Here is a 57,671-nt window from a genome sequence, read left to right on the forward strand (position 1 = left end):
TTAAGAATTAATGTGATTAGCAAAGGAATAAACCAAGAAACATAAGACAACAACCCTAATCTGAAAAATATTCGAATCCATTTTAAGTTATCGAAATCTGTAATGTTAGATGGAATTCTTTTCCTTTTAACCATTTTGTATAAATAGTAAGCATAAATAAAAATGGTAATTGAAACGAACATACTTAATAACTCCTCAAAAATTACATACGTTTTAAAAGTCGTTAGGTTAGAAATGGTTTCATTATTACTAAAATAGAAGCCGAGTCGAACGAGTAATAGTCCCAAAAAAGCGATCGAAACAATTTTAAAAAGGCTTTGCTTTCTTTTTTCTATTTCCAGATAATTAATAAGGAACAAGTAAAAAAATAAGGCGATTAAAAAATGCCAAGGTATTTCAAAATACCTGAGGAACTGACTATCTTGAAAAAATTGTTTAACTAACACCCAGGATTGGAAGTTATTTAAAGAGATTACCAAAACTAAAAAATTAATAAAAAGAAAAGCTTTTTTCGTACCCCCTTTTGAAAACCATAGGATTAAGCAAAATATAAATCCGTGAATGGAACTAACTAGCAAGAATAAGTTGAAAAAATCTTTCACCATCAATTTTTAAAGTTGTTGTTTTCCCTATAAAAACAAATATATACATTTTGGTTTTTATGTTAATACGTTTTGATTGATCGTATTTTGCCGTGAATTTATAAAAACAAGCTTTCTTTTATGAATACAGGGAAGTAGTTTTTGCTTATACCTCTTTTGTTGATTTATTTCGTGGTAATGAAAATTTATGAAGAGAATCTGAAACAGATTCTGGTTGTTTATTTAGTTTTTTAATAAAAAAACACATGGACAAAACTAAATGAGAACCTCTTAAAAAAATGAAACCTGAAATAAAACTTAACATGATGAAAAAACAATTATTTATGATTCTATTAGCCATAAGCGTTATGGTTAAGGCTCAAGACAACACGGATTCTAAAGAAACAGAAAGTCAAAGAAGCATGACTGAATTCTCTAAATCAAAACGACATAGCCTTAGTTTAGATGTAATTGCAGGACTTGCTTTCCCAGCCTTTAACCCAAGGTATGAGTATGTGCTAAATAAGTACAGTGGTATTGGTGCAGATTTAAATATTAATTTTGATAATGAAAAAGGCTCGGAAATCTTAGAGAAATTTTCGTTTTCACCTTATTATCGCCAGTACTTTTTTTCGAAAGAAGATTATGGTGCTAAAGGATTTTATGGTGAAGGTTTTTTAAAATTCTACACATATGAAAATGACTTCAATTTCTGGTTTGATAATTCTACAAATACAAATGACAAAACCTATTTTGAAACAGCGGTAGGTGTAGGTATTGGCTGGAAATGGGTAAGTGATTCTGGATTTCTTATTGATATAAACGGTGGTTTAGGTCGTAACCTTGGTTTTGCAGACGATCCTAATGAGCGAGATTTTACTGGAAAATTTGGTTTAAACTTTGGCTGGCAGTTTTAAAGTTTAAGCAAGTTCATTTATTTGAATTACAATTACTAATCAACAAATGTTTCTTGAATAAATTTAAAAAGGTTAGTAATGTTAGGAAGAGAACTTTTTTAGGTTCTCTTTTTTATTTCTTGTAACCTTATAAAAATATAGCTATTTCACAATCATTGATTTTACTTAGTTTTTGGTTTTTGAAAATTCGAGTTATTAACAAAAAGTGAGAATTTTAGCACACCTGAATTCATTCTCAAGAGAAATAGATAAATTTTTATACCTTTAGATCTTAAGTAAAATTGCAACGTTTTTACAACTAGTTAATTGTTATCTAAAAAATTAAGCCTATGATTTTCTATGGAACAAAAGGATCCCATATTCACTCTGAAAGAACCTCTAAAGGAGTTGAATGTGATAACTGTGAGGAAGTAGTACCTCATAATATATCAGTATACGGAAAATACGTGTATTTATATTGGATTCCCGTTTTCCCAATTGGTAAAAGAGCTTTTTCTGAATGTACGAATTGCAAAGTAACAAATGATTTTAGCGGAATGAATGAGAAGCTAAAGCAACATTCCTTGGATATTAAAAAACACACAAAGACTCCTGTTTGGTATTGGTCTGGTCTAGGTATCTTTGCTCTACTTATTTTCTTTGTATTTTACTACGCACAACAACACGAAAAAGACAAAGTCATTTATATTGCCTCGCCAGAAAAAGGTGACATAATTGAGTATAAACCATCTGATTTTTACTCTACTTTAAAAATAGTTGAAGTAACAAAAGATTCTGTTTATGTTGTACAAAATAATTACGAAATAGAACGACGAAGCAAACTTTATAAAATTGATAAAGTCGAAAATTATGGTAATGTACACTCTTCTTTTTCAAAGAAAGAATATAAAGCCATGTTTGAGAATAGAGCTTTTTTGGATGTAGATAGATAAAAGTTTTTAGTTTATTACAAAAATAACATCATATTTATAGTTTATTTCATTGATGAGTTTTTACCAGTTGAGGTCATTTTGAGATACCAGACAAAAATATTCTTAAGTGATTATGATTATAGCGATAGAATTATTTTTGAGTTAAGTCTGGTCGACTAGATTTTTTGTCCTGTTTTATTCTGAGCATAGTCCCAGGGGGTCAATCAATGGAAAAGGAAAAAAGGTTCATAAAAACGCTATGTACTAATAAAAGAAAAATATGTTACAAAATAATGATATTGAAAACATCTTGTTTTTAGATATTGAAACAGTACCACAAAACGAAATGTGGAACAGTTTGTCAAGTGAAGAAAAAGAACTTTTTGATCTAAAAACGAAATACCAAAGAAAAGAGGAATATAGTGCTGAAGAGTTTTATCAGAGAGCTGGAATTTGGGCGGAGTTTGGTAAAATAGTTTGTATTTCGGTAGGCTATTTTATAAATAAAAATGAAATAAAAACCTTTCGGGTTACTTCATTTTCAGGAATTGATGAGAGAAAAATATTGCTAGATTTTAAAAGCCTTTTGGAGAATCATTTTAACCAGAAACAGCATTTATTATGCGCTCATAATGGTAAGGAATTCGATTTTCCATACATTGCTAGGAGAATGGTAATTCATGGAATACAACTCCCGGATAAACTTAATTTATTTGGAAAGAAACCATGGGAAATTGCGCATTTGGATACTCTGGAATTATGGAAGTTTGGTGACTATAAACATTATACTTCGCTAAAATTACTTACTTATGTTTTGGGAGTTCCTTCCCCTAAAGAAGATATTGACGGAAGTGAGGTTGCAGGTATTTTTTATAAAGAAAAAAACATTCAAAGAATTGTCGATTATTGCGAACGTGATACGGTTGCAGTAGCACAGGTGTTTTTACGGTTAAATAATCAACCTATTTTACAGGAAGATGCAGTTGTGAGCATAAAGAAAGAGGCCTTTCAGCCTCTTCACAATCAATAAAGCATACATTATTCCCTTAGTAATGCAACTATTTATTCCTAATAAAAATCCTGAAAATACAATCACACTATGAGCTTCGAGGTTTTAGTGTAACTAACTAATACTATGTAAAATCAAGAGTAAGCAAAGTATAGCATGAAGTAATTTCAGGACATAGTTTTATGAATGGTCCTAATATAGTATTGAGAGACCGTTTCAGATTTTAATTGTTAACAGGCACTACTTTTACTTCGTATTCGTCGTTCCCATTGGCATCTTTACCTTTCCAAAATTTAAAAACATAATCTTCTTCTTGTCGTACCTGTATTGGAATATCAAGTTCTCTTTCTATTGCCTGATTAACGCAATTAGCATCTAAATCCTGTAAAGCTCTTACAGCTACAATTCTTGTTGTATCATCATATTGATAATACAAGTTGTAAAATGAATGGCAATTGTCAGGTAAAGAGTATTTAATTTTAATGGTATCAATAGTATTGTATGTAAAACTATCGGGTGTTGTTGACTCGTCAATAGGCAATAGTTTAACCACTAAATTATTTCCATCGAGTGAACATGAAAGAAAGCCTAGGGTTAAGACAAATAATAATATTTTTTTCATGAGTTTAGGTTTTTAAAATTGATAAATTAATCCAGAATGCACACCAATGGTATAAGGCCTAAAACCATTATCGTTTTTTGAAAAAGTATTTAATTGAACTTTAAACATTGGGTTAATTGCGATCTTTAATTTTTTGTTTATTGAGTATTGAAGGTCAATACCTAAGTTTCCACTAAAATTTATAGTGTTTAAATTACTGGCTTTTCCCAGTGATTGAGATTGAGTTTCGGAAGAGAGTATCACTTCATTTTGATTTAGAAATAAAGAACTTACTCCTGTAACTATTTGAGAACTGAATTTTTTACTTTCTAAAAACGTATATTTTACTTCTACAGGAATTTCAATATAACTGTAGTTTTGTTGTAAAGAAGCACGAGTAGTTTCAACTCTTGAAGTGGAAAGAGAATTTGCATCAAGTGCAGTTTCTGAAGTGCTTAATAAGAAAGCCGGTTCCGAATTATGTTCTACATTTTCCAAACTAGCTCCTCTAACATTGTTAAGAACAGAAAGATTAGAGTTTGAATAGCCAATTTTTTGCACAAACACACCTGACTGAACAGTCCATTTATTAGTTACCTCATAGGCAAGTTTTACACCATATGAAAAAGTATTTTCTCCGTTCGTATCAGAAGCGTTTAAACTTTTATCTAACGCCGAGGTATTCGTAAAAGAGTTGGTATGAGTTAATGCAAACGTTGGCGATACTGACCATTTGTTGTCTTTCGTTGCAGCAACTAATACACTATCTCTTTTTTCCAATTCCTTTAAGAAGTCTTTTTTGATAGATTTCTTAGTGGAAGTAGAATCATTTTTAGAGGAAATTTTAACTGAATTGTTTTGTGTTTTCTTTTCGAAAGAAATCTTTTCCATAGCATTTTTCTCTTCGGATAAAGACCCTTCTTTCACCGCTTTATCTAAAGTTGAATTTTCACTAGCAATAAGGTTTGTATTTTGAGTTAAATTTTTTATTGATGCACTATTTTGTTTTGGTTGCCTTTTTCTGGGGGTATTTGAGCTTTTTGCAATTACAGTCTTTTCTTCCTGAATAGGTAAAACAGGTATGGATTTATGAATCTGCATTGAATCTTTAGTACGCTTAGGAGAAGTTACAATAACGTCATTAATAATAGGTTTATCGGTTTTTAAAAACGGATATAATAAGAACCCAGCAATGATAACAGAAGCAGCACCAGCATACATCCACCACATGGGTAAAACTCTACGTTTTTTCTTTTTTAGCTTTGCTTCAATAGCACTCCAAACCTCAGGATTAGGAGTTGCCTCCATACCTTCAAGTTTTTCTTGAAACAATCTATCTATATTTTCTTTACTATCCATTTATGCTTCTTTTTGTACTTTTTGATGAGCTTCTATTTTTTGCTTTAATGATAACCGAGCTCTTGATAAATTAGACTTTGAAGTTCCTTCAGAAATTTTTAACATCTCGGAAATTTCTTTGTGAGAAAACTTATCTAATACATATAGGTTAAAAACTAATCGATACCTATCGGGTAATTCTTGAATACATGATAAAAGAAAATCTACATTTACTTCAGATTCATCATAATACACATCTTCTACTTCTTCAATGGCTTCTTCTTTTATCAACTGTAAAGGCGATTTTTGCCGATACTTTTGTAAAGCGGTATTAATAGCTACTCTTTTCATCCATCCTTCAAAAGACCCTTTATGATCATATTGTTTAATTTTTTTAAAAATGACCATAAAACTGTCCTGTAAAGTATCCTGAGCATCCTCATAATTTTTAGAATATTTAAGGCACAAGGCAAATAGCTTTGCAGAATATAGTTGATAAACTTCTGCTTGTGCCTTAATATTCTGATGGCAACATTGTTGTATGATTGTTGTTAGGTTAATGAGTCTATTTTTTTTTAAAAATACTAATAATTAAACTGAGCCTTTCCGTTGTTGCAAACAATTCCTTTTGGCACTCCAGGAAGGTCGCAGGTCGACATTACATTCCATCTTTTATTGTATTTATCTTCTTCTTTTCTGTGTTTTTCAATTAAACTTTTAAACAGTTCAACATTTATTTCATTTGAATAAGCAATATAACCATGTGGGCCACCACAAGCCTTGCTTCCATAGGAAATAAACGACCAATCATCAGGATTGTTACAAGTTAAATCTTTGAGCATATTATTAGCCTGTTCAAGTATTTTTGATACTTCTTGATAGTGTTCTTCTTGATTTCTTGAATCAATAGGTTCTTTAATATTATCGTTGTTATTACATGATAATAGAATAATAAATAAAATAGGTAGTAGTTTTAGGTTTTTCATAATTAAAATTGGTTTTTCATTTAATAAATAGGTTAATTAGGTAAATCGTAAGATTCTTTTTTAGTTTTGGTTAAAATTCTTATTAAAGACGTGTCTTTTCCGATATTCATATTTGATGATTTTTTAATAGAAATTAAAAGTTCATATTCGTATCCATCCTCATATACGAAACCATTAATAGTATCATAGCAGGTTTTCCAAGCATCAAATTCATTTTCCTTAAAGAGCAATTCTTTCTGAGAAGCTTTTCTGGAAGCTATCATAATAAATTTTTGATTCTTTAAATCTTTTGAACTAGTAATGTTCATTAGTCGTAGTACATTGTCTATTTTTGATTGAAGCAGTCTTTTCATATGAGAATATTTAAATGGAACGTCTAACTTTGCTTAAAACATCATTAGTGGTTTTTATTACTAGATGCATAAAAAATTAAAAGGTTGCGTAGAATACTCTTATTTTTGTAAAAATTATGCAGAACAAGGTTTTTAACATACAGTCTGAAGAAGATTTTAAAGAAGTTGCACTTGCTGTTTTTAAACATCAATTCGCTAACAATAACGTATATCGATCTTTTTGCGATTTACTCTATATTCATCCATCAGATGTTACAAAAATTGAGGAAATACCTTTTTTACCGATTCAATTTTTTAAATCGAAAGAAATACTTTCCTCTAAAGATCAAGTACAAGAAACATTTTCAAGCTCTGGAACAACGGGCAGTGTTACAAGTAAACATTTGGTTACCGACATATCCTGGTATGAGAAAAGTTATTTGTTAGGGTTTGAACAATTTTACGGAGACATAAGCGATTACGTTGTTTTGGCTCTATTACCAAACTATCTCGAACGGAAAGGTTCTTCATTAATTTATATGGTGAACGATTTAATTAAACGCTCAAGTCATCCGGAAAGTGGATTTTATTTAAATAATTTATCTGAGTTAACTAAAACGTTAAAAGACCTTGATAAAAGAGGAAAAAAAGTCTTGTTAATTGGAGTTTCATTTGCTTTGTTAGATTTAATTGAGCAATATCAGTTTTCTTTAAAAAACACCATTGTTATGGAAACAGGTGGAATGAAAGGAAGAAGAAAAGAGTTAATTAGAGCTGAACTTCATGACATTTTGAAAAAAGGTTTCGGAATATCTGAAATTCATTCAGAATACGGAATGACTGAACTATTAAGTCAGGGATATTCTAAAGGAAAAGGTATTTTTAATAGTCCACCTTGGATGAAATTATTAACAAGAGATACGGAAGATCCTTTAACAGTATTACCCAAAGGAAATTCAGGAGGAATTAATGTTATTGATCTAGCAAATTTTAATTCATGCTCATTCATTGCGACTCAAGATTTAGGAAAAGTACATTCTGACGGTAGCTTCGAAATTATAGGACGTTTTGATAATTCCGATATCCGAGGATGTAATTTAATGGTTCTATAAGAATTTGTTAAGTATATGACAAAAAACAATTTAACTTGACCAGTTCATTTTTTTACTACTTATATTTATTAGGAGACAATGTCACCTCGAGCGTAGTCGAGAGGTCTTTTATATCTATACCTAGTAAAATTAGAGTCTCGACTGCGCTCGACCTGACATTGAGAGTCCGTTTAGCTAATTTTGTTATGTACTTAGAAGAATTTATTAAAATAATTCAAAACAAGTAGCTTAGGGTAAACTATTTAATTTTCAAGTAAAAACACAAAGAGTAACATTCTTTAGCACCTTTCCTTGCTATTGACTAAAACCAAAGAGATAAAAAAAGGCAAGTTTAATGTAAGCCTTTGTTAATGTATTCGACAACTTCACAAAACTATACCATTATGAAACAACTTTTTACTTTAATATTGTTAACAATATCGACGGCTATTTTTGCCCAAAAAATAGATTATAACACCAAAAAAGGCTTTGTAGCTGAGGGGTATGATGTGGTATCTTATTTTGTAGATAATGAACCTAATAAAGGAAGTAACAAATTCCAAACGGTTCATGATGGGGTGAAATTTAAATTTTCTTCAGAAAAAAATCTAACACTATTTAAAGAAAGCCCAGAAAAATATATTCCACAATATGGAGGATATTGTGCATATGCAATAGCAGCGAAAAAAACAAAAATGTATATCGATGCTGAAGCGTATGAAATAAGAGATGGAAAGTTGTATTTATTTTACAATTCTTGGATATCTAATAAACTTGATGATTGGAAAAAAGGAGATACTAAAAAGCTTCAGAATCAAGGAGATAATAATTGGGAAGAACTTAAATATAAATAATAGTAGAAATGAATAAATTAGTTATCATCTTTCTTTTTATATGTTCGTTAGGATATAGTCAAAAAAATTACAATGTAAAAAAAGGACTTGTAGCCAAAGGATATGATGTTGTAGCCTATTTCAATAACGCTGCAACAAAAGGAAATAAAAAGTTTTCGACCAGTTATAACGAGGCAACATTTAGGTTTTCTTCTCAAAAAAATTTAGAAAAATTTAAAGGATCACCTGAAAAATATGTGCCTCAATATGGAGGATATTGTGCGTATGCAATTGGGAAAACTGGAGAGAAAGTTGATATCAATCCAAAAACATTTGAAATAAGAGATAATAAATTATACTTGTTTTACAACGCTTGGGGAACCAATACACTAAAATTGTGGAATGAAGAAAGCCCTGAGAAATTAAAAGAACAAGCAGACAAAAACTGGAAGTCGATTAATCATTAATACCAGTTGGTGTTTGAAATTACTGTAAAAGAAAAAAGAACGTTTTATTACGGTAACTTTAAATTGCAAATGGTATAAACTAATATGATTCAATTGAATCTAGGGGGACGACGAAAAAGAGCTGAATCATTTCAGCTCTTTTTTTTATGCCATTTTGCGAGTTGAAATCAACTACCTAGAGGTAAGCTCACGATACATTCAAAGTAAACTGTTTTCGGAATTTTGATACAAGTGTCGGAGCATTTTAATCTCACTTAAAGAGTAAAAGAAAACTGATTGTTTTTTTTCTTTATTCAAATTACAAATGGTATAGTAATCTTTTTCTTTTATTTTTGTTTGAAACATCCTTTCTAGCATGAACAACTTTTCATTTTTTAATCGAGAAAACAGTAAACAAGAATTACAATCAACAGAATTCGATATTCTAATTATTGGTGGAGGAATCACCGGTGCTGGAATTGCGCTCGATGCAGCTTCCAGAGGAATGAAAGTTGCACTCATTGAAAAAAATGATTTCGCCTCTGGAACCAGTAGTAAATCTACAAAGCTGATCCATGGTGGATTGCGATATTTAAAGCAATTCGATTTTTGGTTGGTTAAAGAAGTAGGAACAGAAAGAGCTATTGTTCATAAATTAGCACCGCATTTGGTAATTCCTGAGAAAATGATTTTACCACTAATTGAAGGTGGAACCTATGGTTCTTGGTTAACCTCAATCGGATTAAAAGTGTATGATGTTTTGGCTTCCGTTGAGGGCGATGATAAAAGAAAAATGCTGGATAAAGAAGAAGCTTTAGAAAAAGAACCATTGCTACCTGAAGGAGTTTTAAATGGTGCTGGATATTATGCAGAATATAGAACAGATGATGCTCGTTTAACCATTGAAGTTTTAAAAACAGCGAGTCAATATGACGCTCAAATAATAAATTATGTAGAAGCCAACGAGTTTATCTACAAAAATAAACGCGTAGTTGGTGCAAAAGTAACAGATGTTTTTTCTAAGGAAACATTTAATGTCAATGCTAAATATGTAGTAAATGCAGCAGGGCCTTGGGTAGATGAATTACGTCAAATTAATAACTCAAAAATAGGAAAACGTTTACATTTAACTAAAGGAGTACACTTAGTGGTTGCACATGAAAAATTACCTGTAAAACAATCGGTGTATTTTGACATTCCTGATGGACGAATGATGTTTGCGATTCCAAGAGGGAAAGTAACGTATTTCGGAACTACCGATACTAATTATCAGGAAGACAAAAACAATGTAGAAACTTCTATTGTTGATGCGTTGTATTTAATAGAAGCCGTAAATAATATGTTTCCTGAAATCACATTAACCTTGGAGGATATTGAATCTTCGTGGGCAGGTTTACGACCTTTAATTCATGAGGAAGGCAAGTCGGCTTCGGAACTGTCAAGAAAAGATGAAATTTTTGTATCAGATACGAAGCTTATTTCTATTGCTGGAGGAAAACTTACCGGATACCGTAAAATGGCAGAACGAATTGTTGACTTAGTGGCTAAGAAAATGACACGTAGGTTTGAAATAGAATTCGATCCTATTCAAACAGAAGAGATTGTATTGTCTGGTGGCCCATTTCAGAATTTCAAGTCTGTAAAAATTTACAATAAACAAGTGAATAAGCGTATGAAATCTGAAGGATTTACGAAACAAGATGCCGCTTATTTAGTATATAACTATGGAAAACAAACCAGTACTATTTTAGATAAGTTTGATGAGTTATCAGAAGAAAATAGCGAAAAAAGACTATTAAAGGCGGAAATTTGGTTTAGCATTCATCATGAAATGACCTGCACACCAACCGATTTTTTTATGAGAAGAACAGGGCGTTTGTTCTTCGATAAACCGAGTGTAGATAGAAATAAACAATTTGTTATAGCTGAGTTTGCTACATATTTTAACTGGGAAAAAGAATTGGTAGAAATTCATAACCAGGAGTTGGAAGAAAAAATACAATTGGCGGTTCAGTTTAAGTAAGAAAAATTGTTTTTGCGAAAAAGAATATACTAAAACCAATTTTTGAGGGAGTCTAAAAGTAGTATGAATTTGAGTTTAATTTATTCATTCATTCATCTCAATTTGAGGGAATGCTCAAGTTTATCATAGGAATTCCGTGAATAGATTTTTTATAGCTTGGAGGATTTAATATTTTCGAAGGATGAAAAATATGAAGATAGTATTACTTTTCTTTTCCGTTATTTTATTTGCCAATCTTTATGGACAGGAACGAGAAAAAAACAGTTATGAGAAAAAGATTGAAAAGATAAGAACAGAGCTTCTTGAACCTTATGATGGAGATAGAGTAATGTTAGAACACAGATATTACTCATTAGGGTATTATTTTAATAAAATAAACCAACCAGATAGTGCTTATAAATATATCTCTAAGTCTAAAGATTTAAGTTTAGAGTTGCAAGATACTTTAAAGATAGCCAAGAGGATGTTTAGCCTGGCGAGAATAGAGACAAGAAAGGAGTTTTTTACAAAGAGTGATTCTACGGTGATAGAGGCCCTTAGATTTTTAGGGCCGAAAAAAAATAAATATAAAATAACGGTTTCTTTATATAATATTCTTGGGAACAATGCAAATTATAAAGGTGATTTTCGAGAAGCGGTAGTATGTTATAATAAAGCTTTAGACCTGGCTACAGACTCAGTTAGAATTATTGGCTACAAAAGTAATATTGCTAATAACTTGATTTATCTAAAAGAGTATAATCAAGCCAATATTATTTATGAGAATATAAGGCATAGTCAATATTTTGGCAGTATTTCGCAAGTATTAAAGTCAAAGGTGCTAGATAACCATGCCTATTCTAGATTATTAAATAATGATAATGTTAAAGAATCAGACTTTTTAAAAGGGCAAAAGATCAAAAGTGAAATTAACGATTTTGTCGGATTATCTTCGAATTATTTCTATTTATCTGAATTTCATCAAAAAAGAGGAGGAATAGACAAAGCACAAGAATATGCCCAGTTAATGTATAAATTGGCATTAAAGTACGATTTGACTAGTGCAAGGGTATTAGCAATAGATAGAATTCTATCCTTAGAACCTCATTCTAGAGCTAAAGAATTAAGTCTTGAAAAGTCTAATATTTTGGATAGTATTCAAAAAGAGAGAAATGAATTTGCGACTACCATTTACAATTATAAGGATGAGTTCAATAAGCGAATTATAGCAGAGAATAATTTGGCAAGGGAAAAGCTTCAAAAGCAAGAAGAAATAGCGAAGCAAAAAGAACAAAAGTTACTTGGTTGGTTAATAGCTGCTATTAGCTTGTCCGCATTAATCTTAGTGACTATCCTGTTTTTATCAAGAAGAAGAAAAATAGCCTTTAAAAATCAATTAGAAAAAGCAAGAACCAAATATGAAGAGCGCGATAGAATAGCACAAGAATTACATGATGGTGTATTAAGTAAACTATTTGGAATACGCTTAGGTTTAGGGTTTTTAAGTATAAAAGGAGAAAAAGAAGACTTGGAGAAACATGATCATTTATTGAAAGATTTACAGAATGTAGAACAAGAAATAAGAGAGGTTTCACACCAATTGAGTTCAAGTAACAAAACAGATTTTGTGGAGCTATTAAGTCAATTGTTTCAAGAGAAAAGTAGTATCGGAAAATTTACGCACGAACTTGATGTATCGGGTATCAATTGGGATGCTTTGGAAAAAGAGTATAAAACCAATTTACAGAGAATTATACAAGAATTGCTTCAAAACACCCTAAAACACGCTAAGGCAACGAAGGTAAAATTGAGTGTCAAAAGAAGCAAAAATGATGTTTATTTGAAGTATAAAGACAATGGAGTGGGGTTCAATATGAACAATCACGCAAACGGAATTGGACTTAAAAATATAAAATCGAGGGTAGAAAAACTTCACGGAGAGTCTTCTATATTTTCAAAACCAGAAAAAGGGATAAATGTAGAGATAAAATTGCCTCTGAGGTATTGAGAAATCAAACAAACAAGGAACGTTTTCTAACGTATTATTTCAAAAGATTGGTAACGATTGAAGTAATCTGTAAAGTTAAGACAAGATTATACGATTCCTGATGTTAATTTACTCCTTGATTATTTTAGTGTATAATGCCGATCTATATTTAAAACTCTAGCATGACTAAAAGGAAATGATTGAGTATTTTTAAATAAGAATCGGTATTACCTCAATAAAACTAGCATTTCACGATACAAACAGACTTTAAAAACGATAATTTAATCATACTAAGGGATTTCTTATTTCTTTACAGACGAGTGTTTTATAATACAAATAAGGACATAAAAGTCATTAAAGCCTTGATATGCTTCGAAAACCTAGGAAAAAAGCGTTAAAATGTTTTTATTTATAAGTTAAAACCTTAATTTTAGTAAAACAATAATATACTTAAAAACATTTAAAATGAAAAACGGTTACACTTTTAAACTAGAAGCAATAAAATTAGGAGGAGGTAATGATGTACCAACTCAAGGAGGAGATACCACTGGAGGTGGAGGAGATGGAAGTGATGGAGGAGATGATGGTTAGGTATTCTCTTTGAATGATTAAAAAACTCTTGAAAATATTTCAAGAGTTTTTTAATTTTATATGTTTTTAAAATTATTTTTGAAAATCTAAATTGATTTTATGCGAATTTTATATTTCTACTTATTACTTACTTCTTATTTCGCTTATGGTCAAGAAAAAGACTTTATTCAACAAGGAATAAAAGCCTATTTTAATAAGGATACTATTATTCTTAATAACTCAATTGAACGAACATTTTCAGAGTATAAAAAAACAAAAGATTCTCTTCTTTTGGCCAAACATTTTCATTTTAAAGCACTTAAGTTTAAACTTTTATATAAAAACGACAGTACTTACTATTACTACCAAGAGTCAAAAAATATTTCTAAGGGTATAAATGATTCACTTTCAGTTGGTATGAGATTGTTAAGTATAGCTATATTACAAAGAGGTGTGAAAGATTACTTGGGAGGTGAGATTAGCTTGATAGAAGCATTACGTTATTTGGAACCAATAAAATCTTATAAGTATCTAACAAGTGTTTATATTAATTTAGGTGTAGTTTCTAAAGAGTTAAATCAAAAAGAAGAATCTTTAGGTTATTACAAAAAGGCTCTTGAAATAAATGAAAAAATAAAGGATAAAAAAAGACAGGAAAGAGGTTACCTGTTTTTACAAAATAATATAGGTTCCCTGTATCAAAGAAATAATGAGCATGAAAATGGAGTAACTTATTTCAAAAAAGGATTGGAGTTTGACAGAATAAAAGAAAAACATCCTCTTATTTATGCTTTATTGTTAGAAAATTTAGCTTATAGTAATTTTTCATTAGATAAAGATGGAAGAGTTCTTCAGCAATATAATGAGGTTCTTAAAATTAGGGATAGTTTAAATAATTTTAGAGAGTTAGGTCGAACCCATATAAATATTTGTTTATTTCATAAGAGAAAAAACAATTTTTCTTTAGCGAAGCAGCATGCTAACAAGGCTCTTAAATATGCGAAAAAATCTCACAATAATAAACGTTGGTTGGAATCTTTAGAAGAACTATCTGAATTAAGTTCTGGTGAACAATCGAAAAAATATTTTCAAGAGTATATTCAATTAAACGATAGCTTACTTCAAAAAGAAAGAAGTTTAAAAAATCAATTTGCTAAAATTCGTTATGAAACCGATAAGAAAGAAAAAGAGAATGAAGTTTTAAAAACTGAAAATGAAAAGAAGCAAGAAGAAATTATAAAGCAAAAACAACAAAAATTAATCGGTTGGTTAGCAGCGATAGCGGCTTTTTTGGGAATGGGCTTTACGGTAACCGTTTTTGTTTTTAGAAGAAGAAAATTGTTATACCAGGCACAGTTGCAAAAAGCACATGCACGTGAGCAAGAACGGAAACAAATTGCAAAAGCGCTGCATGATGAGGTAGCTGGAGATCTGCGATTGCTCCATAAAAAATTAGAGAAATCTGATTTACTTGAAGAAGCTCAAAAGTTAGACGCGGTGAAGGAAAATGTAAGAAATCTTTCACACCAGTTAAGTAGTGTTAGCTTTAAAAAAGTAGGGTTTAAAGATCAATTAATTAATTTAGTAAGTGACTACTTCGAGCCTAATTTTAGAATTCTATTTCGTGGATTAAACGATCAAGATTGGTCAACATTTAATAGCGCCGTTAAAAGGCTTTTATATATATGTATACGAGAGAGTATACAAAACAGTAAAAAACATGCTCAAGCATCAGAAGTAGTGGTTACTTTTTCAGTACACAAAAAAAATGTACTTTTGAATATTACTGATAATGGTATCGGTTTTGATACTACCATCAGAAAAAAAGGGATTGGTTTGCATAATTTACAGGAACGAGTTGAGGAGTTACAAGGAACTTTTTCGATTGAGAGTACGGTAGGTAATGGAACCAAAACCGATATTCAAATACCTTTAGATGTCTGATAAAATAAAAATACTATTTGTTGATGACCATCAGTTGATTATAGAAGGAATTATTTCTTATTTAAAAGATACCGATGGTTTAGAAATAACAAGTGCAAATTCTTGTGATGAGGCCTACAGCTTGGTAAAATCGAGCATGGCAACTGATCCATTCCATATATTGTTCACCGACTTGAGTTTTGATATGGGTAACAAAAATGTTACCATTGATGGAGGTGAAAACTTAATTAAAGCCCTTCAAAGAGATGAAGTTCCTATTAAATTAGGAGTAATTACAGGGCACTCTGAAACGAATAGAGTATTCAATGTAATTCGTAATTTAAAACCATTAGCTTATATTTTAAAAGGACAGTGTAATACAGCTGAATTGAACTTCGCTATTCAAAAAATGATGTCTGATCAAGTGTATTATACGCATGAAATCCATGAAAAGTTAATGAAAAGAGCATTGATCGAAATTCAAATGGATGAGATTGCTATTCAAATTTTAAAAGAATTACCAAACCATACTAAAATATCAAATTTAGAAGGTGTAATTACGAAAGCCGATGGATCTCTGGTTAAAATAAGAGCTATAGAGAGTAAATTGGCTAAGTTAAGAACCGATTTAAATGCTAATAATAATACAGATTTAGTGCTGAAAGCAAAGGAGTTAGGGGTTTTAGATTAAAAATCGCGGAAATTTGCAGTTTATATTGCGGAAATCCCCTTTCCCAACTCCTCATTACAAAATATCTTTGTATCAGAATTACACTTGAAAGGGAGAAATTCTGAGAAAAGAAAAGAGAAATTGAAAAAACCTTTAGGATTTATATAATCTTAAAGGTTTTTCTATTTTTTATAGAATTGCTATATGTGAATTTGGCCGTTGCGGAAATTTACAATTTATCATGCGGAAAACCCCTTTTGTAAGAGTTATTACTAGTATATCTTCGCCGTATCACTCATCATAAGTGAGCGGATAATTTAAGGGGAAAACAAACCTTCTGGGGATTCAAACTAGAAGGTTTTTTTGTGCTTTTAATTTAATGGCAGGGCGATAGACCAAAGGTTTAATTTCCCAAGGCTTGCTTCGAAAACAAAAATGATGATTCCGACAGATACCTCGTATGCTTGCATCGAGGTAGTTCATTTATAGCTAAGAATTATCAATCTATATAAGAATGTTGTTTGGAGTTGTTTTTATGAAATGATAACGAAGTATAAATCATATAACTTCACTTGTATACAATTATCAAGATATAATCTGTCTGCGGAAAAACACATAAAAAACGACGGAAAACCCCTTTAGTAAGAGTTATTACTAGTATATCTTTGGCGTATCACTCATCAAAAGTGAGCGGATAATTTAAGGGGAAAACAAACCTTCTGGGGATTCAAACTAGAAGGTTTTTTTGTGCTTATAATTTAATTCTAGCTGAGAACAATCAATAAGATTTTTTTTATGCCCTCAATTTATGTGTTTAGGAAAAAACGCTAATAATTTTTTTACGGAAAAACACATAAAAAACGACGGAAAACCCCTTTAGTAAGAGTTATTACTAGTATATCTTTGCCGTATCACTCATCAAAAGTGAGCGGATAATTTAAGGGGAAAACAAACCTTCTGGGGATTCAAACTAGAAGGTTTTTTTGTGCTTTTAATTTAATGGGAGGGAGATGGCCAAGGGTTTAATTACCAAAATCTTACTTCGAAAACAAAAATGATCATTCCGATAAATACTCCTTATGCTTGAATCAGGTTAGTTCATTTATAGCTAAGAACAATCAATCTATATAAGAATGTTATTTGGAGTTGTTTTTATGAAATGATAGCGAAGTATAAATCATATAAGTTCACTTGTATACAATTATAAAGACATAATCTGTCTGCGGAAATTTACAATTTATCATGCGGAAAACCCCTTTAGTAAGAGTTATTACTATTGTATCTTTGCCGTATCACTCATCAAAAGTGAGCGGATAATTTAAGGGGAAAACAAACCTTCTGGGGATTCAAACTAGAAGGTTTTTTTGTGCTCCTATTTTTCGTCTTGTCAAGACAATTTAAAATACTGTTTGAATATACTTCTAAAAAAACAGTAATAATATTTTTACTTGTTAAATGTTTGTAAATCAATATTTAAGTTTCTTTTGGTTTTCTTCTTTTGAGGTAAATAAAGTAAAAGCACCATCTTTAGAGGCAGTTTTTTTGAGAAAAGTCACAAATAGCGGAAAAACACAAAATATACAGCGGTTTTCCCCTTTTGTTGGCTGATTATCAGTTATATATTTGTAGTGTTGTTTATTTAAACACAAAAATTCAAGGGAAATTTAAATTTTATTACTGTGAGGAAATTATTAGTAAAAAAAGCAAGTGAAGCATTTGGCAACTTATTAGCAGCATTAGCTGAGTTTGGAAAAGGAGCAAGTTATGCTTTAAGACATTAAGAAAACTTAACTAACCAAATTAATCATTTAAAGTACCTTTCAGGAAAGATTTCCTGAAAGGTTTTTTATTTTGATATAAATTGTAAATTGCTAAAGGTGAATCAAACTAATCATATTGTTTAATAAGATATTATAAATAATAATGATGAATGAATATTGTAATCATCACTTTTTAGAAATGAAAACACGATTTAACTTAAACTTATTCAGGTGGAAAAAAAGTATATCATTGCCCTAGACCAAGGAACTACAAGCTCAAGAACAGTAATAATTGACAACACAGGTGGAATAATTGGAATGAGTCAAAAGGAGTTTACTCAAATTTTTCCTGAGTCGGGATGGGTGGAACATGATGCAATGGAAATTTTAGAAACTCAGCTAGCCACTTTTAAACAGGTTATTGATCAAAGTGATATAGACATTACTCAAGTAGCTGGAATTGGTATTACGAATCAACGAGAAACGACTGTTGTTTGGAATAAACATACAGGGAAACCTATTTATAATGCAATTGTTTGGCAAGATAAAAGAACTGCGGAGGTATGTGTTAAACTGAAACAAGAGGGTTTGACTGAACATATTAAAAAAACAACAGGCTTAGTAATTGATAGCTATTTTTCTGCAACAAAAATTCATTGGATTTTAAATAATGTTGAAGGAGCACAAGAGGAAGCCGAAAAAGGTAATTTATTGTTTGGGACAATAGATACTTGGTTATTGTGGAACCTTACTGAAGGCAAAGTTCATGCTACTGACTACAGCAACGCTTCAAGAACAATGTTATACGACATTAGAAACTTAAATTGGGATGATAAACTTTTAAAAGAACTTAATATTCCAGAAAGTATGTTGCCAGAAGTAAAGCCATCGTCATTTCTTTATGGAAATTATGACTATAATGGTGTTAAACTTCCAATTGCTGGTATTGCTGGAGATCAACAAGCGGCTCTTTTCGGACAAGCTTGTTTTGCAAAAGGTGATGGTAAAAACACCTATGGAACAGGCTGCTTTATGCTACTAAATACAGGGGAAGACTTGGAGTATTCTGATAATGGATTGTTAACTACAATAGCATGGGGTATTAATGATAAAATTTACTATGCTTTGGAGGGAAGTGTGTTTGTTGCTGGATCGGCCATACAATGGTTAAGAGATGGCTTAGAACTAATAAAAACTGCTTCTGAAAGTGAAGCATATTCGAATAAAATAGAAGGAGAAAATCCAGTTTATGTTGTTCCTGCATTTGCGGGGTTAGGTGCTCCTTATTGGGATATGAATGCCAGAGGAGCTGTTTTTGGTTTAACTAGAGATACAGGAAAAGAGCATTTGATAAAAGCAACATTAGACTCGTTGGCATATCGAGTAAAAGATGTTCTTTTAGTGATGCAGAAAGACAGCAAAACTCAACTAACTTCCTTAAAAGTTGATGGGGGAGCTTGTGCTAACAATACATTAATGCAATTTCAGGCGGATTTATTAAATGTAGTAGTTGAAAGACCAGAAGTTATTGAAACTACGGTAATGGGAGCGGCTTATTTAGCAGGAATTTGTGTTGGAATATGGAACCTTGAAGATATTGAAAACAATAGAAAACTGAGTTCGGAGTTTTATCCTGATATCTCCGAAGAAAAAAGAAATAGACTGTATAAAAAATGGTTGAAAGCCGTTGAAAGAACAAAAGATTGGCTTGAATAAATGCTCTTAGTAGGTAAGAGATATAATAGATTAATAACTATAATTTTTGAGGTAAATAAAGGAGTTTATTCCGTGAAGCTTACCTCGTAATAAAACCTAAATAAATGGCTAAATTTTACGATTCAATAAATAAAAGAGTGAAACAATTTATTGAAGAACAAAAAATGTTTTTTGTGGCTACTGCACCCAAAGAAGGAAGAATAAACCTTTCTCCTAAAGGAATGGATACGTTTAAAATTCTTGATGATAAAAAAGTTGCTTGGTTAAGTGTTACAGGAAGCGGAAACGAAACATCGGCACATCTTTTAGAAAATGGAAGAATTACCATTATGTTTTGTGCGTTTAATGGAGCTCCAAATATTTTGAGGATATATGGTTCAGCAATTGAAGTGTTGCCAGAAAATAAAGAGTGGAATCAGTATATTTCTCTTTTTCCAGAACTACCAGGTACCCGCCAAATATTCATAGTAGAAATAGAAACAGTTCAAACCTCATGTGGTATGTCTCTTCCATATTACGAATACCAAGGAGAAAGAAATCAATTGAATGAATGGGCCGAAAATAAAGGCGAAAGTGGAATTAATACGTATTGGGATGAAAGAAACCAGGTAAGTATTGATGGACTGAAAACAAAACTTTATAAAGACTGATAAAAGTCATATTTTAAACTATTTATTGTAACTAATTTTGTCTTAAAGATATACGATATGACGCAATTAGTAAATATTCCATTAGTTTCATGGACCAATGGAGCTATTATGATGATTGTATTTGGTATTGTTAGTTTAGGGTTAGTAGCGACTCTTCTAATTTTAATGAATACTGGAAAAAAGAAGAAGTAGCTATTGATTTAGTGATTTTTAATAGTTGATTGTAAGAAGTGTTCTAAAAACCGGGTTGTTTTTCTTTTAGAACACTTCTTCTATTTTATTACAGTACTTTCAAATTGTAAATAATGTTATTTGAACGCACTTAATCCAGTAATGTCTAATCCAGTGATTAATAAATGTATATCGTGAGTTCCTTCATAAGTAACTACACTTTCAAGATTCATTGAGTGTCTCATAATAGAATAATCTCCTGTAATACCCATAGCTCCTAAAATTTGCCTTGCTTCTCTAGCTATTTTTAATGCCATTTCAACATTATTTCTTTTCGCCATAGAAATTTGAGCAGAGGTAGCTTTTCCTTCATTTTTTAAAACACCAAGTCTCCAAGTTAAAAGTTGTGCTTTTGTAATTTCAGTAATCATTTCAGCTAACTTCTTTTGTTGTAATTGGTATTGCCCAATAGGTTTTCCAAATTGAGTTCTTTCTTTGGCATAGCGTAAGGCTGTGTCATAACAATCCATAGCAGCACCTAATGCTCCCCAAGAGATTCCATATCTAGCCGAATCCAAACACTTCAAAGGAGCTCCAAGTCCAGTTTTTCCTTCCAGTAAATTCTCTTTCGGAACCTTTACATTATCAAAAATTAACTCTCCAGTAATTGAAGCTCTTAACGACCATTTGTTATGAGTTTCGGGTGTTGAAAAACCTTCCATTCCTCTTTCAACGATCAGTCCATGAATTCTTCCTTCTTCATTTTTTGCCCAAATAACTGCGATATTGGCAATAGGAGAATTGGAAATCCACATTTTAGCACCATTCAGTAAATAATGATCGCCCATGTCTTTAAACTTAGTTTCCATGCCTCCTGGATTTGACCCATGATTAGGCTCGGTTAAACCAAAACAACCAATCCATTCACCACTGGCAAGTTTAGGTAAATACTTTTTCTTTTGCGCTTCATTCCCATAATTAAAAATAGGCCACATTACTAATGACGACTGAACAGAAGCAGTTGATCGGATACCACTGTCGCCTCTTTCCAGTTCTTGCATAATCAAACCATATGAAATTTGATCTAAACCAGCGCCTCCATATTCTTCAGGAATATATGGACCAAAAGCACCTACTTCAGCAAGACCATTTACGAGAACTTCCGGAAATTTTGATTGTTGTGCATAATCTTCGATAATCGGGGAAAGGTTTTTCTTTACCCATTCACGCGTAGTATCACGTACTAATTTATGCTCTTCAGAAAGTAAATCATCGACACCGTAGTAGTCAGGAGCTTGAAATAAATCAGGTTTCATAAGTTTGTTTTTAAGTTAATAAATCCACTAATCTTGAAATATTTTAACAAAATAGACAAATATGTTAAAATATTGATTCTTTCAAAAATACTTAAAAAAATGGTTATTCCTAGCTGGTTTACGTATGTTTGTACATTATGAGATTTACTTTAGGAAGAGAGGAGCGATTAAAAAGTAGAAAATTAATAGGAAAATTATATGAAGAGGGAAAATCGATTAAAGTTTTTCCTCTGCGAATGGTTTATTTACAAACCGAACATACTTCAAATTATCCTGCTCAAGTGGGAGTTTCTGTTCCCAAGCGTAACTTTAAAAGAGCCGTTGACAGAAATAGAATAAAAAGACTATTAAGAGAGACGTATCGTAAAGAAAAGCACACAGTTTATTCAGAAGCCAACAAACCATTTGTGTTTATGATTTCTTATCTTGCAAAAGATGAGTGGAAATATGCTGATATTGAGTTGAGAATGAAAAAACTATTGTCGAATTTTATAACTGAAATTAATAAAGATGAAAAATAAAAAGTTTGTTATTTGGGGTTTAATTACCATCATTGGAGTATTTTTTTCGTTTCAGTCACGATTCTTTGAAATAGCTAAGCAAATTGAAATTTATAATAATTTGTTTAAGGAAATCAATATGAATTATATTGATGAGGTTAATCCAGGAGATTTAACTGATAAAGCTATAAAAAACACCCTTAGAAACTTAGATCCTTATACAAACTTTTATAACGAGCAAGACGTAGAGGATGCTAGAATAAGAAGAGAAGGAGAATATGGAGGAATAGGAGTAATGACCTATTATACGAAAAAAGGAATTATCCTTTCTGAAATTTATAAGGGGTTTCCTGCGGATAAGGCAGGTCTAAAACCAGGAGATGTTATTGTTGAAGTTGATGGTCAATCTCTATTAAGTATGGAGAATGAGCAGCTATCTCAAATGCTTAAAGGAAGTCCAGGGAAAGAAGTTTCAATAAAAGTTGTGAGTAACAATGAAACCAAGGATATTAAAATAAAACTAGATAAAGTTGTCGTAAATCCAGTGCCATTTTTTGATATGATTGATGAAGAAACTGGTTATGTTGTTTTAACTCGTTTTATTAGTAGAAAGGCAACAGAAGAGGTTAAAAAAGCGATTGATTCTTTAAAGGAACGTGGAATGACTAAGTTGGTTTTTGATCTAAGAAGTAATCCTGGAGGATCTCTTTTTGATGCTATAAACATTACAAATTTGTTCATACCAAAAGGAGAAAGAGTTGTTGATACCAGAGGGAAAATCAGAAAAAATAGTCGAGTTTATAAAACAAGTAGAGACCCATTAGATACTGAAATGCCAGTAGTAGTGCTAATTGATGATCGTTCGGCATCTGCTTCTGAAATTGTATCTGGAGCTTTACAAGATTATGATAGAGCTGTTGTTTTAGGAAAGCGCTCATTTGGAAAAGGGTTAGTTCAGCGATATTATGAGTTGACTTATGGAACTCAAGCTAAAATCACCATTTCAAAATACTATACACCTAGCGGGCGTTGTATTCAGGAATTAGATTATGCAAATAGAGATCTGAAAACAGGAAAGGTACCTAAGTTTTCTGAAGGAGAAGTTTCTTCCTTTAAAACTAAAAATGGAAGAACAGTGTATGATGGAGGAGGCGTAACACCTGATGTAAAATCGAAGACTACAGATAAAAATGAAACAACAAAAACGCTTTTAAAGTCTAGAGCTGTATTTAGTTTTGCTAATGAATATATAGGCAAACTAAGTTCAATTGATTCTTTGAACTATCAATTTGATGAGTTAGGGTTTAATGAGTTTAGAAACTTCCTATTATCAAAAGATACGGCGTTTGTTACTCGAGAAGAACGTTTATTTAAAAAAGCGTACAAGACAATTAAAGACCATAAAAAAATAAAAAATGAATATGAAAATCTTCAATTAAAATTAAAGCAAGAAAAAGTTAAAGAAATTAGTAAGAATAAAGACGTACTTATGGATAGACTGGAAAAAGAGATTATGAAAAACTCTTTTTACAGAGAAGGAATGTACAGACATCAATTACAAAATGATGAGGTAATTAAGCAGGCTGTAGATTTACTTAAAAACACTAATAAGTACAATTCAATTCTTAAAAAATAAAACAATTGTATAACCTAATATTTGATTAAGCGTATGTCAAAACCTAACCAGAAAGAAAGAACCAGGGCTCAGGAATCTACTAGTGCAATTGAACGTTTGTATATTTCTATGAGACACCTTTTTAGTCGTGGATTTTATAAACCAATGGGTATTTCAGGAGAAACATTAAGGAAATCGCTCTTAGCTTTAAGACCAGAAATATATGGTTCTATTGCCGAGAAAAAAACAGAGCTTAACGGGTTAACTTATGTAATTGAGCGATTGCCAGAAGGAATCGAAGAATGCCAGTTTATTAACTTAACTGCGGATGAAGGTTATAGAAACTCTAATTTTGAGGTGATTATTCCTCCGAAAAGGAGAAGAAACTGTTATCGAATCGATAAAGATCAAATGAATATTGAAATAACAAGAGGACGATCTGAGATTTATGATATATTAACACATTTAACTTTCTTATTCGTTGAATCTCATAAAATTAAAGACAGAGTAATGATTGGTATCTCTGGCGAAAAATTTATACGAGAATGGACACATTTAGAGGAAACAGTAATTTACAACAAATCGCTTTCTGATAAAGAAAGAGATGTAATGATTGTGCATTTGGCGAGTATACTAGGAAGAACTTATGATGAGGTTTATGATAGTTATAACGCTTTTGGAAATGATGAAAACCCAAATCGCTTTTTACATTTAATGTATTGGTTGGGTAAATTAGCTATTAATGAAGTTGTTCATGATAAAAAGCGTTCAGTAAAGTTCAGTTCCGTTTTAATAGACGAAATTGGGCGTCATTTTTATGGTGAAATTTGGGCTAATAATATCAAGAGAACTCTATTAGATAATAATTTAATAGAGAGACCAATTCATATCATAAGTGCTAATATGCATAGTGTTATGAATACTATTTATTCCAAAAACGCACTTCCGAAAGAAGCAAAAGAAAATGACACGTTTGAATTATTTGAGTTGTTAAGTAATTCGAATAGCGAAAGCTTACAGAAAAAAGTAAAAAACTATGCTTCTGAAAATGGATTAATTTATTTAAAAGATACCTCTGGAACAAATATTAATGTTCAAGTTATTGATACCGATAAATTAGATGTAAGCGCAACAGATTTCAGTAAAGTGAATTCAGTTGATAAAAAGCCAGTTATTATTGTAATGGATTATGCTTTTGGTGAGCAAGCCTACGAAACGATGGATGAGCTATTGAAGCCTTACAAAGTGAATAATTCAGAAATTCATTTAAATGTTGAATCGGTTTCTATAATGGGTAAAGCTGGAATTTTAGAAGGAGGAAAAGGTGATATCATGATTCCATCTTCACATATTTTTGAAGGAACTGCCGATAATTATCCATTTAAAAATGAATTATCAAAAAGTGATTTAGAAGGTTTTGGAGTTGAAGTATTTGATGGAGCAATGGTTACTGTATTGGGAACTTCCTTACAAAATAAAGATCTATTGAAGTTTTTCCATGATTCAACTTGGGATGTGATAGGTTTAGAAATGGAAGGAGCGCATTATCAAAAAGCAATTCAATCTGCATCAAAAATTAGGGGAAACATCTCTGAAAATGTTAAAGTAAGGTATGCTTATTATGCTTCGGACAATCCATTAGAAACGGGAGCGACATTGGCATCTGGAGGTTTGGGAATGAGCGGTGTTACTCCAACATATGCCATAACTCAAAAGATTCTTGAACAAATATTTTAAAATATGAGCAATCATAAAAACGAGGAAGAAGTAGATTTAGGTTCGTTATTTTTAATTATAGGTAGAGGCTTCTCTAAGTTTTTCAATTTTATAGGAAGAGTTTTTACCGGCGTTTTTTATTTTTTCATCGAGATTTTGTTATTCTTTAAAAAGAATTTCAAAAAGCTAGGAATAGCATTTGTTCTTGGAGCTATTATTGGCTTGATTGTTGAGCTAAATGAAGAAGATAGATATAGTTCTAACCTTCTAGTACAAACAAATTTTAATAGTGCAAGACAGTTATATAGTAATATTGAGTTTTATAATAACTTGGTAAAGCAAAACAATATTAAACTTTTGGCTAAAACATTTGGAATCGATTCTGATGAAGCCAAAACTCTAAAAAAGTTTAAAGTAGCGCCTATTGTTAATGGTAATGATGTTATTACAACATACGATGAGTTAGTACTCGAGATAGATACGGCTACGGTAAAAAGCTATTCCTTCTCTGAATTTAAAAGAACGTTCACAAAATTTAATTATAAAGTTCATAGTATTGAAGTACAGTCATCTAAAGATGATATATTTTCGAAATTAGATGAAGTAATTATTTCTTCTGTTGTAAAGAACAAATATTTTAATCGGTTAAAAGAGCTTACTAATGAAAATTTGAATAGAACAGATGCTCTTCTGAGAAAAAATTTAGCACAGGCTGATTCACTTCATGATATTTATAAAAAAGTACTTTTAGAGGAGGCACGAGTTTCAAATCAAGGAACGAATATAGATTTAGGTAATACTCAAAAAGGCGATAAAGAGTTGGAATTATTTTCAACAGCTTTAAAAATTAATAAAGAACTCAAAAATGTTAGCGAAGAAAAAACGGAAAAGTCAGAAATAATTAATGTTATTTCTAATTTCCAAACAATAGGGCATAAAATTCAGGGAGTTTCTGAGAATAAGTCGGTTCAATTTGCGCTCCTTTCCCTTTCTTTAATAATACTTTATTTGTTGTTGATTAAACTGAATAAGTACTTAGAAAATTATAGTCGTAAGAAAGTATAAGTATGAAAATTATTTCGATAGATCTGAAGGATTGTTTTATAATAGAACCTAAAGTTTTTAAAGACAATCGAGGATGTTTTCTTGAAAATTTTAATCTTCGAAAGATCAAAGAATATGCTGGTTTAAAAGTCAATTTTGTTCAAGATAATGAAGCTTTTTCGCAAAAAGGAGTGTTATGTGGGTTACATTTTCAAAAAGGAGAACATGCACAGGCGAAGTTGGTAAGAGTCATTCAAGGAAGTGTTTTAGATGTTGCAGTTGACCTTAGAGAAAAGTCTTCTACTTATGGGGAATATTATTCTGTAGTACTTTCAGCAGAAAATAAAAAGCAATTATTTGTTCCCAGAGGATTTGCGCATGGGTATTCCGTTTTGGAAGACAATACTATTTTCGCTTATAAATGCGATAATTATTATAATAAGGAATCGGAAGGAGGAGTTATTTATAATGATAGTTTTTTGAATATTAATTGGATGTTAGAAGAAGAAGAAATTGAACTATCTGAGAAAGATAAGGTGTTGCCTAGTTTTTTAAGTTAAATTATAATGAGTTTTTTTGATAAGAAAATTGTTGGCGTAATAAAAGGAGCTGGACTAAATTTCGTGTTTTATGCGCTAAACCTTGTTATAGTTTATGCTTTAGCAATCCTTATAGCAAAGTACTTTGGTCCCGAAGTTTATGGTAGGTATTCAATAATAAAATCATTGCTAATGATTTTAATCATTTTATCTACTTTAGGAACTAACACTTTAGCGATAAAAATGGTTTCTGATGAAATTCATTTTTCTAATAATGTTTACAAAACTAACTTTGTTAAAAAATCCTATTTCCTGATTTTAGTTGCGACTACAGTTATTTCTCTCATTATATTTGGATTTCGGAAGGAGTTGGCAACTTTTGTTTTTGGAGATAATGAACTTGGAAATTATTTTTTCGTTTTTCCAATATTGTTTTTAGCGATAACTATTTTAAATTATAATAGTAATTTATTGAAAGGACAAAAACGCGTACTAGCATTTTCTTTTCTAAGTTCTTTTTTAAACAACTTTATTTTTTTAAGTATTATCGTTGTCGTTTCTTTTTCATTAAATTATACTGATGAAAATGTTGTTATTTATGGTTTTTTAAGCAGTATTTTGTTAGCAGCGATTATTAGTTTAATAAAAGTTCTTCCAATAAAATACTCTATAAGAAAAAGTGAAATTTCTTCAAAAGAAATTTTGAATAAGAGTATCCCAATGATGATGAGTGCATCGATGATTTACTTCATATTTTCTTCGGATATCTTAATTTTAGGTTTTTTTGAAACTAGTGAAAAAGTAGGAGTTTATAGAATTATTACTCAAATAGCGTCTGTAAATACTATTTTTTTGATTGTGTTTGGGGTTATTTTATCACCGCAAATATCTACTTTATTTTCATCAAGAAAAAATATAGAGTTGAACGAATTGATATCGAAATCGTCTAAAATTATATTTTACATAACATTACCTATTTCACTGTTAACAGTAGTTTTCAGTAAAGAAATATTGTCGTTTTTTGGAGTTGAATTTCAGAAAGAGTACTTAGTATTGACTTTGTTGTGCGGGTTTCAATTTTTATATACAATATCTGGTTTTGTTGATATACTTTTAAATATGACAGGGAATGAGAAAATATTTGGTAAAATCACTTTTTTTACTGCGGTATTAAATATTATTTTAAACTTCATAATGATTCCTAATTTTGGAATGTTAGGAGCTGCATTATCAACTGGAATTTCAATAGTTTTGACAAATATTATATCTTTGTTTGTGGTTCGTAAAAACCTGAGAATTAGGGCGATTCATATTCCTTTTCTAAAATAAAAAGTATGATTGGGATATTAAAAGTAGAATTAAAAAGTGTTTTATTTGTCTTATTTATTGTTTTCTGTTCACAGTTTACAGAGTTAAAAGTAAGTGTTGTTAAGATTGCCGAAATATTATTACTTTTATTTACTCCTTTTATTTATAGAAATAAAATAAATAAATGGATTCTTTCATTACTATTGTTTATAAGTTTCTGGTTGTTGATTTCGCTAGCTTTTAACCCATTTAGAGGTTTCTTTTTACTAGATGAAGTGTCTGTGTTAAAAACTCCCTATTGGATAAGCATAGGTCGATTTTTAGAATTAATAGCTTGCGTTAATTTAGCTGCCCTAACTAATAACTTTCTTAAAAAGAAAACCGAAAAGGAAATTAAGTTTATTTTAAAACTTATAGTGAAGCTAAGCGTGATTTTAGCAATGTATCATTTAGTTTTTTATTTTTCTTTTGTATTTGGTTATATAGAAAAAACATATTTTGTTTATGAAAGAACACCAAGGCTTCGAGGCTGGTATGTTGAAGGAGGTCCATATGGGTTGATGTTGAGTTTTATTTTTTGCTTAACATTTTTTTATAAACATCGATCAAATAATTTTTATCGAGCCGTTTTAATTGTCACAATAGTTTTTATAGCTCGTTCTAAAGCTGGAACAATGTTTATATTGTTTTGGTATATTACATTTTATTTTAATATAATCTATAAAAAGATTAGAGAGCTGAGTTTATTTTTTGTGATTTTTGGAGGAATTCTAAGTTCTTTTATTTTTGTAAAAATATCTTATCAGTATATTGATTTAATCGAAAACGTTCAGAGAGAAATGAAAGAGAGACCTACGGATATTAATCTAGTAATGGGTAGAGTGGCTGGTTTGTTTATTTTTCCCGAAATGGTTACTGATAACCCTTTTTTTGGGATTGGACTTGGAAACTATCCTATCATCAGAAATAATCCTGAGTATCTCGATTTTATTCCTCATAGCCCGAAAGGAAAAACAGATGCACATGGTTTTGGAGGTATTATTCAAATACTTGTTGATGGAGGTGTGTTTACATTGCTGTTTTTTCTATTTATTATGGGGAAATTCTACAAGAAACTTAAAAGGTCATCAAAAGAAAATATATATTTCTTATTCGGTTTTTTATATCTTTTTGTTTTTGGAGTTCAAATATATTTCTTGTATCCTTGGATATTATTTGGAATATTAATAGCCTTATCGAATTCACAGAAAAACAATGAAGAAGCTTACCTTGTCGGTTGATGTTAGAATGATAAATAGCTCTGGGGTAGGGGTTTATTTGAAGTCGATATTGCCATTTCTTGTTGATGAATATGATATTATCTTATTAGGAAATCCAATTGATTTAGAGCATTATGAATGGGCTGGAAAATGTAAAATAATTAAATTCAGATCATCGATTTATTCTATTTCTGAACAAGTTAAATATGTAGTTAAATTGCCAAGATCTGATGTTTTTTGGAATCCACACTTCAATAGTCCATTTTTTTTATATAAACCAAAGAAAATGATTTCGACTATTCATGATGTCAATCATCTTGCGAATAGAAATGACTTTGGTTTTGTTAAATATCTTTTGGCTAAGATCTTATATAAAAATAGCATTAAAAGGAGTGAAGAAATAATAACAGTTTCAAACTTTTCAAAAAAAGAAATAAAACGTTATTTAAAAATGAACGACAAAAAAATTAATGTGATTCATAATGCGGTTAGTTCAGATTTTAATAAAAGTGTTCAATCAAGGCTGAAATTGCCTGATAAATATATTCTATTTGTAGGTAATCTTAAGCCGCATAAAAACCTGATTACACTTTTAAAAGCCTATAATAGTTTGGAGAACTATATAAAAAAGAATTTTAAGATTTTGATAGTTGGGAAGGAAAAAGGTTTTATTACTTCTGATAATGAATCACTATATTTTGTAAAGAAAAACAATTTAAGTGAGAATGTAGTTTTTACAGGTTATATAGAAGACAATCAACTTCCTCACATATATGGTAAGGCCAGTTTATTTGTATTCCCTTCCTACTATGAAGGCTTTGGACTTCCAGTTTTAGAAGCGATGATATCGAATGTTCCAGTGATTGCGTCAGATTCATCGAGTATTCCTGAGGTTGGAGGTAATGCTGTCTGTTATTTTAATCCGTTTTCTTCTGAAGACTTAGCTCAGAAAATAAAATTACTACTTTTCAATGATGAAGTGAGAACGAAATATATAAAAAGAGGAAGAAATAGGTGTTTAGCGTTTTCTTGGGAAAAAGTAGCGGAGGCACACAAAGTAATTTTTAATAGAGTATCGAATAATGTTAAATAAAGTACTAAATAAGTGGAGTTTTTTAGTCTATATTTTGGCTCTTTTTCCTCTTCTTCCAAGAGGAGTGCACAGTGTTCTAATGGCAATTTTATTTGTTGCTTTTTTAACATCAATATTAAAGAATAGGCAGAAAGGATTATTTTCGAAACAAGATATTATTATTTTAACGACGTTAGCAACACTACCAATATTATTTTTAGTAAGTACAGTCTATAGTGAAAATATTAGTAAAGCTATAGAATTTATAGTAAGAACCCTTCCTTTAATCCTTCTTCCAGTAAGTATAATTGGACTAGGCAAAATGTATGGAAAGGTTAATGTAAGAACATTTTCATTAGTCTATTTATTGGCTATTTTCTTTAATACTGTTTTTAACGAGATTCGAATTTATTCCTCAAATAATAAAGAATTAACGAATTGGGAGTACCGACAAATTTTTGAGGAGCTAACAGGCGTACATGGAACCTATTACTCTTTATGGATTTCAATAGCCATTTTGATGATAACATTTATTGTAATAAATGAAATAAAGCGGAGAAATTTTAAGAAAACAATTTTGTTTTTATTTATCGCAGTTTATCTCATTTATTATCAAACGATTCTTGGAGCAAGAATGCCTTTTATAATTAGTGTTTCATTAATACTTATTCATTTGTTATATCTTCTAAGGAAGAAGAAATTAGTATATCTAATTACTATTGTTATAATTGGATTATTTATTTTGATTTTAGTTAAAGCTAAATCGAATCTTTATGAAAGAATTGGAGAATTAACCGAATATAATTTAGAACTTCCAGAAGGAGATTATCACATTAAGCAAGGTAGAATTACCAATACACAAATAAGAAATGGTATTTATTATTGTTCATTTTTAGTTATAAAACAGAACTTCTTATTTGGGATTGGAATTGGTGATGTTCAGGATGAACTTCAAAAATGTTATCAAAGCGAAATTAATAGTAATGTATATGATATTTTTACATTTAATACTCATAATCAATACTTATTAGTCTTGGCCAGTAATGGTGTTTTAGGTTTGATTTTCTTTTTAGGGAGCCTAATTTATCTTTTTAAAATAGCGAGAGAAAATAGGTTATATTTATACTTTTTTTTAGTTGTTTTATCTTGCTTTTTAACCGAAAACATTTTGAGCAGACATGATGGAGTTGTATTTTATGCGTTGTTTAATAGTGTTTTAATTTCGAGTTGTTTAAATGAAAAAAGCTTTAGTACATGATTGGTTTTATACAAATGCAGGTGGTGAAAAGGTAGTACAGTCTTTAACCAATGTTTGGACTGATTTCGATTACTACACACTTATAGACACCCTTACTGATAAGGATCGAAAAGACATTTTGAAAGGAGCCATGAGTAATACGAGCTTCATCCAAAAACTACCTACTGCAAAAAAGAATCATAGAAAATTCCTGCAGTTATTCCCCTTGGCAATTGAGGGGTTTGATTTGTCTGAGTATGATGTTATCATATCATCTTCTTCAGCTGTTGCGAAGGGAGTGTTAACAAATCAAAATCAATTACACATATGTTATTGTCATTCACCAATGCGATACGCTTGGAATTTATATTTTGATTATTTAAAGAGTAAGTCTCTTATGAGAGGAGTTAAAGGATGGTATGCAAAATATGTTCTTTATAAAATACGACAATGGGATGTTGTAAGTTCTAATAGGGTAGATTTTTTCATAGCGAATTCGAATTATATTGCACAAAGGATAAAAAAAATATACAATCGAGAAGCTACTGTTATTTATCCACCTGTTGATACCGATACTTTTCAGTTATGTGTTGATAAGAGTGATTATTTTGTTGCCGCTTCGAGGTTAGTTTCTTACAAGAAAATTGAATTGATTGTTCAAGCATTTAACAAGTTACCAAATAAAAAGTTGATTGTAATAGGAGAGGGGCCAGATAAGAAAAAACTTCAGAAAATAGCTAAACAGAATATTAAATTTGAAGGGAAAGTATCTGAAGAGAAAATGGTAATACTATTACAAAAAGCGAAAGCTCTAGTATTTGCAGCTGACGAAGATTTTGGAATCCTTCCTGTTGAGGCTCAAAGCTGCGGAACACCTGTAATTGCTTATAAGAAAGGAGGGCTTTTGGAAACCATAATTGAAAATAAAACAGGATTGTTTTTCAATAAACAAAGTGAATTAGATATAATAAATGCGATAAAGAATTTTGAAGAAATTAAATTTTCTCCACAGGCAATAAGAGAGAATGCATTGCGTTTCAGTAGGCAGAGGTTCGAAAGGGAAATTAAAGAGTTTATTGAGGAAAAAATTAAACATTTTTTTGGTGAAAAAAAGATATTCTAAATACATAAGGGCCCTCTTTCTTCTGTTAGATTTATTGGTGTTAAATCTTATATCATTTTTTCTGAAGGACAATGAATATATTAATATAAACTTTCTAATATATATAAGTGTTTTTTGGATAGTTTCATCAATATTCACAAGGTTTTACAAAATTTATAGATATACTTCCGTTTACAAAATTATAGGTCTTTTATTAACGCAGTTGTTGATTTTTTCCCTTGGATACTTTGCATATTTCTCTATTTTTCGAGAGGGTGTTGTAGTAAATAATCAAGCTAAGTATCTTTTCTTAGTAAGTTCATTGATAATCTTCTTTAAATTTTTAGGTGTTTATTTATTAAGAAAATATAGAACTTCTGGTAAAAATTATAGAAAAGTAATTGTGTTAGGAAGTGATAATTCGACAAAAAAAATAATAGAACTTTTTAAAAATGAAAAGGAATTAGGATATATTTATTTTGGCCTATTTTCAGATAGAAAAACAGTTCAAGATACTAGTTTTTTGGGTAAAATTGAAAATAGTTTTGACTACATTGTTAAAAATGGTATTGACGAAATTTACTGTTCTCTTTCAGAATTAAATGAAACTACTATTAAAAAAATAACACAATTTGCATCGAAGAATAACAGAGTGGTTAAGCTAATTCCTAATGCAAATGAATTGTCAAATAAAAATAGGGTAACAGAATATTATGGCGACTCTCTTAGGATTCTTAAGGTAAAGAAAATGCCTTTCGAATTAATGGAAAGTAAAGCTATTAAAAGAATATTCGATATTGCTTTTTCAATAGTTGTTTGCATATTCGTACTATCTTGGTTGTATCCTTTGTTATTTGTTTTAATAAAATTAGAATCAAGAGGTCCGGCGATATTCAAACAAATAAGAGAAGGCCTGCATGGAGGGGAGTTTGTTTGTTATAAATTTCGATCAATGTATTTAAATGATGCAGCTGATAAGGTGCATACTAGAAAAAATGATACTAGAGTTACAAAAGTAGGAGCCTTTTTAAGAAGAACTAGTTTAGATGAGTTTCCACAATTTTTTAATGTATTGTATGGTTCAATGAGTGTTGTAGGTCCGCGCCCTCACTTGGAAAGATTGGCTCAAGAATACCAAAAAGATGTTGATAATTATATAGAAAGGCATAATGTCAAACCAGGCATAACAGGATTGGCTCAAGTAAGTGGATATCGTGGAGAAATTAGAAAAAAAGCAGATATAAAAAATAGGGTCAGACTCGATATTTTTTACATCGAAAACTGGTCATTAGCATTAGATTTAAAAATAATTATAAAAACTATTTTTAACATTTTTAAGGGAGACGAAAAAGCGTATTAAATGGATGGAGTTAGATTGACGTGCTGTGTGGTTATTTTCAATGAAGATATAAACGTTCTAAAGAAAATGATTGATTGTTTTTTGAGTATTCCCTTTGCGAAGAAAATGTTTTTAATTGATAATTCTTCGAACCAAGATTTCACCATAACGAATACTGAAGAAATAGAATATATCAAAAATAAACGAAATGTAGGTTTTGGAAGAGCGCATAACCAAATACTAGGGCATATAGAAGGAAAATCGGATTATCATTTAGTTTTAAATCCTGATGTTGAGTTCGATGGAGTCATTTTTCAAAAGTTGATTTCTAGTTTGGAAAATGACGACAAAATAACAATGATATCCCCAAAAGTTTTGAATAGCGATGGAAGTTTACAGTTTACTTGTCGCAAGAATCCTACGGTAAAAGAAATGATATCTAGAAGGTTGGGGATTAACAAAGATTACGTAAAGGAAAGAGAATATAGAGATATAGATCTAAATAAATCATTTACACCTGAATTTATTCATGGTTGTTTTATGTTGTTTAAAACAAAAGATTTTGTTGCTCTAGGCGGGTTTGACAGTCGCTATTTTCTATATTTAGAGGATGCCGATTTGTGTAGAGAAATAAGAAAAAGTAATAGAAAACTCCTGTACTTTCCTGATGTTCATATTAAGCATTTACATAGAAAAGGATCTTCAAAACGAATAAAACTCCTTTTTTACCATATAGCCTCTGCTTACAAATATTTTAAGAAATGGAAAAAGTAAACAAAGGGTCATTCAAATACTGAATGACCCTTTGTAAAAAGATACAATTAAAATTGTATATATCTTAGAATAGTACCTGCTCGAAAGCGAAGCTAGCACTTCCTGATGTATCGGTAGTTTTTGTGATTTTTACAAAGTTAGCAATGGTTGCATAACTAGGCAGTGCATCAACCAAACTTCCTGTATAAGAACTTACATTTTCTCCGTTTATAAGAGTTACATAACATTCTAAAGGATTGCTGTTTATAGTCCAAGGACGTATTGTGAAATAATATTCACCATCGGCAACTGTTTCAGGTAAAGTAACCATTTCTGTACCAGTAAACCCTTGAGAAATATCAATAACTGTAGCAGCAGAATCTCTAACATCACAGTCTAAATCACTATTATCATTCCAAGTAAAAACAAAAGTTACATCGTTATTAACGTCTATACCTTTAATAATTGTTGTTGATTTTTGGTCTTCAGAAATATTTGGAGACACCTTATCTATATTTGCGTTTATAATTTTTAAATCAACAATAGTTAAGGTCTTTACAAGAATGTTCGCTCCAGACATATCAACAGGAAGTTCTACTTGAGTCGTTCCTTTTACTAAATCTATTTCCATGGTAGTAGAACCTACTGAATACGTTAATCTACTTAAACTAGAAAGTGCATTTGAAAAATTTACTACTACAGAGTAGCTATCCTCCGTATTTGCTATACGAACTGAGTTAATAGCCGTTTGAGCCGTAATATTTGTTGTTGCATCTGGTGTTATTGGAAGATCATCATCGACAGAACATGCCCCTGTTAAGAAAACAGAAAGGATGATGATGAAACCTTTAATATATTTAAATTTCTTCATTTTCTTATAGTTTAGTAATTGTGTATGTAACAGTATCTCCATCTGTAACCTTAGCTAAAGACATAACATTGCTGTCTTGAGTTACCGTACCTGTATAATTGATTGTTTGACCATCAGGGAAAGTAAAATCAATGGTATAATCAACATCAGCAGTAAAGAAGTACTGATTTACGTAAAGATAATAAGTAATATCACCTGCAGCTTCAGGTAAATCTACCGATTCAGTAGTAGTAAATCCTTCGCTACGGTCAACTACGTTTGAATTCAATGGTTCCGGGGCATTTAAAATATAGAAATCCATATCTCTTGAACTTTCCGTCCACATTAAATCAATTTGAACACTTCCAGCAGTCGTATCAATCACATCTGGTAATTGATCATATACAGTAAATACTCTAGATTGTTGCTCTAAGTCAGAAGAAGCGGTAATAAAATACTCTGTAGAAGTTACACTAGTGGTAGCGTTTTTTATTTTAACGGTATAAGTTTCAGCTCCATCACTTTTTCCATCATCAATAAATGAAAAGTTGGCATTTGCTGAAGTTGATCCAGCAGAAATGGTTACCATTTTGTCATAGGTTAATTCTGCTTGCCCAGCATCATCTTCTAACGAACCATCAGATGATGTAATTTCAAGTTCAACGATAACATCAAAAGGTAAGCTTTTGGTTATCCCAACACTAGCAGAAGCTTGTCCTCCATCTTCTAAGATACCAGCGTTATCATTGGAACCACTGAAACCAATCTCAACTTGAGATGTAGAGGTTGGTGTTCCGATCACAGGGTCGGTAGTTTCACTATTACAAGCTATGAAGCCCAATGAAAGTAAAACTATATATATGGTTAATTTTATATTTTTCATTTTTGTAAGGTTTAGTTTAAAATAAAGTTTAAACGAGCGAATAAGAATCTACCTCCAATTCCAAATTGCTGAGATCTTCTTGACCATTCAAACCTTCCAGAACTAAAGTTACTATTCGTACTATCAGTTCTATCAGGATAAATATCAAAAATATTATTAGCTCCAACAGTAAAAGTTAATTCTTCTGTTGCTTTAAATCCAACAGATAAATCAGTAACTAACTTTGCACCATAAACTTGTTGACTGGCAACATTATTACTAGCTTCAGTTACTTCTCCGAAGTAAACATTTCTTAAGAATACATTAAAGCGATCTGTAGATAAAGTATTTGATAAATTCACTTTTGTTCTAGGAACAGCTTCTTCTAAGTAAATTCTTGACGCTTCACTAAAATAACTACTTTCTTGACCAGAATCTACCAAAACTTGTGAAGAGTGAATATCGTCAACACGTCTAGTTTTAGAGAAAGTAGCAGATAAATCAGATGATAAACGCATGCTTTCATTTAAATCAAATTTATGAGTAACTACAATGTCAAGTCCCATAGATTCAGTATCGATTGCGTTCGCAAAAAATGCGGCTGCTTCTGCATTTGTAACAATACCATCAGGAATATTAAAACGATCGGTTAGGATAACTCTATCTTCGATTGCAACGAAATATGCATCGGCAGTTATTTTTAAGTTTGCACTTGGTATCTTTCCAGCGAAACCGAAACTAACACTTGCAGACTCTTCTTCTTTTAAACTAGGAATTCCTAACTGTTGAGCAATATCGCTATCGTTTGTAAAAGTTCCTACTTCACTTGGAACTCCTGCAATAAATTGAGTAGCAATCGCATTATAATATCTCTGATGTAACGACGGAGCTCTAAAACCAGTACTAGCTCCTGCTCTTAAGTTTAAGTTATCATTAACCTTATAACGAGACGCTAATTTATAATTAATGGTAGAACCAAAATCACTATAATTTTCGAATCTTGCAGCTCCACTAACAAGTAATTTATCTGTTAATTCAGCTTCTAAGTCAATATAAGCTGCGAAACTATTTCTATCTCTACCTAATGCATTTTTTGGAGTAAATCCAGGGAAAACTTGTGACCCTCCTGGTCTTGAACTTCCAAAGAAATCAGTTGAAGCCGTAGTTGTAGGAGTAACAGGTAAACCATTTGCATCATATTGCGTATATGATTCTTCCTCTCCAGCAACAATATCATAAAATTCAGCTCTGTACTCTGCACCAACGGCTACGTTTAAACCATTGAAAATATCTTCATAGTTATTTACAAAATCTAAATTGGTCGTGTTTTGAGTAAAACTAAAACCTCCTGCATCAAAACGAGTCGGTGAAGCACTTAATAAAGAAGCGTTTGAGGTATTTGAAATCTCAAAATTGAAACTGTTAGTTCCCCAAGTATTACTGAAGTCTACATCCCAATCCCCTGCTTTACTGCGAATTCCAACAGCGATTGATTTATCAATAATTTTAGAATTAATTTCAGGTAAAAAACCATTGATGTATAAAGGAGTATAAGTTCTTGACTGATATGGTAAACGATAAAAACCTGCAGAATTACCCGTTCTTGAGCTAAACCCAGAAAAAGAGTAAAATTCTGTTCCATTGTCATCTAATGGTAAACTCATGTTGGCAAAAAACCTTCCACCTCTTACACCAGACTGCCCAACACGCATGTTAAAATCACTTCTGTTTAATCCTCTAACATCCAATTCAGCTTCAGTAGTATCGAAGTTTAATAGAGATTGAATAGTAGTTAAATCTGTTGCATTATTAATTGCATTCTTAGTTGCTAAATCGAAATGAGTAACTCCTTGAGAAGCAAAGCGAATATCATCAAGACTAAGGTTTGCTAAATCCAACCCAGAATTATTAGCAACCCACTCAACAGAATTGTATCCGCTGAATATCTGTCCTTTAAATTCACTCATTCTGCTATAAGGATCTCTATAGTCGAAATCTCCTGTAAAATTGATGTAACCACCTTTATCACCTAAAGCAATACCATAATTAGCTGATATATTAACAGTTTCTCCATCAATACCACCTTGTTGCTCTTGCGAATTTTTAGACACATGGGCACCAGAAGTAACAGATAAATTTAATTCGTTTACCTTGTTGTTTAAAATAATATTAATTACCCCGGCAATTGCATCAGAACCATATTGAGCAGCAGCACCATCTCTTAATACTTGAATACTTTTAATTGAAGCAGCAGGTATCGCATTTAAATCGGTACCAACACTACCTCTACCAAAAGTACCATTAACATTAACTAATGATGAAGTGTGTCTTCTTTTTCCGTTAACTAAAACTAAAACCTGATCTGGTCCTAAACCTCTTAAAGAGGCAGGGTCTATATGATCTGTTCCATCAGATATAGTTTGAGTATTTGAAGAAAACGAAGGAGCCACATAATTTAATATTTGGTTCAGGTTTACTTGTGGAGAGTTTCTAGTAAGTTCAGCTACATTAATAATATCAACAGGAACAGGTGTGTCAACAGCCGTTCTTGATTTATTACGTGAACCAACGATAATAGTTTCTTGTAATGTCTCGCTTGATTCCATTGCCTCTATAACAAGGTAATTTGTTGATGTAACTAACTTTTCAGTTGTTTCATAACCTAGTAATGAAATTACTAGTGTTGAGGGAATCTTGCTCATATTAATTGAGAACTCCCCTTGATCATCGGTAGTAGTACCGTTATTTGTGTTTTTTTCTACCACATTAAAAAATGGTAGAGCATTTCCATCGAGATCAATTACTTTTCCCTTTACTGTTTGCGATGAAACAGCGACTGAAAAAAGAAATAATGACAACAATAGAAAGTTTCTTGAGAATAAAAATTTCTTCATGTATAATGATTAAGTTGATTTAGAGGGCAAAATTTGTTTTTTATTAATTAAAAACAAAGAAATATTGTGCTTTTTTTACAAAATTACACTTTAAGGTGGTGTTTTGTTTGTTTTTTAACTTAAGTGGTGGTGTAGTTTTATTTACTTAACACTTTGTAAACACTCTAGTTTTACTAAGTAGATCAATGAAATTGATCTAAATTGAAGAAGGTTTCATCGAGTTCAATATATTTGCAGCACAAAACAACGCAACAATGAATATTTTAATACTTGGTTCTGGAGGAAGAGAACATGCTTTTGCTAAGAAAATATCTGAAAGTGAAAAAATTAACAACTTATTTGTAGCGCCTGGTAATGCAGGAACTGATGCTATAGCAACTAATTTATCAATAAATCCAACCGATTTCAATGCAGTAAAGAAAACGGTATTAGAAAATAAAATTGATATGGTTGTGGTAGGACCAGAGGCTCCTTTAGTTGAAGGAATTCATGACTTTTTCTTGTCGGATAATGAGCTTGTAAAAATACCAGTAATAGGTCCTAAAAAAGACGGAGCATTATTAGAAGGGAGTAAAGATTTTTCTAAGCAGTTTATGGAAAAGCATCTAATTCCTACGGCTAAATATAAATCTTTTACAAATGCTACTTTGGAAGATGGAAAGTTATTCCTTGAAACATTGCAACCTCCATTTGTATTAAAAGCTGATGGATTAGCAGCAGGTAAAGGCGTTTTAATTTTAAATGATCTGGAAGAAGCTAAAACTGAGCTTGAAGAGATGTTGTCTAACAAAAAGTTTGGTAATGCATCATCCACAGTAGTAATCGAAGAGTTTTTAGACGGAATTGAATTGTCAGTGTTTGTGTTAACAGATGGGAAAAGTTACAAAGTATTACCTTCTGCTAAAGATTATAAAAGAATAGGCGAAGGAGATACTGGTTTGAATACAGGAGGTATGGGTGCAATTTCACCAGTTCCTTTTGCTGATGAAGAATTTTTAACCAAGGTTGAAGAAAGAGTTATCAAACCAACAGTCGATGGGCTGCAAGCCGATGGGATAGATTATAGAGGATTTATTTTTATTGGATTAATGAATGTAAATGGCGATCCTTTTGTAATTGAATATAACGTTCGAATGGGAGACCCAGAAACTGAAGCTGTTTTGCCAAGAATTCAATCTGATTTAGTAGATTTATTTGAAGGAGTGGCAAATCAAACACTTAAAGAGAAAACATACGAAGTAACAGACCAAACAGCAACAACTATAATGTTGGTATCAGGAGGGTATCCTGAAGCTTATGAAAAAGGAAAGGAAATTACTGGGTACGACCAAATAGAAGATTCAATAGTGTATCATGCAGGAACTACCAAAAATAATAATAAAGTAGTTACTAGTGGAGGAAGAGTTATGGCAATTACTTCATTAGGAAATACAATAGAAGAAGCGTTAGAAAAGTCATATAAAAACATAGACAAAATATCTTTTGATAAAATCAATTATAGAAAAGATATTGGTTTTGATTTAAAATAGAAGCGAAAACCAAATTTTAAATTCGGTGATCCAATAATAACTGCCGACATGATTCTGATCCAAAAAAACAAGGAAAAAGAATTATGTCGGTTTTTTTTATTCGCTGTAAACCTATTTATTCTTCTTAGGTTGATTTTAGTTTTGATTATCAGAGGTATAGTTGTTTTTATGTTTTGTGTTTTGTTTTTGTTAACATAAATTAAGGGAGAAACTTAGGTTTTTGTCATAAAATATTGTCAAATTCATAGAGCTATTAGTTTGGTATGTTTATAGTGTTTTTGAAGTGTTTTGGCTAATATTTGATTTTACCAGTTATAAATAATTTAGTTTTACAATAGCAAAAATAAACTCTCGAGAACAAGGAATAGCTATCCAAAAATTTTTGCTAACATAGAATATTAGAAGGGAATATTTATGAATTGAATTCGTTAATTCATAAGAGCTATAGAAAGGCAATTTTAATTTTTTTATCAAAAAAAAATTCAAAACAATAATGTTTTGAGGGTAAATTGTAGTGCCTTTTTTTAAGCTCTTTATTTAGAGTGAAACTTAAATAATCAAGTACATATTCTATAGTGAAAAACTATTTTTAACGTATTAAAACTAAAATATAAACATTATGTTTATACAGTTTACTAAGCAAAAAAACTTTAGAACAGCAATTGCAGCTGTTACTATAGGATTAGTGTCATTCGCTGGATATTCGCAAGATAAAGCGGTTGAATTAATCAAAAAAGACAATGATAACAGAAAGTTATCAGCCTTAAAATCTGAATTTATAAAGAAAGGGCAAGATGCAAAGAAAAGAGTAGAAGAATATGAAAATAGACATAAGTTCTACAAAGTATATAATCTATTAGGAGAAGAAAGTACTGAAGAAAATGATCCTTCTTCTACGAGACAATTAATGGATGTTGGTACTGATGGAATTTTGTATTATTATAAAACGGATAATGACGACGCAGCAAAAACTACCAGAACAAATAAGTTGCACCCTTCAAGTGGATTAGGTTATAATTTAACTGGAGAAGGAGAAACTATTGGAATTTGGGATGGTGGTGTTGTAAAAGAATTCCATGAAACTTTTACAGGACGAGCACAATCAGGAGAAGGCGTTTATAATAATAACAACACTGATTACCATGCTACACATGTTGGAGGAACAATGGTGGGAGCATTAAATTCTTCTAATGGTAGAGGTGCTGGTATGGCTCCAAATGCTGAACTTTTGAGTTATGACTGGTCTAATGATACAGAGGAAATTATTGAAGCAATTAATGATCGTAATTTATTAGTTTCAAATCATTCATATAGTTTAATAGCACAATATTTACCAGAGTTTTTCTTCGGAAAATATTACTATCATGCATGGAATATGGATAGAATTGCAAACAATGCACCATATTATTTACATGTAAAAGCAGCGTCAAATGATAGATCGCGTTTTCAGGCAAAAGGAGGATATGATTTAATGTATGCTGAGAATGCAGCTAAAAATATTCTTACGGTTGCAGCAGTAGAAAAAGTTGAATCATATCAAGATGCTTCTTCGGTAAAAATGTCTGTGTTTTCGAACTGGGGACCTACCGATGATGGTAGAATTAAACCAGATATTTCTGGAAACGGTGTAGGAGTTTATTCAGCAAGTAACCAATCAAATAATTCTTATGGAACATTGAGTGGTACGTCAATGGCCGCTCCAAATGTATCTGGATCGTTAATATTATTACAGCAATACTTCAAGCAACAAAATGGTTTTTATATGGAGTCTGCTATGTTAAAAGGATTAGCACTTCATACAGCTTCTGAAGCTGGAAGAAACCCAGGGCCAGATTATGAATTTGGATGGGGACTATTAGATGCTGAGAAAGCTGCCGAAACTATTAAGAATAACGGTGAGTTAAGTATGATTAAAAGTGTAGATTTAGATAATAACGAAGTTTATAGTTTTAAAGTAAGAAAAAACGCTACTAATGAACCTTTATTAGTTTCAATTTCTTGGAATGATGTTGCATATCAGTATAATCCTGCTGATAGATCTATCGATAATCCAACACCAGTTTTAGTGAATGATTTAGATATTCGTGTTACTGATACAGAGAATACTACTCATTTCCCTTGGAAATTAGATCCTAAGAACCCAGCAGCAGGGGCAACAAAAGGAGATAATATTGTTGATAATATTGAAAGAGTTGAAGTTTCTGAAGGAATAGAAGGAGAAGTATATACGGTTACTGTTTCGCACAAAGGAAATTTAGTAGGAGGTCGTCAATCAGTAGCGGTAATTGTTACTGGAGGTAAGAGAGTTACGGGAGACTGTAATATTGCTCAATGGTCAAGGTCTAAAGCATATAACCAAGGCGATATAGTTGAGTATTTAGGAGATAAGTTTGAAGCTAAAAATTGGTCACAAGCGCAAGCTCCATTTATAAAAGATCAATGGGGACCATGGAAATTTGTGGGTTCTTGTAGTACGTTAGGAAACAATGCACCAGAAATTAACTTACTAGCTCCAACTGCCGGAACTGAGTTCAGAGGAATGAATAAAGTTACTTTTTCTGCAAAGATCACTGATGCCGATAATGATTTAGCTTCAGTAAACCTTATTAGAAAAAATGAAAGAGGAACTGAAATAATCAATCCTTTGAAGGTAGAAGGTGATGTATATACTTTCGAATATACACCAGATTGGTATGGAAAATACGATAATACTATCGTAGCCATTGATAGCAAAGGAACTAAGAAAACTCAAGAGTTTAATTTCTTCCTATATGAAGAGCAAACTGAGCCTAGTATAGCTTTCTTAAGTCACCAGGAAGGAGATGCTATTTATAAAGGAACTTTAACGAACTTGAAGTTACAGGTATCAGGAATTTATGGAAAAGATTTACAAGTTCACTTAGAAACAACAACAACTGGAGGAAAAGAAGATCTTTATCAATTAACAAATGTTAAAGATGATCAAACTGTTTTTGCTCAATCTTTTACTTATTCAGACACAGATAGTTCTAGTAACGTTGAGTTTAAAGTACTTGTAAAGAATGAAGCTGGAGAAATCGTAATCCAAAAGGTAATCAATGTAGCATTAAAGCAAAACCTAGCACCGGTTGTTGAGTTATTGTCTTACAATGATCGTTTATTTACTACTTTAGAAACAGTTGAAATTAAGGCTAAAGTTACTGACGCTGATGGATCAGTGGATAAAGTTGTATTTACTTACAAAGGTGAAGAAAATGTATTCAAGAAGGTTGAAATGACGAAGAATGGAGATATTTATACTGCTTCATTTACTCCTCCAACGTTCTACGATGCTTATAATAATACTATTGTTGCTGTTGATAATAGAGGTAGAGAAAGTGATACCGTTACAATGTTTAACAGAATAGCAGCAGATGCGCCAAATTTACCACCAGTTGTTGAATTTAGAGAATTATTTGAAGGACAAGTATTCCAGTTTGATGGGCCAAGAGATATTCCGTTTGTTTTCATTACTTATAATGGTATTATTGAAGGACCAGAATATGTAATAAAGTCAGAAGTATTCTTGAACGACGTAAAAGTTGATGAGCATATTCATGATAAGAAATTTGGATTAGGAATGAGAACTTCTGTACCTGTTTCTAAGGCGGGAGAATACACACTTAAAATTAGAACATTAGACGAAAGAGGAACTTGGGGAGAAAATCAAATAACTTTTAAAGTTGTTGATAAGCCATCTGTTCGTTTCTCTAACCTAGTAGATGGTAGTACATATCCATTAAAAATCGGAGAATCTTTCGAAGTAGCTGTTGAAGCGAAAGGAGATTATGCAAAAATTAGAGAAGTACGTTACTATATTAGAGAGTTTGTTGAAGGTGGAAGAATGCCGTACTTACATAATTTTACTACTAATGATGCAGTATCTAGTACTAGCTTTGAACCTAAAAACGGATTGTCTACTATTCGCATTGATGTTGTAGCTATAAATGAGTTTGGAATGGCGAATACTACAGGTATAGTAGTTTATACTGATAAAGAAGATTTGCAACCTCCATATCCTAATCCAACTACAGGAATTGTAAATATTCCATGGGATAAGTCTTTAGGTAAATTCGTTACTTATGTATATACTTTAAATTATAAGTTTGAATTTAAGAAAACTTTTGAGTCTCTAGATGCGGCAGCGCAATTAGATTTAGGAGGACTTAAGAAAGGAACGTACATTGTGGTTATAGAAAGTCAAAATGTAATTTATCGCAAAGAATACAAAATAGTGGTAGAGTAGTAGTTTCTAATAGAATTACTTACAAAATTATTACTAATAGTAAAGCTCCTGTCATTTTATTGGCAGGAGCTTTTTATTATTTAGACTCGATAAAATATGCAAATTTTTCTACTAAAACCTACTTAACTTGTGGGTTAATGTTAATTCTGTTCTTTTTGATTTGTAATATTGAGTATTAATTCATGATTTATGGTTTTTAGTGAGTAATTCATAAATTTATTGAAGTTTGACTTTTCAAAAATCTTACTTAAGAATGACTCATGGATTAAAAAATAGTTTAGTTTCGCGGCTGCAAAAAAATCTCATGAGAATTAAAAAGGAATCGCTATCCATAATTTTTGCAAAAAAGAATATTGATTAATGTATGATTTACCTACGTGTTTTATAAAATAAAATATGTTAACCGAACTTACATAGACTGTATTCTATAATTGAAAATCATTTTTAAATATTAGAAAAAATTATAAGCAATATGTTTATAGATTTCACAAAGCAGAAAATTAGAACTGTTGTTTCGGCAGTATCTATAGGATTAATTTCATTTGGTGGATATGCCCAAGACAAGGCAATTCTTCAGGTGAAAAAAGAAACTAACTCACAAGGATTAAACTCATTGCAATCTCAGTTTAAAAGAGAAAGTGAGGCCGCGAAAAAAAGAGTAGAAGAACACTTAAGAAAGCAATCATTGTTAAGATCTGCGACACCTGAAAGTGCTTCAGATGATAATAGTCACAGAGAGTTAATGGATGTTGGTGAAGATGGTACTTTGTATTATTATACCACATACAATGACGGTGCAGCTAAAACCACCAGAACTGATAAGTTGCACCCATCAAGTGGATTAGGGTATAATCTTACAGGAGAAGGAGAGATGATTGGAATTTGGGAAGGTTCGACTGTGAACGGAAACCATGAAGCCTTTACTGGAAGAGTTATTGTAAAAGAAGAAGGAGTAGAACCAATATACGGAAATATAGATCCTTTGAATGTGACTCGAAATGATAGTCATGCTGATCACGTAGGTGGAACTTTAATAGGCGCTAAACACGCTGATGGAGGTAGAGCAGCTGGAATGGCTCCGAATGCTACCTTGCTAAGTTATGATTGGTTTAATGATAACCAGGAAATTATTCAAGCTGTTAAAGATCATAATTTATTGGTTTCTAACCATTCTTATGGCTGGGATGCTAGTTATTTGCCTAAATACGACTTTGGTAAATATGGGCAATATGCCAGGAAAATGGATGAATTAGCAAATAAAGCTCCTTATTATTTACACGTAAAATCGGCTGGAAATGATAGAGGTAGTAATCTAAGCGATGATGGATATGATTTAATTTATGGAGTAAGTGCAGCTAAGAATATATTAACCATAGCTGCAGCTGAAAAAGTAGAGGAATATAAGAATGCTTCTTCTGTAAAAATGTCTTGGTTTTCAAATTGGGGACCCACAGACGATGGTAGAATCAAACCTGATATTTCAGGAAACGGAGTAAATGTTTATTCAGCAGACCGATATAGTACAAGTGCTTATACTACAAAGAGTGGTACCTCTATGTCTGCTCCAAATGTTTCAGGTTCTTTATTGTTGTTGCAACAGTATTATAAGCGATTGAACGGGTTTTATATGCGTGCCGCAACTTTAAAAGGTTTGGCGTTGCACACAGCGTCTGAAGCAGGAAGAAATCCTGGGCCTGATTATGAATTTGGTTGGGGTCTTTTAAATGCTGAAAAAGCAGCGGAAGCCATTAAGAATAATGGAGAGTTAAGTATGATTAAAGAGATAAACCTTGATAATAATGAGGTACATACTTTCAAAGTTAGAAAAAATTCTGATGAACCGTTGATGGTTTCTATTTCCTGGAATGATTTAGCATATAATGTTTCTCCATTTGATACAACCGTTGATGATTCAACTCCAGTATTAGTGAATGACTTGGATATTAGAATTATAGATTCTGAAAACAAAGAAACCTTACCTTGGAAGTTAAATCCAGCTACTCCATCCGCTGGAGCAACAAGAGGTGACAATATTGTTGATAATATTGAAAAAATTGAAGTAGTAGGTGGCGCTGCTGGCGAGGTTTATACTGTAACGATTACTCATAAAGGAGTTTTAACAGGAAATCAGCAAGCTGTATCAGTAGTTGTTACAGGGGGAAGCAGAGTGTCTGGAGCCTGTAATTTAGCGCAATGGTCAAGATCAAAAGCATATAAAAAAGGTGATATCGTTGAGTATTTAGGAGATAGATTTGAAGCTAAGTTTTGGTCTCAAGGAAGTGTTCCATTTTCAAATGATCAATGGGGAGCTTGGATGTTGCTTGGAGAGTGTGGTACAAATAATAATAAGTCAACAATAACGTTAATTAGTCCTGAGCCTAATACTAATGTCGAACATGGTAAATTAGTTCAAGTTAAGGCGTCTGTGACCAATGCTGCTTTAAGTTTTTCATCAGTGTTTTTGAAAATTCAAAGACCAGGAGAAACTTTCTTATTAGAGCCTAAATCAGTAGTAGGTAATGTATATACATTTGATTACTCTCCGAATACAAATAGAGAGGAAGTTTTAAGTATTGTAGCAATCAATGAGCAAGGAGTAAAGTCAACAAAAGATTTAGAATTAGATTTTACATTAAATCAATCTCCAAAGCTTGAGTTAATATCAGCTCAAAATGAGTTCCAAAATAATTTAGAAGCCATACCGGTTAAAATTAAAGCAACAGATATTGATGGCGCTGTAGAGAAGGTGTACATGAGTTATACAAATGTATATGGTGTTGTTAAGGAAAATATTGAAATGCTCAAAGAAGGAAATGTGTATTCGGTAGTTATTACTCCTGAAAACCTTATGGATCAATTTGATATTACAATTGTTGCTATTGATAATTTAGGTAAGAAGAGTGATTCAGTAACAGTTCAAAGAAGAATAGGAAATGGTGAAAAGAATATAGCACCAGTAGTTTTTATTCATACACCTTTCGAGGGAACTACTTTTGACCTTACAGAATCTCTTGAAGTTGAATTAGCATATACTTCTTATAACGAGTTTTTTGAAGGGCCTGAGCAATTGGTTCGTTCTGAAGTTTATTTAAACGGAAACTTAATTAGAGAAGAAAACTATGAGAATTCACATTACTTTTCTGAGGAAACTACACTTCGCATTTCTGAATTAGGAGCTTATACTGTAAAGGTAAGATCGCTTGACGAAAGAGGAGCTTGGGGTGAAGCAGAAGTAAGTTTTGAGGTAGTAAAAAATCCTGAAATTCGATTCACTAATTTAACAGAAGGAAATCTTTATACTCTTAATAAAGGAGAGCTTCTTGATGTTAATGTTGAGGTTGTCAAAGGAAGTTCTGATATTCAGTTTGTTGAGTATCTTACTTATGAGTATAATGACATTAATTTCTTCCCTAGAGTTGAGTTTTATTCAAGTACCGAAGCTCCATATAGTTTTCAATACGATCCGAAAAGAGGAAGTTCTGAAATTTATATAACGGCAACAGTTGTAGATGTAAATGGAAAAACAAATAGTGCTTCTGTTACTATTTATACTGAAAAAGATAAGATACAGCCTCCATATCCAAATCCAACAACTGGAATTGTAAATATTCCTTGGGATGCTGCTTTAGGTAAAGCAATTGTAGGTGTTTATTCATCAAGAAACATTGAGCAGTTTTCTAAAACGTTCGAAAGTGGAAATGAATTTCAAATAGATTTAAGTGCACTTAATAAAGGAGTTTATTTTGTTTTAGTTCAAAGTAAAGACGGTTTCTATTTTAAAGAACACAAAGTTATTTTAGAGTAATTACGATAGAACTACCATAAAATAAAAAACCCCCTTTCAAATTAATTTGAAAGGGGGTTGTTTCATAATAAGATTAAACCTTACTTATTTCTTGATTTTAGTATAAGAAAACTTATATTGTAAGTATAAGTAAGCATCTCGAGGTAAAATTTTTATCCACTTTTTATATCTTAAGAACCATTGAAAACGAATTGAATTAAATCCGTTAGTTAAATAACCAGCAACGAAAGGATGAACATTTAACGTAATATCCTTATAATTTTCTTTACTGTTAACTAATCTTTCTAATTCAGATTCGAACTTGTCCAATAATACAATAGGAGCTTCTACTTCTCCATTTTTGTTCGGATTAGGTTCTCTTGTTTTTATGTGTAATTCAGGTCTTACACGTTGTCTTGTAATTTGTACCAAACCAAATTTACTAGGAGGTAGTATTTTATGTTTCGTACGGTCTAAAGACATAACTTCTTTTAAATGCTGATACAATTTTTGTCTGTTTTCAGAGCTTTTCATATCAATGAAGTCAACAACAATAATTCCACCCATATCTCGTAATTGCAGTTGTCTTGCAATTTCCGAAGCGGCAATTAAATTAACTTCTAAAGCAGTTTCTTCTTGGCTTAAAGCTTTGTTTGATCTGTTACCGCTATTTACATCAATAACGTGTAACGCTTCTGTGTGCTCTATAACTAAGTAAGCACCCTTGCTCATTGAAACTGTTTTGCCAAACGATGTTTTTATTTGTCTTTCAATACCATATTTCTCAAATATTGGTACTTTTGGTCTATGAAGTTTCACAATATTTTCTTTTGCTGGGAATATTTCCCTTAAATATTCTTTAATTTCTTGCACTAATGCTTCATCGTTGGTTACGATACTTGTAAAAGAATCATTCATTACATCTCTTAAAATAGAAGATGCTCTATTTAATTCACTTAAAATTTTTGTTGGTGTGTTTGTATTTGGAATACGTTTACACATGTTTTTCCAACTATCTAGTGAATTCTGTAAGTCTTTGTCAAGTTCTGCTACTTTTTTTCCTTCAGCAACAGTACGTAAAATAAGTCCAAAACCTTTTGGTTTTATACTTTTTGCTAATCTTTTTAAACGTTCTTTTTCTTTACTATCAGCTATCTTTTGTGAAACTGATACTCTATTAGAAAAAGGAACTAAAACTAAATATCTACCAGCTATTGATAGCTCGGAACTAATACGTGGCCCTTTGGTAGAAATAGGTTCTTTTACAATTTGTACTAATAAATTTTGACCTGATTTTAGTACATCTTTAATACCTCCGTCTTTGTCTATGTCCTCCTCAAAGCGGAAATTTTTTAAAGTGAATTCTTTAAATTTACCTGTGCTTACTTTTTTTATGAATTTATTCAAAGATTGCACCTGTGGTCCTAAATCATGATAGTGTAAAAAACCATCTTTAGGATAGCCCACATTTACAAACGCCGCATTTAATCCAGTCATTACTTTTCCAATTTTTGCTAGAAAAATATCTCCAACTGAAAATTTATTGTCGTTTGTTTCTTTGTTTAATTCAATAAGTTTACCATCTCTCAGTAAGGCAAAATCAATATCAGAAGAATTTGATCGAATAATCAATTCTGTTTTCATCTGAATGTAGTTTTTATGCCTACGTACATCATACGAAGACGGATTAAAATTTTGTAAACAGGTATTTTTTTATACCCTTTTAAGGTGTTTAAACCTTAATGTCAATGAACTTTTTAAGCTATATAAGCAAACGGAAAAAGTAAGCTACTGCTTACTTTTTCTTATGACGGTTTGCTCTTGCTCTTTTTTTTCTTTTGTGAGTAGAGATCTTAGCTCTCTTTCTTTTTTTACCACTCGGCATAGTTAAACTGGTTTAGAAAAAGTCGGATAAACCGACTTTTTGGTTAATACTTTATTTATAGGATCGTGTTATTTAACACTTACCTTAGTCTTCACACCTTCCGTAAATACCTTTGAAGGTTTGAAAGCTGGAATATTGTGTGCTGGTATTTTTATGGTAGTGTTTTTTGAAATATTTCTACCTGTTTTTTCAGCTCTTTGTTTGATAATGAAGCTACCAAAACCTCTTAAGTATACATTATCTCCATTCTCTAACGCGTCCTTCACTTCATCCATGAATGCTTCAACAGTCGCTAAAACATCTGCTTTTTCAATTCCACTTTTATCCGAAATTTTAGATACGATATCTGCTTTTGTCATTATTAATATTTTTTATTTGTTTTCTTTAAAAATTGAGGATGCAAATATATGATAATTAATCTATTCCGAAAAAGTTTAAATTTAAAAAAAATCAATCAAATTCCAGTAACTTTGCAGAACTAATTTAATTTAATGGTTTTTTATAAAGAGTTAATTAACTGGTATTTACAAAATAATAGGGACTTACCCTGGCGAAAAACTAAAAACCCATACTTCATTTGGTTGAGTGAAATTATGCTTCAGCAAACCCGTGTTTCTCAAGGATTGCCTTATTTTTTAAGGTTTACAGAGGCTTTTCCAACAGTATTCGATTTGGCAAAAGCAGAAGAAGATACAGTTTTAAAGTTGTGGCAGGGGCTAGGATATTACTCACGAGCCCGCAATTTACACTTTACTGCAAAACATGTTGCGAATGAACTAAAAGGGGCTTTTCCATCAAATTATAAAGATTTGTTAAAATTGAAGGGAGTAGGTGATTATACCGCTTCGGCCATCGCTTCAATATGCTATAAAGAACCCGTTGCGGTTGTTGACGGAAACGTTTATCGAGTATTATCTCGTGTTTTTGGAGTTCATACACCCATCAATTCAACCAAAGGAATTAAAGAATTTAAAGAACTTGCTCAAAGTTTAATTGATAAAGAAGAACCAGATATTTATAATCAAGCTATTATGGATTTTGGTGCGATACATTGCAAACCTCAAAATCCATTATGCAATTCATGTAAATTTTCAACTATTTGTATTGCATTCAATAATAATATGGTGAAGGAATTACCTGTTAAAGAGAAAAAAATCAAAATAAAAAAGAGGTATTTCAACTATTTGGTGATTGATACGAATGAAGGTAAAACAATATTGGAAGAAAGAAAAGGAAAGGGAATTTGGCAAGGACTGTATCAATTCCCTTTGATTGAAACTAAAAAAGCTATTGATGCCCAAGAATTAGTTGAAAATCCATCATTTAATGAAATGGATTTAAATGGAGCGGTAATTAGGCGTTTCAATAAAAAAATGGTAATTCATAAACTTTCTCATCAACATTTATATACTCAATTTTGGGTGGTATCTATGGGCACTTTTAAAGGAGCAAACATGCAATGGACAGAAGTTTTAGAAAAACCTGTGCCCGTTTTAATTGAGAAGTTTTTGAATGAGTATCTAGTCAGTGGTCAACAATGATGGGATATGGGAATTTAAAACTCGTTGAGTAAGTAATTTTTGTATATTTGATTTTATAGGAAATAATTAAGGCTATGGCAGGAACAGTAAATAAAGTAATTTTAATTGGGCATTTAGGAGATGAGGTTAAAATGCATTACTTCGAAGGAGGAAATGCTATTGGTCGTTTTCCTATTGCTACCAATGAAACGTATACAAACCGTCAAACTGGTGAAAGAATCACCAATACGGAATGGCATAATATTGTTGTTAGAAACAAATTGGCTGAAATTTGTGAGAAATATCTTACAAAGGGAGACAAGGTGTATGTAGAAGGGAGATTAAAAAACAGACAGTACGAAGTAGATGGACAAAAGAGATATACTACTGAAATACAAGTTCAGGATATGACGTTTTTATCGACCAAGAAAGATCCGAATACAAATGCAGCTCCACCTCAGGTTGATCAGCAACATAGTGCTCCTAATCCTGGTAATAATGTTTCTTCTAAACTTAATGAAGATGATGATTTACCATTCTAGTATAACTAAACTTTAAATTTTGGACTCAGAACCCGAACCGATTTCATTTTTATTATTGAGTATTGATTGGATGATTGGTGCTAAACTAGTTGTGTTACTTTTGTTATTAGTGTGCTCTGCATTGATTTCAGGAACAGAAATAGCTTTTTTCTCTATTAGTTCAACTGAACTTGATAAATTGAAAGAAAAGACAAAAGGTAAAAGTACTATTGCGAAATTACTTGAAAAACCAAAACGACTTTTAGGTACTATTTTAATTACTAATAATTTCATTAACATTTTAATAGTTCTTTTGTTTGCTTCTTTAGGAAATGTTTTTCTTAGGAACTATTCAGATAAGAGTAAGTTTTTTATTGAAGTTATTTTAGTGACATTTTTAATTTTACTTTTTGGAGAGGTATTACCTAAAGTTTATGCCAATAGAAAGGCTTTAGTTTTTGCTAATATTATGGCAAAACCTGTACGTTTTTTAAGCACAATTTTGGCGCCTTTAAGTATTCCTTTGATAAAACTAACAAGCGTTATTGAAAACAAACTAGGGAATAAGAATAATAACTTCTCTGTTGAAAAATTATCACAGGCACTTGAGTTAACTTCGGATAATGCGACAACCAAAGAAGAGCAGAAAATATTGGAAGGAATTGTAACTTTTGGGAATACTGAGACGGTTCAAATTATGAAGCCAAGAACAGATGTTTGCGCAATTGCTGACAGTACTAGTTATGAAGAGGTGTTAAAGATTATATTAAAGAATGGATATTCAAGAAATCCTGTTTATCAAGAGAATATTGATAATATTGTTGGGGTTTTATATGCGAAGGATTTACTGGTTCATTTAGATAAAATAAATTTCAAATGGCAAGATTTGGTTCGTAAACCATTTTTTGTTCCCGAAAACAAAAAGTTAGACGATTTACTAAAAGAATTTCAAGAAAAGAAAAATCATTTAGCAATAGTTGTAGATGAATATGGAGGTACCAGTGGAATTGTTACTCTTGAAGATGTAATTGAAGAAATTGTAGGTGATATTAATGATGAATTTGATGATGAAGATTTATTCTATTCAAGGTTAGATGAAAATAATTATATTTTTGAAGGGAAAATAACCATCAAAGATTTCTGTAGAGTAATGGAAGACGATGACGAGGATAAATTTGAAGAAGAAAAAGGAGAAAGCGAAACTTTAGCGGGGTTAATTTTAGAAGCATCAGGGAAGTTTCCGAAAAAAGGAGAGAGAATAAATTTTAGTAATTATACGTTTACAATTGAGGCGTTGGATAAACGACGTATAAAACAAGTAAAAGTTACCAGAAATGCGTAGAGTGATGTTGCTGCTTATAATGGCAATTTTAGTAAGTTGTGGAGAAGAAAGTATTCCAAAACCAAAGGCTTATTTAAGTTTAGAGTATCCTGCTCAGGGGTATAATGTATTAGGAGTTGAGAGACCTTATGTTTTTGAGATTGGTCAAAATACTTCCATTAAAGAGTTGCCATATAAATGGTTGAAAGTGATGTACCCCAAGTTAAAAGCTTCTGTAGATATTACTTACCGACCGGTAAATGAAAATTTACGTGAACTGTTTATCGAAGCAGAAAAACTAGTTTTGGAACATACAGTAAAAGCGGATAATATTTCTTGGAGAGATTTTTCTAATACTGAGAATAAAGTATATGGAAAGCTATGTCAAATAGAGGGAAATGCAGCTTCTCAAATACAATTTCATGCTACAGATAGCTCTCGACATTTTATTAAAGGATCTTTGTTTTTTTATGCAAAACCAAACTACGATTCCGTATATCCAGCAGTTGAATATATTAAAGAAGATATGGTTCGTATGATGGAGAGCTTGAAATGGAAGGATTAGTTTAATTGTGAATAACGAATTGGCTTTTAGGGCGAAATTTTTGTCGGTTTAATTCCAATGAAACAATAAAAATTGCTACTTAAAAAAATGAAAACAATCTTTTATTTACTTTTCAATTCTCAAAAAGCATTAGAACTTTTAGATGAACAGTATGAAGATGATTTATATCGTAAGAGCATTGTTATTTTTGGGCTAACAGGTTTCGTTAGTTTTATATCTGGTTTTGATCTTCTGGAAGAGAGCAAGTTCTTAATAGTTCTTTTATTTCTTGTATTAACTATTTGTGTCTATGTAATTTTTGGAATGGCTTACGCCTTCGTTCTTCATAGAATAGGGAAGTTATTAAAAGGAAAGGCTAGTTTCATTGAAGTTTGTTCGTTGTATGCCTATTCACTATTTCCTCTGATTTTTCTTTTTGTAATGATTGTATTGATTAATAATTGGCATCATTTTTCTATTGATACAGAATTAGCAAATAATCAAATATATAAAAGAGGTTTGTTCATGATAACTTCAATAATATCTATAAAAATTCTAATTAAAGGCCTTATTAAGTTCAATGGTTATTCTATATTTAAAAGTATATTAAATCTGCTTCCAACAATTGTTTTTACTATTCTGTTATGGTACTTTGTTCTCCGTTAAGAACAGATATCCTACTCTGCAGCCATAAATAAAATTGTAGACCAAATAATATAGCACCAGCTAAAAGGTGAGTTGCTTGTGTTCCTATAGGGAAATCGGCATAATACATTAAAATACCTGTAATGGTTTCAAGGAAAATTAAGAAAACAATCCAGTTAACTAGCTTATACCCTAAGTCTTTAATTTGGTTAAGATAGAACATCCCTAAGTTTACCAAAACAATAGCAATAGTAAATGAACGATGGAAGTAAAATTTGAAGCTAGGTTCCATTAAACTATATTCCTTGTTTTCAAAACCATTAAGTTTTACTTGTTCATCAATAAATTGTCGAACTTGAGTTCCTAAGGCTATTTGAACTAGAGAAAAAATAACGGATGCGATAAGTAATTTGTTAAATAAACTACTGTATTTAACATTGCTATCCTTGGGTTCTGTAACTATATAGTGCAGCCATAAAAGCAAGGCAACAATCACTAGTCCTACAACCATATGTATGGTAATAACGGTTGGTTTTAAATTAGTGTCAACAACGGTTTTACCAAGCCACGCTTCAAAAAGCATTAAGAAAAAGGCTGCATATGCCAGTAAAGCAATGGTTTTATTCTCTTTCCAAAATTTAGAGGCAGCATAAACAAGAAATAGAAATACAAATCCTGATAATACCGAGGCTAATCTATTAATATATTCAGTCCAAGTATGGTATTTATTAAACTTTGCATAATTATGTTTTGTGTATTTTTTCCAGTTTGAAGTGTTAAAACTACCGCTCGTCTTTAAATCATTTTCAGCAACAAATAAAGTTTCATTTTTAACAATGATCATTCCTTTTTTATAATCTGAATTAGGTTGCCAGGTAATTTGTTCTTCCGAGGTAGGAGGAATGTAATAACCAAAACATTTAGGCCAATCAGGACACCCCATTCCAGATCCAGTCATACGAACAACAGAACCCGCTAAAAAAATTAGATAAACCGAAATGATAGAGATTTTAACTATTAAAGGAAAGCGCTTTTTCACGAGAAAAATGTATTGTTAAACAATCGAATTGAGCATAAACATTGCTCTTACAAAGGTACGGAAAACCTATAAAAAAAGTATTTAAACCCATTCTAATTAAGAAGAAAAGCACCTTTTAAGGTGCTTTCTGTTTTTTTGGTTAATTCTTATACTTGAGAGTTTCCGAACGCCCTTTCTTAAAAATTTTGTTACTGGCTTGTTTACCTCTTCTTAAAGCTTTTTGCTCTTCGTATGAAAGTTGAATAACTTCTTGACATTCTTTAGAACAAGTATTCTCAGTTTCTATTCTACATTCTTCGCATTGAATAAATAATAGATGACAAGCTTCGTTAGCACAATTGGTGTGCGTGTCGCAAGGTTTTCCACACTGATGACATTTAGAAATAACATCATCAGAGATACGTTCTGCACGACGATGATCGAAAACAAAGTTTTTACCTTTAAATTTGTTCTCTATGTCTTCCTCTTTTACCTGGCGAGTATATTCTATAATTCCACCTTCAAGTTGGAATACATTTTTAAATCCTTTATGTTTGTAGTAGGCTGAAGCTTTTTCACAACGAATTCCACCAGTACAATACATTAAAAGATTTTTATCTTCTTTGTGTTCTTTTAAATCTTCTTCAATAATATCTAATGAATCTCTAAATGTATCAACATCTGGGGTGCGAGCACCATCAAAATGTCCTATTTCACTTTCATAATGATTCCTCATGTCT

48 protein-coding genes (2 of these 48 only partly in view) are annotated in these 57,671 nt (G+C 31.3%); 34 read left to right on the forward strand and 14 right to left on the reverse strand.

Translation table 11 applies throughout. From position 1 onward, the window contains the following. Positions 1-134, reverse strand: partial view of a helix-turn-helix domain-containing protein gene (locus tag BLW23_RS23300; protein ID WP_176829842.1) — the 5' end (the start) only. 553 nt of this gene lie to the left of the window's left edge; only the first 134 of its 687 coding nucleotides appear in the window; its start codon is at positions 132-134; its stop codon lies off the left edge, out of view. A gap of 773 nt (positions 135-907) precedes the next feature. Here BLW23_RS23300 and BLW23_RS15125 point away from each other — a divergent pair. The 3 genes from BLW23_RS15125 (at position 908) to BLW23_RS15135 (ending at position 3,439) form a co-directional block, all read left to right on the forward strand. Next, positions 908-1,498, forward strand: a complete 591-nt coding sequence (locus BLW23_RS15125; protein WP_143032194.1) for a hypothetical protein — start codon at positions 908-910, stop codon at positions 1,496-1,498. A 329-nt stretch (positions 1,499-1,827) separates the two neighbouring features. Further along, entirely contained in the window at positions 1,828-2,430 is a 603-nt protein-coding gene (locus BLW23_RS15130) for a hypothetical protein (protein WP_093671296.1), read from the forward strand. A gap of 259 nt (positions 2,431-2,689) precedes the next feature. Next, positions 2,690-3,439, forward strand: coding sequence for a 3'-5' exonuclease (locus BLW23_RS15135; RefSeq protein WP_093671298.1), 750 nt, complete (start codon positions 2,690-2,692; stop codon positions 3,437-3,439). Positions 3,440-3,641: 202 nt separating this feature from the next. Here BLW23_RS15135 and BLW23_RS15140 read toward each other — a convergent pair whose 3' ends face one another. The 5 genes from BLW23_RS15140 to BLW23_RS15160 are packed head-to-tail and all read right to left on the reverse strand — an operon-like array spanning position 3,642 to position 6,696. Then, positions 3,642-4,040: a hypothetical protein gene (locus BLW23_RS15140; RefSeq protein ID WP_093671300.1), complete on the reverse strand. Its 399-nt coding sequence runs from the start codon at positions 4,038-4,040 to the stop codon at positions 3,642-3,644. 12 nt (positions 4,041-4,052) lie between these two features. After that, entirely contained in the window at positions 4,053-5,378 is a 1,326-nt protein-coding gene (locus tag BLW23_RS15145; protein ID WP_093671302.1) for an outer membrane beta-barrel protein, read from the reverse strand. Next, positions 5,379-5,918: an RNA polymerase sigma factor gene (locus tag BLW23_RS15150; RefSeq protein WP_093671304.1), complete on the reverse strand. Its 540-nt coding sequence runs from the start codon at positions 5,916-5,918 to the stop codon at positions 5,379-5,381. Between the two features lie 23 nt (positions 5,919-5,941). Then, positions 5,942-6,343 (reverse strand): hypothetical protein, encoded by a 402-nt coding sequence (locus BLW23_RS15155; RefSeq protein ID WP_093671306.1) that lies wholly within the window; start codon positions 6,341-6,343, stop codon positions 5,942-5,944. Positions 6,344-6,375: 32 nt separating this feature from the next. Continuing rightward, positions 6,376-6,696, reverse strand: a complete 321-nt coding sequence (locus tag BLW23_RS15160; protein ID WP_093671308.1) for a DUF4377 domain-containing protein — start codon at positions 6,694-6,696, stop codon at positions 6,376-6,378. A gap of 116 nt (positions 6,697-6,812) precedes the next feature. Here BLW23_RS15160 and BLW23_RS15165 point away from each other — a divergent pair, with 116 nt between their 5' ends. From BLW23_RS15165 to BLW23_RS23720, 11 genes are all read left to right on the forward strand, one after another. Beyond that, positions 6,813-7,787: a LuxE/PaaK family acyltransferase gene (locus BLW23_RS15165; RefSeq protein ID WP_093671310.1), complete on the forward strand. Its 975-nt coding sequence runs from the start codon at positions 6,813-6,815 to the stop codon at positions 7,785-7,787. 383 nt (positions 7,788-8,170) lie between these two features. Next, on the forward strand, positions 8,171-8,620 hold the full coding sequence (locus BLW23_RS15170; protein WP_093671844.1) for a YHS domain-containing (seleno)protein: 450 nt from the start codon (positions 8,171-8,173) through the stop codon (positions 8,618-8,620). Positions 8,621-8,628: 8 nt separating this feature from the next. Then, positions 8,629-9,066 (forward strand): YHS domain-containing (seleno)protein, encoded by a 438-nt coding sequence (locus tag BLW23_RS15175; protein WP_093671312.1) that lies wholly within the window; start codon positions 8,629-8,631, stop codon positions 9,064-9,066. Between the two features lie 355 nt (positions 9,067-9,421). Continuing rightward, a complete protein-coding gene (locus BLW23_RS15180; protein WP_093671314.1) occupies positions 9,422-11,068 on the forward strand; it encodes a glycerol-3-phosphate dehydrogenase/oxidase in 1,647 nt (548 codons plus the stop codon). Positions 11,069-11,258: 190 nt separating this feature from the next. Next, the gene (locus BLW23_RS15185) at positions 11,259-13,055 is read left to right on the forward strand and encodes a sensor histidine kinase (RefSeq protein WP_176829843.1); all 1,797 of its coding nucleotides are present in this window, start codon (positions 11,259-11,261) and stop codon (positions 13,053-13,055) included. A 444-nt stretch (positions 13,056-13,499) separates the two neighbouring features. Further along, positions 13,500-13,625, forward strand: coding sequence for a hypothetical protein (locus tag BLW23_RS23715; protein ID WP_255362808.1), 126 nt, complete (start codon positions 13,500-13,502; stop codon positions 13,623-13,625). Positions 13,626-13,724: 99 nt separating this feature from the next. Beyond that, positions 13,725-15,548: a tetratricopeptide repeat-containing sensor histidine kinase gene (locus tag BLW23_RS15190; RefSeq protein ID WP_093671318.1), complete on the forward strand. Its 1,824-nt coding sequence runs from the start codon at positions 13,725-13,727 to the stop codon at positions 15,546-15,548. After that, complete coding sequence (locus tag BLW23_RS15195) at positions 15,541-16,218, forward strand: response regulator transcription factor (protein WP_093671320.1); 678 nt, start codon at positions 15,541-15,543, stop codon at positions 16,216-16,218. Before BLW23_RS15190 ends, BLW23_RS15195 begins: the two co-directional genes overlap by 8 nt. Before the next feature lie 1,970 nt (positions 16,219-18,188). Beyond that, complete coding sequence (gene glpK, locus BLW23_RS15200; protein WP_093671322.1) at positions 18,189-19,673, forward strand: glycerol kinase GlpK; 1,485 nt, start codon at positions 18,189-18,191, stop codon at positions 19,671-19,673. 104 nt (positions 19,674-19,777) lie between these two features. Then, a complete protein-coding gene (locus BLW23_RS15205; RefSeq protein WP_093671324.1) occupies positions 19,778-20,323 on the forward strand; it encodes a pyridoxamine 5'-phosphate oxidase family protein in 546 nt (181 codons plus the stop codon). A 57-nt stretch (positions 20,324-20,380) separates the two neighbouring features. Then, positions 20,381-20,515 carry a hypothetical protein gene (locus BLW23_RS23720; protein ID WP_255362809.1) on the forward strand — a complete coding sequence of 45 codons (135 nt, stop codon included), beginning with the start codon at positions 20,381-20,383 and terminating at the stop codon, positions 20,513-20,515. Between the two features lie 116 nt (positions 20,516-20,631). Here the strand turns inward: BLW23_RS23720 and BLW23_RS15210 are convergent, their stop codons facing one another. Then, positions 20,632-21,810 carry an acyl-CoA dehydrogenase family protein gene (locus tag BLW23_RS15210; protein ID WP_093671326.1) on the reverse strand — a complete coding sequence of 393 codons (1,179 nt, stop codon included), beginning with the start codon at positions 21,808-21,810 and terminating at the stop codon, positions 20,632-20,634. Between the two features lie 137 nt (positions 21,811-21,947). On the opposite strand from BLW23_RS15210, the gene rnpA reads away from it, so the two are divergent. From rnpA to BLW23_RS15270, 12 genes are all read left to right on the forward strand, one after another. Further along, a complete protein-coding gene (rnpA, locus tag BLW23_RS15215; protein ID WP_093671328.1) occupies positions 21,948-22,331 on the forward strand; it encodes a ribonuclease P protein component in 384 nt (127 codons plus the stop codon). Further along, positions 22,321-23,946, forward strand: coding sequence for a S41 family peptidase (locus tag BLW23_RS15220; protein WP_176829844.1), 1,626 nt, complete (start codon positions 22,321-22,323; stop codon positions 23,944-23,946). Before rnpA ends, BLW23_RS15220 begins: the two co-directional genes overlap by 11 nt. Positions 23,947-23,979: 33 nt before the next feature. Next, positions 23,980-25,662: a DUF6909 family protein gene (locus tag BLW23_RS15225; protein ID WP_093671332.1), complete on the forward strand. Its 1,683-nt coding sequence runs from the start codon at positions 23,980-23,982 to the stop codon at positions 25,660-25,662. A 3-nt stretch (positions 25,663-25,665) separates the two neighbouring features. After that, positions 25,666-26,706 carry a hypothetical protein gene (locus BLW23_RS15230; RefSeq protein WP_093671334.1) on the forward strand — a complete coding sequence of 347 codons (1,041 nt, stop codon included), beginning with the start codon at positions 25,666-25,668 and terminating at the stop codon, positions 26,704-26,706. A gap of 2 nt (positions 26,707-26,708) precedes the next feature. Next, entirely contained in the window at positions 26,709-27,245 is a 537-nt protein-coding gene (gene rfbC / locus BLW23_RS15235) for a dTDP-4-dehydrorhamnose 3,5-epimerase (protein ID WP_093671336.1), read from the forward strand. 6 nt (positions 27,246-27,251) lie between these two features. Next, the gene (locus tag BLW23_RS15240; protein WP_093671338.1) at positions 27,252-28,553 is read left to right on the forward strand and encodes an oligosaccharide flippase family protein; all 1,302 of its coding nucleotides are present in this window, start codon (positions 27,252-27,254) and stop codon (positions 28,551-28,553) included. A gap of 5 nt (positions 28,554-28,558) precedes the next feature. After that, positions 28,559-29,812, forward strand: a complete 1,254-nt coding sequence (locus BLW23_RS15245) for an O-antigen ligase family protein (RefSeq protein WP_093671340.1) — start codon at positions 28,559-28,561, stop codon at positions 29,810-29,812. Beyond that, positions 29,787-30,884 (forward strand): glycosyltransferase family 4 protein, encoded by a 1,098-nt coding sequence (locus BLW23_RS15250; protein ID WP_093671342.1) that lies wholly within the window; start codon positions 29,787-29,789, stop codon positions 30,882-30,884. The genes BLW23_RS15245 and BLW23_RS15250 overlap by 26 nt, the downstream gene beginning before the upstream one ends. A gap of 79 nt (positions 30,885-30,963) precedes the next feature. After that, positions 30,964-32,121: an O-antigen ligase family protein gene (locus BLW23_RS15255; RefSeq protein WP_176829845.1), complete on the forward strand. Its 1,158-nt coding sequence runs from the start codon at positions 30,964-30,966 to the stop codon at positions 32,119-32,121. Continuing rightward, positions 32,099-33,223 (forward strand): glycosyltransferase, encoded by a 1,125-nt coding sequence (locus BLW23_RS15260; protein ID WP_093671346.1) that lies wholly within the window; start codon positions 32,099-32,101, stop codon positions 33,221-33,223. The genes BLW23_RS15255 and BLW23_RS15260 overlap by 23 nt, the downstream gene beginning before the upstream one ends. Beyond that, a complete protein-coding gene (locus BLW23_RS15265) occupies positions 33,204-34,562 on the forward strand; it encodes an exopolysaccharide biosynthesis polyprenyl glycosylphosphotransferase (RefSeq protein ID WP_093671846.1) in 1,359 nt (452 codons plus the stop codon). Before BLW23_RS15260 ends, BLW23_RS15265 begins: the two co-directional genes overlap by 20 nt. Next, a complete protein-coding gene (locus BLW23_RS15270; protein ID WP_093671348.1) occupies positions 34,563-35,315 on the forward strand; it encodes a glycosyltransferase in 753 nt (250 codons plus the stop codon). A 64-nt stretch (positions 35,316-35,379) separates the two neighbouring features. Here BLW23_RS15270 and BLW23_RS15275 read toward each other — a convergent pair whose 3' ends face one another. Genes BLW23_RS15275 through BLW23_RS15285 form a run of 3 tightly spaced genes read right to left on the reverse strand, consistent with a single transcriptional unit; the run spans position 35,380 to position 39,900 of the window. Then, positions 35,380-36,165, reverse strand: a complete 786-nt coding sequence (locus tag BLW23_RS15275; RefSeq protein WP_143032195.1) for a hypothetical protein — start codon at positions 36,163-36,165, stop codon at positions 35,380-35,382. A gap of 4 nt (positions 36,166-36,169) precedes the next feature. Then, positions 36,170-37,027 (reverse strand): hypothetical protein, encoded by an 858-nt coding sequence (locus tag BLW23_RS15280; protein WP_093671352.1) that lies wholly within the window; start codon positions 37,025-37,027, stop codon positions 36,170-36,172. 11 nt (positions 37,028-37,038) lie between these two features. Further along, positions 37,039-39,900: a TonB-dependent receptor gene (locus BLW23_RS15285; RefSeq protein ID WP_093671354.1), complete on the reverse strand. Its 2,862-nt coding sequence runs from the start codon at positions 39,898-39,900 to the stop codon at positions 37,039-37,041. 254 nt (positions 39,901-40,154) lie between these two features. On the opposite strand from BLW23_RS15285, the gene purD reads away from it, so the two are divergent. The 3 genes from purD (at position 40,155) to BLW23_RS15300 (ending at position 49,498) form a co-directional block, all read left to right on the forward strand. Then, the gene (gene purD, locus BLW23_RS15290; protein WP_093671356.1) at positions 40,155-41,429 is read left to right on the forward strand and encodes a phosphoribosylamine--glycine ligase; all 1,275 of its coding nucleotides are present in this window, start codon (positions 40,155-40,157) and stop codon (positions 41,427-41,429) included. 619 nt (positions 41,430-42,048) lie between these two features. Next, positions 42,049-45,693, forward strand: a complete 3,645-nt coding sequence (locus BLW23_RS15295) for a S8 family serine peptidase (protein ID WP_093671358.1) — start codon at positions 42,049-42,051, stop codon at positions 45,691-45,693. Between the two features lie 472 nt (positions 45,694-46,165). After that, positions 46,166-49,498, forward strand: coding sequence for a S8 family serine peptidase (locus tag BLW23_RS15300; protein ID WP_093671361.1), 3,333 nt, complete (start codon positions 46,166-46,168; stop codon positions 49,496-49,498). A gap of 84 nt (positions 49,499-49,582) precedes the next feature. Here the strand turns inward: BLW23_RS15300 and BLW23_RS15305 are convergent, their stop codons facing one another. Next, positions 49,583-51,121: an Rne/Rng family ribonuclease gene (locus tag BLW23_RS15305; RefSeq protein WP_093671363.1), complete on the reverse strand. Its 1,539-nt coding sequence runs from the start codon at positions 51,119-51,121 to the stop codon at positions 49,583-49,585. Positions 51,122-51,430: 309 nt separating this feature from the next. Then, positions 51,431-51,721, reverse strand: a complete 291-nt coding sequence (locus BLW23_RS15310) for an HU family DNA-binding protein (RefSeq protein ID WP_093671365.1) — start codon at positions 51,719-51,721, stop codon at positions 51,431-51,433. 132 nt (positions 51,722-51,853) lie between these two features. Between BLW23_RS15310 and mutY the strand changes: the two genes are divergently transcribed. The 5 genes from mutY to BLW23_RS15335 all read left to right on the forward strand — a co-directional run bounded on the left by mutY (position 51,854) and on the right by BLW23_RS15335 (position 55,934). Beyond that, positions 51,854-52,903, forward strand: a complete 1,050-nt coding sequence (gene mutY / locus BLW23_RS15315; RefSeq protein ID WP_093671367.1) for an A/G-specific adenine glycosylase — start codon at positions 51,854-51,856, stop codon at positions 52,901-52,903. 74 nt (positions 52,904-52,977) lie between these two features. Further along, positions 52,978-53,424, forward strand: coding sequence for a single-stranded DNA-binding protein (locus BLW23_RS15320; RefSeq protein ID WP_093671369.1), 447 nt, complete (start codon positions 52,978-52,980; stop codon positions 53,422-53,424). A 19-nt stretch (positions 53,425-53,443) separates the two neighbouring features. Further along, positions 53,444-54,745: a gliding motility-associated protein GldE gene (gene gldE, locus BLW23_RS15325; protein WP_255362810.1), complete on the forward strand. Its 1,302-nt coding sequence runs from the start codon at positions 53,444-53,446 to the stop codon at positions 54,743-54,745. Positions 54,746-54,749: 4 nt separating this feature from the next. Next, positions 54,750-55,289 carry a gliding motility lipoprotein GldD gene (gene gldD, locus BLW23_RS15330; protein ID WP_255362819.1) on the forward strand — a complete coding sequence of 180 codons (540 nt, stop codon included), beginning with the start codon at positions 54,750-54,752 and terminating at the stop codon, positions 55,287-55,289. 87 nt (positions 55,290-55,376) lie between these two features. Then, on the forward strand, positions 55,377-55,934 hold the full coding sequence (locus BLW23_RS15335) for a YIP1 family protein (protein ID WP_143032196.1): 558 nt from the start codon (positions 55,377-55,379) through the stop codon (positions 55,932-55,934). Here the strand turns inward: BLW23_RS15335 and BLW23_RS15340 are convergent. After that, entirely contained in the window at positions 55,903-56,952 is a 1,050-nt protein-coding gene (locus BLW23_RS15340) for a COX15/CtaA family protein (RefSeq protein ID WP_093671375.1), read from the reverse strand. The genes BLW23_RS15335 and BLW23_RS15340 overlap by 32 nt on opposite strands. Before the next feature lie 139 nt (positions 56,953-57,091). Beyond that, positions 57,092-57,671, reverse strand: the 3' portion of a protein-coding gene (locus BLW23_RS15345; protein WP_093671377.1) for an oxygen-dependent tRNA uridine(34) hydroxylase TrhO. The gene runs 452 nt beyond the window's last position; only the last 580 of its 1,032 coding nucleotides appear in the window; the start codon falls outside the window, past its right edge — the gene reads right to left on this strand; the stop codon is at positions 57,092-57,094.

It is taken from the genome of Tenacibaculum sp. MAR_2009_124 (assembly GCF_900105455.1).
In the GTDB taxonomy this organism is placed as follows: Bacteria; Bacteroidota; Bacteroidia; order Flavobacteriales; family Flavobacteriaceae; genus Polaribacter.

Excerpts from the sequence above, each read along its gene's own strand:
- BLW23_RS15145 (WP_093671302.1), bottom strand. The coding sequence starts at position 5,378 with ATGGATAGTAAAGAAAATATAGATAGATTGTTTCAAGAAAAACTTGAA.
- BLW23_RS15245 (WP_093671340.1), top strand. The coding sequence starts at position 28,559 with ATGATTGGGATATTAAAAGTAGAATTAAAAAGTGTTTTATTTGTCTTA.
- BLW23_RS15220 (WP_176829844.1), top strand. The coding sequence starts at position 22,321 with ATGAAAAATAAAAAGTTTGTTATTTGGGGTTTAATTACCATCATTGGA.
- BLW23_RS15165 (WP_093671310.1), top strand. The coding sequence starts at position 6,813 with ATGCAGAACAAGGTTTTTAACATACAGTCTGAAGAAGATTTTAAAGAA.
- BLW23_RS15210 (WP_093671326.1), bottom strand. The coding sequence starts at position 21,810 with ATGAAACCTGATTTATTTCAAGCTCCTGACTACTACGGTGTCGATGAT.
- BLW23_RS15285 (WP_093671354.1), bottom strand. The coding sequence starts at position 39,900 with ATGAAGAAATTTTTATTCTCAAGAAACTTTCTATTGTTGTCATTATTT.
- BLW23_RS15320 (WP_093671369.1), top strand. The coding sequence starts at position 52,978 with ATGGCAGGAACAGTAAATAAAGTAATTTTAATTGGGCATTTAGGAGAT.
- BLW23_RS15310 (WP_093671365.1), bottom strand. The coding sequence starts at position 51,721 with ATGACAAAAGCAGATATCGTATCTAAAATTTCGGATAAAAGTGGAATT.
- purD (WP_093671356.1), top strand. The coding sequence starts at position 40,155 with ATGAATATTTTAATACTTGGTTCTGGAGGAAGAGAACATGCTTTTGCT.
- BLW23_RS15190 (WP_093671318.1), top strand. The coding sequence starts at position 13,725 with ATGCGAATTTTATATTTCTACTTATTACTTACTTCTTATTTCGCTTAT.
- BLW23_RS15185 (WP_176829843.1), top strand. The coding sequence starts at position 11,259 with ATGAAGATAGTATTACTTTTCTTTTCCGTTATTTTATTTGCCAATCTT.
- BLW23_RS23715 (WP_255362808.1), top strand. The coding sequence starts at position 13,500 with ATGAAAAACGGTTACACTTTTAAACTAGAAGCAATAAAATTAGGAGGA.
- BLW23_RS15175 (WP_093671312.1), top strand. The coding sequence starts at position 8,629 with ATGAATAAATTAGTTATCATCTTTCTTTTTATATGTTCGTTAGGATAT.
- BLW23_RS15300 (WP_093671361.1), top strand. The coding sequence starts at position 46,166 with ATGTTTATAGATTTCACAAAGCAGAAAATTAGAACTGTTGTTTCGGCA.
- rnpA (WP_093671328.1), top strand. The coding sequence starts at position 21,948 with ATGAGATTTACTTTAGGAAGAGAGGAGCGATTAAAAAGTAGAAAATTA.
- BLW23_RS15270 (WP_093671348.1), top strand. The coding sequence starts at position 34,563 with ATGGATGGAGTTAGATTGACGTGCTGTGTGGTTATTTTCAATGAAGAT.
- BLW23_RS15205 (WP_093671324.1), top strand. The coding sequence starts at position 19,778 with ATGGCTAAATTTTACGATTCAATAAATAAAAGAGTGAAACAATTTATT.
- BLW23_RS15180 (WP_093671314.1), top strand. The coding sequence starts at position 9,422 with ATGAACAACTTTTCATTTTTTAATCGAGAAAACAGTAAACAAGAATTA.
- BLW23_RS23720 (WP_255362809.1), top strand. The coding sequence starts at position 20,381 with ATGACGCAATTAGTAAATATTCCATTAGTTTCATGGACCAATGGAGCT.
- BLW23_RS15135 (WP_093671298.1), top strand. The coding sequence starts at position 2,690 with ATGTTACAAAATAATGATATTGAAAACATCTTGTTTTTAGATATTGAA.
- BLW23_RS15260 (WP_093671346.1), top strand. The coding sequence starts at position 32,099 with ATGAAAAAAGCTTTAGTACATGATTGGTTTTATACAAATGCAGGTGGT.
- BLW23_RS15230 (WP_093671334.1), top strand. The coding sequence starts at position 25,666 with ATGAGCAATCATAAAAACGAGGAAGAAGTAGATTTAGGTTCGTTATTT.
- BLW23_RS15130 (WP_093671296.1), top strand. The coding sequence starts at position 1,828 with ATGATTTTCTATGGAACAAAAGGATCCCATATTCACTCTGAAAGAACC.
- gldD (WP_255362819.1), top strand. The coding sequence starts at position 54,750 with ATGTTGCTGCTTATAATGGCAATTTTAGTAAGTTGTGGAGAAGAAAGT.
- BLW23_RS15305 (WP_093671363.1), bottom strand. The coding sequence starts at position 51,121 with ATGAAAACAGAATTGATTATTCGATCAAATTCTTCTGATATTGATTTT.
- mutY (WP_093671367.1), top strand. The coding sequence starts at position 51,854 with ATGGTTTTTTATAAAGAGTTAATTAACTGGTATTTACAAAATAATAGG.
- BLW23_RS15155 (WP_093671306.1), bottom strand. The coding sequence starts at position 6,343 with ATGAAAAACCTAAAACTACTACCTATTTTATTTATTATTCTATTATCA.
- BLW23_RS15295 (WP_093671358.1), top strand. The coding sequence starts at position 42,049 with ATGTTTATACAGTTTACTAAGCAAAAAAACTTTAGAACAGCAATTGCA.
- BLW23_RS15255 (WP_176829845.1), top strand. The coding sequence starts at position 30,964 with ATGGCAATTTTATTTGTTGCTTTTTTAACATCAATATTAAAGAATAGG.
- BLW23_RS15280 (WP_093671352.1), bottom strand. The coding sequence starts at position 37,027 with ATGAAAAATATAAAATTAACCATATATATAGTTTTACTTTCATTGGGC.
- BLW23_RS15225 (WP_093671332.1), top strand. The coding sequence starts at position 23,980 with ATGTCAAAACCTAACCAGAAAGAAAGAACCAGGGCTCAGGAATCTACT.
- BLW23_RS15160 (WP_093671308.1), bottom strand. The coding sequence starts at position 6,696 with ATGAAAAGACTGCTTCAATCAAAAATAGACAATGTACTACGACTAATG.
- BLW23_RS15250 (WP_093671342.1), top strand. The coding sequence starts at position 29,787 with ATGAAGAAGCTTACCTTGTCGGTTGATGTTAGAATGATAAATAGCTCT.
- BLW23_RS15140 (WP_093671300.1), bottom strand. The coding sequence starts at position 4,040 with ATGAAAAAAATATTATTATTTGTCTTAACCCTAGGCTTTCTTTCATGT.
- rfbC (WP_093671336.1), top strand. The coding sequence starts at position 26,709 with ATGAAAATTATTTCGATAGATCTGAAGGATTGTTTTATAATAGAACCT.
- BLW23_RS15275 (WP_143032195.1), bottom strand. The coding sequence starts at position 36,165 with ATGAAGAAATTTAAATATATTAAAGGTTTCATCATCATCCTTTCTGTT.
- BLW23_RS15125 (WP_143032194.1), top strand. The coding sequence starts at position 908 with ATGAAAAAACAATTATTTATGATTCTATTAGCCATAAGCGTTATGGTT.
- BLW23_RS15195 (WP_093671320.1), top strand. The coding sequence starts at position 15,541 with ATGTCTGATAAAATAAAAATACTATTTGTTGATGACCATCAGTTGATT.
- BLW23_RS15335 (WP_143032196.1), top strand. The coding sequence starts at position 55,377 with ATGAAAACAATCTTTTATTTACTTTTCAATTCTCAAAAAGCATTAGAA.
- BLW23_RS15170 (WP_093671844.1), top strand. The coding sequence starts at position 8,171 with ATGAAACAACTTTTTACTTTAATATTGTTAACAATATCGACGGCTATT.
- BLW23_RS15240 (WP_093671338.1), top strand. The coding sequence starts at position 27,252 with ATGAGTTTTTTTGATAAGAAAATTGTTGGCGTAATAAAAGGAGCTGGA.